The 57671-nt window shown below is 38.1% G+C and carries 60 protein-coding genes (2 of these 60 cut by a window edge); 50 read left to right on the forward strand and 10 right to left on the reverse strand.

Features of this window, described 5'->3' with window-relative positions:
• Positions 1 to 572: the 3' portion of a glutamic-type intramembrane protease PrsW gene (gene prsW, locus ACFTQ7_RS06780; protein WP_079559895.1), read on the forward strand. The gene continues 103 nt to the left of window position 1, outside the view; 572 of the gene's 675 nt are visible here — the last part of the coding sequence; its start codon lies beyond the left edge, outside the window; the stop codon is at positions 570 to 572.
• A 177-nt stretch (positions 573 to 749) separates the two neighbouring features.
• On the opposite strand, the gene ACFTQ7_RS06785 is transcribed toward prsW, so the two are convergent.
• The gene (locus ACFTQ7_RS06785) at positions 750 to 956 is read right to left on the reverse strand and encodes a hypothetical protein (protein ID WP_386827857.1); all 207 of its coding nucleotides are present in this window, start codon (positions 954 to 956) and stop codon (positions 750 to 752) included.
• Between the two features lie 118 nt (positions 957 to 1074).
• Between ACFTQ7_RS06785 and sleB the strand changes: the two genes are divergently transcribed.
• From sleB to ACFTQ7_RS06965, 36 genes are all read left to right on the forward strand, one after another.
• Positions 1075 to 1893, forward strand: a complete 819-nt coding sequence (gene sleB, locus ACFTQ7_RS06790; RefSeq protein ID WP_386827858.1) for a spore cortex-lytic enzyme — start codon at positions 1075 to 1077, stop codon at positions 1891 to 1893.
• A gap of 15 nt (positions 1894 to 1908) precedes the next feature.
• Positions 1909 to 3192, forward strand: coding sequence for a PepSY1/2 domain-containing protein (locus ACFTQ7_RS06795; protein ID WP_349661176.1), 1284 nt, complete (start codon positions 1909 to 1911; stop codon positions 3190 to 3192).
• A gap of 85 nt (positions 3193 to 3277) precedes the next feature.
• Positions 3278 to 3937, forward strand: a complete 660-nt coding sequence (locus tag ACFTQ7_RS06800; protein ID WP_386827859.1) for a flagellar brake protein — start codon at positions 3278 to 3280, stop codon at positions 3935 to 3937.
• 335 nt (positions 3938 to 4272) lie between these two features.
• A complete protein-coding gene (gene cmk / locus ACFTQ7_RS06805; RefSeq protein WP_386827860.1) occupies positions 4273 to 4947 on the forward strand; it encodes a (d)CMP kinase in 675 nt (224 codons plus the stop codon).
• Between the two features lie 103 nt (positions 4948 to 5050).
• On the forward strand, positions 5051 to 6187 hold the full coding sequence (gene rpsA, locus ACFTQ7_RS06810; protein WP_349661179.1) for a 30S ribosomal protein S1: 1137 nt from the start codon (positions 5051 to 5053) through the stop codon (positions 6185 to 6187).
• A gap of 287 nt (positions 6188 to 6474) precedes the next feature.
• Positions 6475 to 7785: a ribosome biogenesis GTPase Der gene (der, locus tag ACFTQ7_RS06815; protein WP_386827861.1), complete on the forward strand. Its 1311-nt coding sequence runs from the start codon at positions 6475 to 6477 to the stop codon at positions 7783 to 7785.
• A 141-nt stretch (positions 7786 to 7926) separates the two neighbouring features.
• Positions 7927 to 8943, forward strand: coding sequence for an NAD(P)H-dependent glycerol-3-phosphate dehydrogenase (locus tag ACFTQ7_RS06820; protein WP_386827862.1), 1017 nt, complete (start codon positions 7927 to 7929; stop codon positions 8941 to 8943).
• 446 nt (positions 8944 to 9389) lie between these two features.
• Entirely contained in the window at positions 9390 to 9602 is a 213-nt protein-coding gene (locus tag ACFTQ7_RS06825) for a DUF2768 domain-containing protein (RefSeq protein WP_079559903.1), read from the forward strand.
• Between the two features lie 21 nt (positions 9603 to 9623).
• Positions 9624 to 10403, forward strand: a complete 780-nt coding sequence (locus tag ACFTQ7_RS06830; RefSeq protein ID WP_386827863.1) for a hypothetical protein — start codon at positions 9624 to 9626, stop codon at positions 10401 to 10403.
• Positions 10404 to 10494: 91 nt separating this feature from the next.
• Positions 10495 to 11973 carry a stage IV sporulation protein A gene (spoIVA, locus tag ACFTQ7_RS06835; protein WP_386827864.1) on the forward strand — a complete coding sequence of 493 codons (1479 nt, stop codon included), beginning with the start codon at positions 10495 to 10497 and terminating at the stop codon, positions 11971 to 11973.
• Between the two features lie 199 nt (positions 11974 to 12172).
• Positions 12173 to 12445 (forward strand): HU family DNA-binding protein, encoded by a 273-nt coding sequence (locus tag ACFTQ7_RS06840; RefSeq protein WP_004232618.1) that lies wholly within the window; start codon positions 12173 to 12175, stop codon positions 12443 to 12445.
• Positions 12446 to 13006: 561 nt separating this feature from the next.
• Complete coding sequence (gene folE / locus ACFTQ7_RS06845; protein ID WP_386827865.1) at positions 13007 to 13576, forward strand: GTP cyclohydrolase I FolE; 570 nt, start codon at positions 13007 to 13009, stop codon at positions 13574 to 13576.
• Positions 13577 to 13639: 63 nt separating this feature from the next.
• Positions 13640 to 13858, forward strand: coding sequence for a trp RNA-binding attenuation protein MtrB (gene mtrB / locus ACFTQ7_RS06850; protein ID WP_386827866.1), 219 nt, complete (start codon positions 13640 to 13642; stop codon positions 13856 to 13858).
• A 493-nt stretch (positions 13859 to 14351) separates the two neighbouring features.
• Complete coding sequence (locus ACFTQ7_RS06855; RefSeq protein WP_386827867.1) at positions 14352 to 15119, forward strand: heptaprenyl diphosphate synthase component 1; 768 nt, start codon at positions 14352 to 14354, stop codon at positions 15117 to 15119.
• Positions 15120 to 15134: 15 nt separating this feature from the next.
• A complete protein-coding gene (locus ACFTQ7_RS06860) occupies positions 15135 to 15839 on the forward strand; it encodes a demethylmenaquinone methyltransferase (protein WP_349661185.1) in 705 nt (234 codons plus the stop codon).
• Between the two features lie 19 nt (positions 15840 to 15858).
• Positions 15859 to 16833 (forward strand): heptaprenyl diphosphate synthase component II, encoded by a 975-nt coding sequence (hepT, locus tag ACFTQ7_RS06865; RefSeq protein ID WP_386827868.1) that lies wholly within the window; start codon positions 15859 to 15861, stop codon positions 16831 to 16833.
• Between the two features lie 86 nt (positions 16834 to 16919).
• Positions 16920 to 17336, forward strand: a complete 417-nt coding sequence (gene ndk, locus ACFTQ7_RS06870; protein ID WP_376076379.1) for a nucleoside-diphosphate kinase — start codon at positions 16920 to 16922, stop codon at positions 17334 to 17336.
• A gap of 364 nt (positions 17337 to 17700) precedes the next feature.
• The gene (locus ACFTQ7_RS06875; RefSeq protein WP_386827869.1) at positions 17701 to 18849 is read left to right on the forward strand and encodes a thiolase family protein; all 1149 of its coding nucleotides are present in this window, start codon (positions 17701 to 17703) and stop codon (positions 18847 to 18849) included.
• Positions 18850 to 18864: 15 nt separating this feature from the next.
• Positions 18865 to 19626 carry a 3-hydroxyacyl-CoA dehydrogenase gene (locus tag ACFTQ7_RS06880; protein WP_386827870.1) on the forward strand — a complete coding sequence of 254 codons (762 nt, stop codon included), beginning with the start codon at positions 18865 to 18867 and terminating at the stop codon, positions 19624 to 19626.
• A 161-nt stretch (positions 19627 to 19787) separates the two neighbouring features.
• Positions 19788 to 21413: a long-chain fatty acid--CoA ligase gene (locus ACFTQ7_RS06885; protein ID WP_386827871.1), complete on the forward strand. Its 1626-nt coding sequence runs from the start codon at positions 19788 to 19790 to the stop codon at positions 21411 to 21413.
• 227 nt (positions 21414 to 21640) lie between these two features.
• Positions 21641 to 21871, forward strand: a complete 231-nt coding sequence (locus ACFTQ7_RS06890; protein WP_386827872.1) for a hypothetical protein — start codon at positions 21641 to 21643, stop codon at positions 21869 to 21871.
• An 84-nt stretch (positions 21872 to 21955) separates the two neighbouring features.
• On the forward strand, positions 21956 to 22726 hold the full coding sequence (locus ACFTQ7_RS06895; protein WP_386827873.1) for a CheR family methyltransferase: 771 nt from the start codon (positions 21956 to 21958) through the stop codon (positions 22724 to 22726).
• A 360-nt stretch (positions 22727 to 23086) separates the two neighbouring features.
• Positions 23087 to 24268, forward strand: coding sequence for a chorismate synthase (gene aroC / locus ACFTQ7_RS06900; protein ID WP_349661192.1), 1182 nt, complete (start codon positions 23087 to 23089; stop codon positions 24266 to 24268).
• A gap of 3 nt (positions 24269 to 24271) precedes the next feature.
• A complete protein-coding gene (aroB, locus tag ACFTQ7_RS06905; RefSeq protein WP_386827874.1) occupies positions 24272 to 25363 on the forward strand; it encodes a 3-dehydroquinate synthase in 1092 nt (363 codons plus the stop codon).
• Complete coding sequence (gene aroH, locus ACFTQ7_RS06910; protein WP_386827875.1) at positions 25360 to 25728, forward strand: chorismate mutase; 369 nt, start codon at positions 25360 to 25362, stop codon at positions 25726 to 25728. Before aroB ends, aroH begins: the two co-directional genes overlap by 4 nt.
• An 18-nt stretch (positions 25729 to 25746) precedes the next feature.
• A complete protein-coding gene (gene hisC, locus ACFTQ7_RS06915) occupies positions 25747 to 26847 on the forward strand; it encodes a histidinol-phosphate transaminase (protein ID WP_386827876.1) in 1101 nt (366 codons plus the stop codon).
• Positions 26844 to 27944 (forward strand): prephenate dehydrogenase, encoded by a 1101-nt coding sequence (locus ACFTQ7_RS06920; protein WP_386827877.1) that lies wholly within the window; start codon positions 26844 to 26846, stop codon positions 27942 to 27944. The genes hisC and ACFTQ7_RS06920 overlap by 4 nt, the downstream gene beginning before the upstream one ends.
• Before the next feature lie 91 nt (positions 27945 to 28035).
• Positions 28036 to 29322: a 3-phosphoshikimate 1-carboxyvinyltransferase gene (aroA, locus tag ACFTQ7_RS06925; RefSeq protein WP_386827878.1), complete on the forward strand. Its 1287-nt coding sequence runs from the start codon at positions 28036 to 28038 to the stop codon at positions 29320 to 29322.
• A 317-nt stretch (positions 29323 to 29639) separates the two neighbouring features.
• On the forward strand, positions 29640 to 30908 hold the full coding sequence (locus tag ACFTQ7_RS06930) for a tetratricopeptide repeat protein (RefSeq protein WP_386827879.1): 1269 nt from the start codon (positions 29640 to 29642) through the stop codon (positions 30906 to 30908).
• Positions 30909 to 30922: 14 nt separating this feature from the next.
• On the forward strand, positions 30923 to 31480 hold the full coding sequence (locus tag ACFTQ7_RS06935; RefSeq protein ID WP_079559925.1) for a ReoY family proteolytic degradation factor: 558 nt from the start codon (positions 30923 to 30925) through the stop codon (positions 31478 to 31480).
• Positions 31481 to 31644: 164 nt separating this feature from the next.
• A complete protein-coding gene (locus tag ACFTQ7_RS06940; RefSeq protein ID WP_386827880.1) occupies positions 31645 to 32094 on the forward strand; it encodes a DUF2487 family protein in 450 nt (149 codons plus the stop codon).
• Between the two features lie 154 nt (positions 32095 to 32248).
• On the forward strand, positions 32249 to 32755 hold the full coding sequence (locus ACFTQ7_RS06945; protein WP_349661200.1) for a Rieske (2Fe-2S) protein: 507 nt from the start codon (positions 32249 to 32251) through the stop codon (positions 32753 to 32755).
• Positions 32756 to 32769: 14 nt separating this feature from the next.
• Entirely contained in the window at positions 32770 to 33444 is a 675-nt protein-coding gene (gene qcrB, locus ACFTQ7_RS06950) for a menaquinol-cytochrome c reductase cytochrome b subunit (RefSeq protein WP_049666761.1), read from the forward strand.
• Positions 33445 to 33486: 42 nt separating this feature from the next.
• Entirely contained in the window at positions 33487 to 34281 is a 795-nt protein-coding gene (locus ACFTQ7_RS06955) for a menaquinol-cytochrome c reductase cytochrome b/c subunit (protein WP_349661201.1), read from the forward strand.
• Positions 34282 to 34516: 235 nt separating this feature from the next.
• On the forward strand, positions 34517 to 35113 hold the full coding sequence (gene lhaT, locus ACFTQ7_RS06960) for a lipoprotein heptaprenylglyceryl N-acetyltransferase LhaT (protein ID WP_386827881.1): 597 nt from the start codon (positions 34517 to 34519) through the stop codon (positions 35111 to 35113).
• 60 nt (positions 35114 to 35173) lie between these two features.
• Positions 35174 to 35848, forward strand: a complete 675-nt coding sequence (locus tag ACFTQ7_RS06965; RefSeq protein WP_197141491.1) for a zinc metallopeptidase — start codon at positions 35174 to 35176, stop codon at positions 35846 to 35848.
• A gap of 124 nt (positions 35849 to 35972) precedes the next feature.
• Here ACFTQ7_RS06965 and ACFTQ7_RS06970 read toward each other — a convergent pair whose 3' ends face one another.
• Entirely contained in the window at positions 35973 to 36842 is an 870-nt protein-coding gene (locus ACFTQ7_RS06970) for a YitT family protein (protein WP_349661203.1), read from the reverse strand.
• 115 nt (positions 36843 to 36957) lie between these two features.
• Here ACFTQ7_RS06970 and ACFTQ7_RS06975 point away from each other — a divergent pair, with 115 nt between their 5' ends.
• The 6 genes from ACFTQ7_RS06975 (at position 36958) to ACFTQ7_RS07000 (ending at position 42286) form a co-directional block, all read left to right on the forward strand.
• Complete coding sequence (locus tag ACFTQ7_RS06975) at positions 36958 to 37293, forward strand: nucleotide pyrophosphohydrolase (RefSeq protein ID WP_349661204.1); 336 nt, start codon at positions 36958 to 36960, stop codon at positions 37291 to 37293.
• Positions 37293 to 38090: a 4-hydroxy-tetrahydrodipicolinate reductase gene (gene dapB / locus ACFTQ7_RS06980; RefSeq protein WP_386827882.1), complete on the forward strand. Its 798-nt coding sequence runs from the start codon at positions 37293 to 37295 to the stop codon at positions 38088 to 38090. The genes ACFTQ7_RS06975 and dapB overlap by 1 nt, the downstream gene beginning before the upstream one ends.
• A 19-nt stretch (positions 38091 to 38109) precedes the next feature.
• Positions 38110 to 38514: a methylglyoxal synthase gene (gene mgsA / locus ACFTQ7_RS06985; RefSeq protein WP_197141460.1), complete on the forward strand. Its 405-nt coding sequence runs from the start codon at positions 38110 to 38112 to the stop codon at positions 38512 to 38514.
• A gap of 33 nt (positions 38515 to 38547) precedes the next feature.
• Positions 38548 to 39693: an N-acetyl-alpha-D-glucosaminyl L-malate synthase BshA gene (gene bshA, locus ACFTQ7_RS06990; protein ID WP_386827883.1), complete on the forward strand. Its 1146-nt coding sequence runs from the start codon at positions 38548 to 38550 to the stop codon at positions 39691 to 39693.
• Positions 39680 to 40858, forward strand: a complete 1179-nt coding sequence (locus ACFTQ7_RS06995) for a CCA tRNA nucleotidyltransferase (RefSeq protein WP_386827884.1) — start codon at positions 39680 to 39682, stop codon at positions 40856 to 40858. Before bshA ends, ACFTQ7_RS06995 begins: the two co-directional genes overlap by 14 nt.
• 444 nt (positions 40859 to 41302) lie before the next feature.
• Positions 41303 to 42286: a biotin--[acetyl-CoA-carboxylase] ligase gene (locus ACFTQ7_RS07000; RefSeq protein ID WP_386827885.1), complete on the forward strand. Its 984-nt coding sequence runs from the start codon at positions 41303 to 41305 to the stop codon at positions 42284 to 42286.
• Positions 42287 to 42591: 305 nt separating this feature from the next.
• On the opposite strand, the gene ACFTQ7_RS07005 is transcribed toward ACFTQ7_RS07000, so the two are convergent.
• Positions 42592 to 43116: a GNAT family N-acetyltransferase gene (locus tag ACFTQ7_RS07005; protein WP_386827886.1), complete on the reverse strand. Its 525-nt coding sequence runs from the start codon at positions 43114 to 43116 to the stop codon at positions 42592 to 42594.
• A 303-nt stretch (positions 43117 to 43419) separates the two neighbouring features.
• Positions 43420 to 44049 (reverse strand): DUF7010 family protein, encoded by a 630-nt coding sequence (locus ACFTQ7_RS07010; protein WP_386827887.1) that lies wholly within the window; start codon positions 44047 to 44049, stop codon positions 43420 to 43422.
• Positions 44050 to 44506: 457 nt separating this feature from the next.
• Here ACFTQ7_RS07010 and ACFTQ7_RS07015 point away from each other — a divergent pair, with 457 nt between their 5' ends.
• Positions 44507 to 44758, forward strand: coding sequence for a hypothetical protein (locus ACFTQ7_RS07015; RefSeq protein ID WP_386827888.1), 252 nt, complete (start codon positions 44507 to 44509; stop codon positions 44756 to 44758).
• 102 nt (positions 44759 to 44860) lie between these two features.
• On the opposite strand, the gene ACFTQ7_RS07020 is transcribed toward ACFTQ7_RS07015, so the two are convergent.
• The 3 genes from ACFTQ7_RS07020 to ACFTQ7_RS07030 are packed head-to-tail and all read right to left on the reverse strand — an operon-like array spanning position 44861 to position 46606.
• Entirely contained in the window at positions 44861 to 45694 is an 834-nt protein-coding gene (locus ACFTQ7_RS07020; protein ID WP_386827889.1) for a DUF4097 family beta strand repeat-containing protein, read from the reverse strand.
• Complete coding sequence (locus ACFTQ7_RS07025) at positions 45694 to 46296, reverse strand: DUF1700 domain-containing protein (RefSeq protein ID WP_386827890.1); 603 nt, start codon at positions 46294 to 46296, stop codon at positions 45694 to 45696. Before ACFTQ7_RS07025 ends, ACFTQ7_RS07020 begins: the two co-directional genes overlap by 1 nt.
• Entirely contained in the window at positions 46286 to 46606 is a 321-nt protein-coding gene (locus ACFTQ7_RS07030; protein WP_349660815.1) for a PadR family transcriptional regulator, read from the reverse strand. Before ACFTQ7_RS07030 ends, ACFTQ7_RS07025 begins: the two co-directional genes overlap by 11 nt.
• Before the next feature lie 222 nt (positions 46607 to 46828).
• Here ACFTQ7_RS07030 and ACFTQ7_RS07035 point away from each other — a divergent pair, with 222 nt between their 5' ends.
• From ACFTQ7_RS07035 to panD, 5 genes are all read left to right on the forward strand, one after another.
• On the forward strand, positions 46829 to 47500 hold the full coding sequence (locus tag ACFTQ7_RS07035) for a TetR/AcrR family transcriptional regulator (protein ID WP_386827891.1): 672 nt from the start codon (positions 46829 to 46831) through the stop codon (positions 47498 to 47500).
• 2 nt (positions 47501 to 47502) lie between these two features.
• Positions 47503 to 48264 (forward strand): CPBP family intramembrane glutamic endopeptidase, encoded by a 762-nt coding sequence (locus tag ACFTQ7_RS07040; protein ID WP_386827892.1) that lies wholly within the window; start codon positions 47503 to 47505, stop codon positions 48262 to 48264.
• A gap of 379 nt (positions 48265 to 48643) precedes the next feature.
• Positions 48644 to 49480, forward strand: a complete 837-nt coding sequence (gene panB, locus ACFTQ7_RS07045) for a 3-methyl-2-oxobutanoate hydroxymethyltransferase (RefSeq protein WP_386828010.1) — start codon at positions 48644 to 48646, stop codon at positions 49478 to 49480.
• Positions 49480 to 50334 (forward strand): pantoate--beta-alanine ligase, encoded by an 855-nt coding sequence (gene panC, locus ACFTQ7_RS07050; RefSeq protein WP_386827893.1) that lies wholly within the window; start codon positions 49480 to 49482, stop codon positions 50332 to 50334. Before panB ends, panC begins: the two co-directional genes overlap by 1 nt.
• Before the next feature lies 1 nt (position 50335).
• A complete protein-coding gene (panD, locus tag ACFTQ7_RS07055; RefSeq protein ID WP_349660811.1) occupies positions 50336 to 50719 on the forward strand; it encodes an aspartate 1-decarboxylase in 384 nt (127 codons plus the stop codon).
• Between the two features lie 213 nt (positions 50720 to 50932).
• Here panD and ACFTQ7_RS07060 read toward each other — a convergent pair whose 3' ends face one another.
• Complete coding sequence (locus ACFTQ7_RS07060; RefSeq protein ID WP_386827894.1) at positions 50933 to 51691, reverse strand: hypothetical protein; 759 nt, start codon at positions 51689 to 51691, stop codon at positions 50933 to 50935.
• A 614-nt stretch (positions 51692 to 52305) separates the two neighbouring features.
• Here ACFTQ7_RS07060 and dinG point away from each other — a divergent pair.
• Positions 52306 to 55077, forward strand: coding sequence for an ATP-dependent DNA helicase DinG (gene dinG, locus ACFTQ7_RS07065; protein ID WP_386827895.1), 2772 nt, complete (start codon positions 52306 to 52308; stop codon positions 55075 to 55077).
• A 411-nt stretch (positions 55078 to 55488) separates the two neighbouring features.
• Here the strand turns inward: dinG and ACFTQ7_RS07070 are convergent, their stop codons facing one another.
• Positions 55489 to 55707 (reverse strand): hypothetical protein, encoded by a 219-nt coding sequence (locus tag ACFTQ7_RS07070; RefSeq protein ID WP_386827896.1) that lies wholly within the window; start codon positions 55705 to 55707, stop codon positions 55489 to 55491.
• A gap of 235 nt (positions 55708 to 55942) precedes the next feature.
• Positions 55943 to 57671: the 3' portion of a sensor domain-containing diguanylate cyclase gene (locus ACFTQ7_RS07075; protein WP_386827897.1), read on the reverse strand. The gene runs 80 nt beyond the window's last position; only the last 1729 of its 1809 coding nucleotides appear in the window; the start codon falls outside the window, past its right edge; the stop codon is at positions 55943 to 55945.

The following is a 57671-nucleotide window of genomic DNA, read 5'->3' on the forward strand; positions in this document are numbered from 1 at the left end:
AAACGTTTTTGTATGGCGCATTTTTAACGTTCCCAATCTTGTTCTTACAATATGTACTAACAGAGGAAGGGGTCTTTCGATATCTTTATCTACAAGATGTAGTTTTTTCGAGTGTAGTTGAAGAGTTTTTTAAATGGTTTATTCTGTTAATCGCAATCTACAATCATGTAGAATTCGATGATCCTTATGATGGCATACTGTATGGTGCAAGCATATCTCTTGGTTTTGCCACGATTGAAAATGTTCTTTATTTATTTTCTTTCGGTTTAGATACTGCTTTTATGCGTGCATTATTACCTGTATCGAGTCATGCTTTGTTCGGTGTTGTAATGGGCTATTATTATGGACGTGCCAAGTTTTCAAAGTTTGCAAAGACGAAAGAAATGATTGCTATGGCGCTTTGTGCACCGGTAGTATTACACATTTTATATAATACAATTTTATCATTTAAAGGATATTGGGTATATTTAATGATACCTTTTATGCTATTTTTGTGGTGGTTTGGGCTACGAAAAGTCAAGCTTGCTCACTATCACCTAGTACAACATTTGCATATGCATAAAAAAATATAAAGCGTAGAAATCTAAAAAAGATTTCTGCGCTTTTCTTTTTTAACTTCTTTCAGCACATGTTTTCGTAGCGAAAGTGAAACGTCAGCTACAGAAATCTTCCACCTCTATAGGTGGTGAGAGGAATGCGGATTTAAGTTACTTTTCAGCGGGGGTCCAAACACGCTGAAATATAGGAACTCAATCTAAGAACGCTAACTGACCTGCATCGGTAAAAACGCCACGTCCTGTGGCATTACCGAAATGACCGACATCGTGTCGGCCCTCGTGTTGTTGTTGCTGACGCTTCGCTTTCGCACAGATAAAACCGTGTTGCTGACGCTTCGCTTTCGCACAGACAAAACCAAGACCTTTTGCTGACGCTACGTTAGCACTGCGCTTTCGCACAAAAAACATCTGCAGGCCTAAGAACAAAGCCGATTCCGGACGCAATTTTGCTGAAGCAAAATTGATATGTATAAAATGAGTCGTTTGTTTCAAGCTATGAAAAAAAGGAGTGATGATAGTGCGTTTAGTAAGCATAATTTTTGCTTTGATGTTGGGGATTAGTATATTTGCTATTCCGCAAAATGATGCCATTGCATTTACCGAGCAACAGATTTCTCGTGGTGCTTATGGAGATGATGTAATTGAGCTACAAGCAAGGCTACAATACTTAGGGTTTTATAAAAGTAAAATTGATGGCAAATTTGGCTATAACACATATTGGGCTTTACGTAATTTCCAAGAAAAATATGGTTTACCAATAGATGGGGTAGCTGGTGCTAAAACTAAAAAAGCTTTATCAGGTTATTCAGATTACGATGAAGGATGGGTCAAAGCGCAATTAAATGCAGGAAATCAATTCACCTATTTTGGTGGAGTTCCACTTGATCAGCAAGTGAAAGCAAACACTGGCGGCGGTGGTGGCGGTAAAAGCAGTGGTAGTAGTAATAATAATGGTACTCAAACTCAAATACCTCCAAAATATACTGACAGAGATATTCAGTTAATCGCGAATGCTGTTTATGGTGAAGCTAGGGGAGAGCCTTATGAAGGGCAGGTAGCAGTAGCGGCTGTTATTTTAAATCGTTTAGAGAGTCCTGATTTCCCAAATACTATTTCAGGTATCATTTTCCAACCGCTAGCCTTTACTGCGGTGGCAGATGGACAAATTTGGCTTGAACCAAACGAACGTGCAAAAGAAGCGGTTCTTGATGCTATGAATGGATGGGATCCTTCAGAAAATGCACTTTATTATTTTAATCCGAAAACAGCTACAAGTAAGTGGATTTGGTCAAGACCTCAAATTAAACGAATTGGAGAACACATTTTCTGTTCATAGAAAGGAGGAAAACAAATGAGAACTATGCTCGTTATACTCACTGCGGCAGTTATTGGCTTAGGGGCATATAGCATTAATATGTACGGAGAAAATAAAAGTTTACAACGTACTGTGCTAGCTCAGTACACAGATAATTTAACGGATGCATCTGAAAAATTATCGCATCTACAAAGAGCTGTTTCACAATCTCTATTGTTTCGAGATGATCAAGCGATTCACAATGAGTTAGATTCTGTTTGGCGACTAAGCTCTGACGTTCGAACGTCTATGTCTAATATTCCTATCGGGCAGGAAATGTCGAACGACTGGCTAAATTACTTAGGGCGCCTCGGAGATGAGGCAAAGAAAACATCTAAAACAGGTGATTACCAAGCTTGGCGAGAAAAAATGCCACAAGTCTCTACAAATTTACAATCACTTTCAGATGAATGGTCAGCTGCAACAGTAGATTTTTATAAAAATAACGGTAAAATGGATGTCTGGTTACGACAAGTAGATACGAAGAACCCTAATACAACATTTGATAATGTACAAAAGACATTAAAGGATTACGGTGAAAAAGATTTCCCGCTTACATTAAGTGAATCGGATTGGCAGAAAAAAATAGAACTTAAAGCATTACAAGATTCAGTCATTACTGAAAAAGAAGCATTGGAAAAAGTAAAACAATTATTCCCTATCATAAAAGATGCAACATTTACTGTTACAAAAAGTAGCGATACTGCACCATATCCGTTTTATCATATCCAATTCCACCAAGGCATTCGTTTAGGATATGTTGATTTAACAGAAAAAGGCGGGCATTTAATTTCCTACTTAGTGGAACGTCCGGTAGATGAAGCAAGGGTATCGCAGGATGAAATTATGAAAAAAGCTGAAGAATATGTAAAACGACTTGGAATGAATGATGTTGCATTTGTGGAAACTCGTGAAAATCATCAGGCATGGCATGTGACATTTGCACGGGTTCACCCTGGTGATAATGCATTGGTTTATGCGGATGGGGTGCAATTAAAACTTGCTAAGGATACAGGCGAGTTACTTGGTGCAAATGCGATGGAATATATTCAGGAAGAGACGATTAAACAACAAACAGCAAAACCAATTGATTGGAAAACTTTCTTCGATGCCGACGTGAAAGTAGAAGAAGTAAGAAATATTTATACAGATAATGGTCAATTTGAACAGCGCCTTTGTTATGAGGTAATTGCGGTACGTGATAAAAATACGCAAGAAACGTTCAGAATTGTTATTGACGCAGAAAATCACAATGTTTTAAAAGTGGAATATTTAACGTAATCTAAGAAAAAACTACCAGTTTTTATATAGCCAGAATGGGCATCTCATGCGATAATAAAGTATATTTGTGTTCGAGGAGATGCTCATGGAAATAAAAATTGGTACTCAATTAGAACTTGAACCAACTTATACAGAGAGTGTTGAAAAATTTCGCTGTAAAGTTGTAGAACAAACTGAAAATATTATTTATATCGATTATCCAATAAATGTTGCCACAAACAAAACAGCTTTTTTAATAGATGGATCTGAATTTAGAGCATCTTTTCATACGGATGATAAACAATCATTTGCTTTTAGTACTGAAGTGGTTGGGCGTAGAGCTGGTAACATTCCTATGATTATGTTGCATTGTCCAAAGGAAGATGACTTTATTAAAATTCAGCGTCGTGAATATGTACGTGTGGAAACGCCTGTAGATATAGCGATACAGTTTCAAGATGCCAAATATCAGCTAGTAACAACGGATATTAGCGCAGGTGGATTGGCAGTTCTCTTGAAAGGGGTAATTAATTTCCAAGCTGGTGATGATGTTCAGTTAACAATCGTTTTACCATATGCCAACGGAGATGTTAAATACGTGATTACGGATGCGATGGTTGTTCGTATATTCGAAAAAGATGCCCAAAAAATTGCCACTATACAACTAACAGATACTGATGATGATGACCAACAACATATTGTTCGTTTCTGTTTTGAACGTCAGTTAGTAAATCGTCGTAAAGAAATAAATCCTTTTGATGATTAATTTTTTCGCTTATTAATTGTTTTCTCAACCGCTATAGGTGGGTGAGATGAATGCGGATTTAAGCTGCTTTTCAGCGGATGTCCAAAAACCCGCTGAAAAAGAGGAACACGGTCTAACAACGCCACGTCCAGTGAAATTTTACTGAAATGATCGATATCATTCGTCCCTCATGCAGGACAAATCACAAAGTAGATTCTGGAGCAATTATGCCGAGGAATAATTGATAGGAAGTTTACACACCTTCAACTCGAGTAGTAATTAGATTTTAGAAAGCCCTCTCCTTGAAGAGGGCTTTTTTATGATACAATATGGTGTGATAGAAAGTAGGGGGAAATATGAAGAAAAACATTCAAATTGCGATTGATGGACCGGCTGGCGCTGGAAAAAGCACAATCGCAAAAATCGTTGCAGAGGCACTTGAATTTACTTATATCGATACAGGTGCTATGTATCGTGCTGTCACGTATAAAGCAAAGCAACAAAACATACATTTAGATGATGAAATAAAATTAGCAGAAATGCTTGCATCTAGCACAATTGACTTAAAGCCTTCTTCTCAAGGACAACTTGTCTTTTTAGATGGAAAGAACGTTTCTGCTGAAATTCGATCAAATGAGGTCACTTCATCTGTTTCACAAGTAGCAGCTCATGCTAAAATACGCGAACTATTAGTAAAGCAGCAACAAAAACTTGCAGCTAATGGCGGTGTAGTGATGGATGGGCGCGATATTGCTACACATGTATTAAAAAATGCAGAACTAAAAATATTTATGTCTGCAACTGTAGAAGAGAGAGCAAGACGTCGTTTTATTGACAATCAAAAGCGAGGAATTGAATCTACCGTTGAAAAGCTTCAAGAAGAAATTGCCCTGCGCGATAAAATGGATAGCGAGCGTGAAGCATCACCACTAATTCAAGCAGAAGATGCCATATTTTTAGACACGACAGCATTGTCAATTGATGATGCAGCACAGGCCATTTTAAAATTAGCGCAAGAAAAAATGCTGTAAATCCGAAAATTTCAGACAATTTTTTGAATTTAAAGGATTTATTTTTGTCTTTGTCTTCAATATCGAATAAAATAGTAAGGGAAGATGCGAAGGAGGGTTACATATGTCTGAAGAAATGAACAATGTAGAACAAACGTTTAACGAAGGTGATATCGTCAAAGGTATCGCTGAGCAGGTTGATGAAAAAGCGGTAACTGTTTCAATCCCAGGTGCACCATTTGACGGTATTGTACCGATAAGTGAATTATCAAGCTTACACATTGAAAAAGCGTCTGACGTCATCTCTGTCGGAGATGAGTTGGAGTTGATGATTACAAAAGTTGAAGAAGAAAACTATGTATTATCAAAACGTAAAGTAGATGCTTTAAAAGCATGGGATACACTTGAGCAAAAATTCAACGCTGAGGAAATTTTCGAAGCGGAAGTAAAAGATATTGTTAAGGGTGGTCTTGTCGTAGATTTAGGGGTACGTGGCTTCGTTCCAGCATCCCTAGTAGAAGACTACTTTGTTGATGATTTTGAAGACTATAAAGGTAAGTCTCTTAACTTTAAAATTGTTGAGCTTGATAAAGAAAAAAATCGCTTGATTTTATCACATCGTGCTGTAGTGGAAGCTGAAAAAGCTTCTCAAAAGAAAGATGTTATTAACCAAATTAAAACTGGCGATGTTTTAGACGGTAAAGTACAGCGTATTGCATCATTTGGTGCCTTTATTGACCTTGGTGGTATCGATGGCCTTGTTCATATTTCACAAGTGTCTCATGAGCATGTGAGTGATGTGAGTGAGGTTTTATCAGAAGGACAAGAGGTGAAGGTGAAAGTCCTTTCTGTAGACCCAGCAAATGAGCGTATTTCGTTATCTATTAAAGAGACGATACCTGGTCCTTGGTCGAACATTGAAGAGCGTGCAGCTAAAGGTACAGTGTTAGATGGAAAAGTAAAACGTCTTACTTCTTTCGGAGCATTTGTGGAAGTTTTCCCAGGTGTAGAAGGTTTAGTGCATATTTCGCAAATCGCGCATAAGCACATTAATACGCCTCATGAAGCTTTAAAAGAAGGACAAGAGGTACAGGTGAAAGTGCTTGACGTAAATGCTGCAGATGGCCGTTTAGCATTAAGCATTAAAGATTTACTTGAAAATCCTGAGGCAGAGGAAGTAATCGACTATGAATTACCAGAAGAAAACACAGGTTTCTCTTTCGGTGATGTCATTGGCGATAAGCTGAAAAACTTTAAATAAACTTGACAAGCGAGGATACGGTTTGTGTCCTCGCTTTTTTATGGAGGAAACGGATAGAAAAGCCAAAGCGACGGGAAGAACAATCAAAGTAAAACGGATAGAATAAATCAGACTCGAAGATAATTACATCACATGAACATTCAAACAGCTCAGCCGAAATGATATAAAAATTTCTAAATAGACTTAAAGAACGATACATAGCGCGCACATTCATGGATATGATATGATATAATGGCATTTTTCGTGTATAATAGCGAAAGACAAGAAGTTGGAAGGATGAAGTACAGATGACGAAACCAGTAGTAGCCATCGTAGGTCGTCCGAACGTAGGTAAGTCGACGATTTTTAATCGTATCGTTGGAGAACGTGTCTCGATTGTGGAAGATATTCCAGGCGTTACACGCGACCGTATTTATAGTTCGGCAGAGTGGTTAACACATGACTTTAATATTATTGATACAGGTGGTATTGAGATTGGGGACGAGCCGTTTTTAGAACAAATTCGTCAACAAGCGGAAATCGCCATTGATGAAGCGGACGTTATTATCTTTATGACAAATGGTCGTGAAGGTGTAACAGCTGCTGATGAGCAAGTAGCTAAAATTTTATACAAAACAAAAAAACCGGTCGTTTTAGCAGTTAATAAAATTGATAACCCGGACATGCGCGAAATGATTTATGATTTCTATGCGCTTGGCTTTGGTGAGCCTTGGCCAATTTCTGGTTCTCACGGCTTAGGCTTAGGGGATTTATTGGACGAATGTGCTAATCATTTCCCTAAGGAAGATGAAGAGCAATATGGAGAAGAGGTTATTAAATTCTCGTTAATTGGTCGTCCAAATGTCGGAAAATCTTCGTTAGTAAATGCATTTTTAGGCCAAGACCGCGTTATTGTGAGTAATATCGCAGGGACTACTCGAGATGCTATTGACACTCCGTATGAGTATGATGGTCAGGAATATGTCATTATTGATACGGCAGGTATGCGTAAAAAAGGGAAAGTATACGAAACGACAGAGAAATACTCTGTATTACGTGCGTTACGAGCAATTGAACGTTCTGATGTTGTTTTAGTCGTTCTAAATGCAGAAGAAGGCATTCAAGAACAAGATAAAAAAATTGCAGGCTATGCGCATGAAGCAGGAAAAGCTGTTGTCATCGTAGTTAATAAATGGGATGCTATTGAAAAAGACGAAAAAACAATGAACGTCTTTACACAGCAAATCCGTGAGCATTTCTTATTCTTAGACTATGCACCGATTATTTTTGTATCGGCCAATACAAAGCAGCGTGTACATCAAATTTTACCGATTATACAACGTGTAAGTGAAAACCATGCAATGCGTATTCAATCATCTATCCTTAATGAGGTGATTGAGGATGCTGTGGCACGTAACCCAGCACCAGCTGATAAAGGACGCCGTCTTCGTATCTACTATGCTACCCAAGTTGCGATCCAGCCACCGACATTTGTCGTATTTGTTAATGAACCAGAGCTAATGCATTTCTCTTACGAACGATTTTTAGAAAACCGTATCCGAGATACATTTGATTTTGAAGGAACGCCAATTCGATTAATTTCCCGTGCTCGTGCTTAGGAAAAATATACACATACAATACGCCAGCCCGACAATATTGTTGGGTGGCGTCTTTTTACAAAAGAGCAAAGTATAATTTTCTCTAGCATTTTTCGTAACTAATAAGAGTGAATTGTTTTTCTTAACAAGGGAGGATTTTGAATGGAAAAAGTTTGTGTGTTAGGAGCAGGCTCGTGGGGTACAGCACTTGCGATGGTGCTTGCAGAAAATGGGCATGATACACTTTTATGGACTCATCGAACAGATCAAGCTGAAGAAATAAACAACCTGCATACTAATAGAAAGTATTTGCCGGAAACTGTACTGCCGACAAATTTGTATGCGACAAGTGATATTGCTAAAGCAGTTGCTCATTCGGAAACAATTATCGTAGCAGTGCCAACTAAGGCTATTCGAGAAGTATGTGAAAAAATGTGCGTAACACTCGATAAAAAAATACTGTTTGTGCATGTATCGAAGGGAATTGAGCCCGATACATTAAAACGAATTTCAGAAATTTTAGAAGAAAGTCTACCTGCAGAATTTGTAGAAGAAGTTGTAGTACTTTCAGGTCCAAGTCATGCAGAGGAAGTTGTCTTACACCACCCGACAACGGTTACAGCAGCTTGTGCAAACATTGAAGCCGCAGAAAAAGTGCAGGATTTATTTATGAACCAATATTTCCGTGTCTACACAAGCAAAGATGTGATTGGCGTAGAAATAGGTGGCGCATTAAAAAACGTAATTGCATTAGCGGCAGGTATTTCAGACGGATTAAATTATGGTGATAATGCCAAAGCGGCACTTATTACTCGAGGCTTAGCTGAAATTTCACGTCTTGGTGTTGAAATGGGAGGGAATCCATTCACATTTTCAGGACTTTCAGGCATGGGGGACTTAATTGTAACTTGTACAAGTGTACACTCTCGTAATTGGCGCGCAGGTAATTTATTGGGGCAAGGAATGAAACTACCAGAGGTACTCGATCAAATGGGCATGGTTGTTGAGGGGGTACGCACAACAAAAGCGGCCTATCAGCTAGCAGAAAAATATGATGTTGCTATGCCAATCACAGCGGAGCTTTATAGTGTTCTATTTAATAATATCGAACCCAAAATAGCGGTTGATACATTAATGATGCGTATGAAAAAGCGAGAAATCGATGACATGATATACTAAATTAATGGAAATGGATAAATAAGGTTAATCAATATACCTAATCTATTTGATTAGTTTTGTCATAAAATGGACATAAATAAGGTGTCTCAGAGAATATCTGAGACGCCTTATTGTGTGCTGTTAATTAATTATTTTATACAGGATGTCCATTTAACTTCTAGCAAAAGTCTTCTACCTCTATAGACGGTGGTATGATGCGGTTTTAAGCTACTTTTCAGCGGGTGTCCAAACATCCGCTGAAATAAAGGAACCCAGTCTAAGAACGCCACGTCCTGTGGCAATGACTGAGTGACCAACATCATGTTGGCCCAAAGCTGATTCCGGACGCAATTTTGCCGAGGCATAATTGATTGATAGTTATTGGACAACTATTTCTTTTTAGCGAAAGCACATAGTATAATATATTTTGATTGTTTCGTGACGTTGTAGAAAGGTGGTTGTTTTAAATGGGTCCGTTAGCACATTTACCTGCGCTTGATGTAATGTGGGTATCGTTTTATTGTATTGGCTTTTTGATAATATCTATTGGTTTAATTTATCTCGGTCGTAATAAGATTTCGAACGTTTTTTTACGTACAATCGTAAATTTAATTGCATACATACTGTTTGGACTTGGCACATTTTTAATGGTTCTAATTGTAGCCACATGGCCAGCATAAAAATGATGAGGTGGAAGTGACATGAAAAAACTAAGTGCTTTTCTTTTGGTAATTGTAACCGCTGTACTTCTAGTAGGTTGTGCATATCCAGAAGACGAGAAAAGGGCAAAAGTAGTGCCGGATGCTGATAATTTAGCTGCGGTTCAGCGTGCGGTTGATGAATATCGTGAAGCAACTGGTGGACTAGTTCCAATTAAAAATAGCGAGCTAGATACAGATATATATATAAAATATTTAATTGATTTTGAAAAACTAATGCCTAAATATCTTGCGCAAATTCCTGGGAACGCCTATGAAAAGGGTGGGATTTTCCAGTATATTATTTGGGAACCTGAAAATGAAGCTAAAGTAAAATTGGTAGATTTAAATGCCGCAGAGCGAATTCGTGAAATTAATATTCGTAAACTTTCAAGTGAATATTTACCGATAAAGGGTGTATCTTCTGATAATGTATTTCAAATTAACTTTGAAAAATTGGGCTATAAAACAGATGTAACTGTGAAGAGCCCTTATTCTGGTGCTGAATTACCAATATTTATGACAGGCGATGGCGAAATGCATGTCGACTATTCAGTAGATTTAGGGCAACTACTAAAAGAAGAAAAGCATGATGTAAAACCTGGAGATGATATTCGTCAGCTACTTATCGATAAATATCCAGTAGTGCCAGCTTATTCATTACCATATACAGTAGATGAAAAAGGTGAGCCGATTTATTTTATGGACGCCTATAATAGTGACGCAAAAAAAGCTAGAGAAAAATTAATTCAAGAGTATGAATCCAAAAATAAAAAAGATTAGTCAATAAGCTCCTTACATTTGTGAGGGGCTTTTCATATTTATCTAACCGATCGCATATAGTGAAAAAGCGTAGATAAAGGAGGCAGAAACCTTGAGTGAAGCAGTATTTAGAGAAATTGCAGAGCGCACAAATGGCGATGTTTATATTGGTGTTGTCGGTCCAGTACGTGTAGGTAAATCAACATTTGTAAAAAAGGTTATGGAATCGGTCGTGTTACCAAATATTATGGATGAAACAGAAAGAATGCGTGCACAAGACGAGTTGCCACAAAGCTCGCCGGGGCCAGTCATAATGACTGCTGAGCCGAAGTTTGTGCCTGCCCAAGCAACACGTATTGCGGTCGGTGAAGATGAAATGACATTCCAAATTCGTTTAGCAGATTGCGTTGGTTATGTCATTGACGGTACAAAGGGCTATGAGGATGAAAATGGTCCAAAATTTGTGCATACACCTTGGCATACAGAGCCTATCCCTTTCCAGGAAGCGGCGAAAATAGGCACAGATAAAGTAATTCGTGACCATGCCAATATTGGCATTGTTGTAACAACAGATGGCACGGTCAATGGTATAAGTCGTCGTGCGGCGGAGAAGGCTGAAGAGGAAATTGTAGAGCAATTAATGGATATTGGAAAACCTTTTGTTATTGTATTAAATTGCCAAATGCCAGCTCGGGAGGAAACGGTGCAGCTTCGAAATGAGCTATTTGAGCGCTATAATGTTCCAGTAATTGCTATTTCGATTGATCAAATGCGCGCATCTGATATTCAGTATATTTTGCAAGAAGCATTATTTGAATTTCCAATTCGAACAATTGAGGTGGAAAAGCCAGATTGGTTAGATGTTTTAGATGCAACACACCCATTAAATGTTGCACTAATTGATTCGATGGAAGAAGTGCTGTCATCTATTATGAAAATTAGAGATGTGCAGCAGGCGTCAGATGCCTTTAAAGCCATTGATTTTATTGATCAAAGTGAAGTGGTACATGTGGATGCTGGTATTGGAACTGCGGTCATTCGAGTATCATTACAAGGCGAGCTATATAAGTCGGTTTGTAATGAATGGCTAGATGAACCAATTGAGACGAAGCGTGATTGGCTAGTCTTTATTAAAGAGGCGGCAGAAGCAAAAGAGGCACAAAAACGCTTTAAAACTGCTATTAGTCAAGCAGATTCGACTGGTTATGGTGTTACATTGCCAATGATGCAGGAGTTTGAGCCGACAGCACCAGAACTCATTAAACAAAATAATTTTTTTGGTGTCCGTATGAAGGCGAAAGCACCGTCATATCATATCATTCGTGTAGATATGGAATCAGAATTCGCGCCACTAATAGGCTCAGAATTCCATAGTCAACAATTGCTTAAGGATTTAAATCATGCTTATTTACATGATCGTGATGCTTTATGGAACACGCAGCTTTTTGGAACTCCGTTACATGAAGTGTTAAAAGAAGGGATACGCTATAAAATGGATGCAGTTCCAAATACAGCTAAAAAACGGATGCGACAAACAATTGAACGTATGGTGAACGAAGGCGATAGAGGATTAGTTACATTTATTTTGTAGTGATAAAAAGAAAAATAAAGCGCAAAAAAATACTACAGGGCTTTTCGTTCTTATGCGAAAAGTCCTGTTATTTTTGTTTTTTGGGTGAAAAACTAATTTTTTGGTTATAATCATGAATGAATACAGTTGCGTAGCGGTTTTCTATGTGTTAATCTTTTTACAGAATTGGTTCATGACCCTTTGAGAGGAGGTGAATGGTGTGAATAAAACAGAATTAGTAAACTCTGTTGCTGAAGCTGCAGGTCTTTCTAAAAAAGACGCTTCTAAAGCAGTTGAAGCTGTATTTGATACAATTCAAGATGCTCTTGCAAAGGGTGACAAAGTACAATTAATTGGTTTTGGTAACTTTGAAGTACGTGAACGTGCGGCTCGTAAAGGTCGTAACCCACAAACTGGTAAAGAAATCGAAATCGCTGCTAGCAAAGTACCTGCTTTCAAACCAGGTAAAGCGCTTAAAGATGCTGTAAAATAATACACGTCTAGTAGTTACATAGAGCAGTCTTCATGTATACGAACATGGAGGCTGCTCTTTTTAACTTATTTCAGCGAGTGTTGCATAGATAACTGTACATAGAAAGATCACATAAACGTCAGTGTAAGCAATATAGATTTCCTATGCACAATTTAGGTCTATCGATGAAAGTCGAGATCTATTTTTTGAAACGTGTAGATATATTTAGTAAGTTGGGGTGGAGATAGGGCATCTCCTTAGAGGATCACTGTCACTGGAACGCAAGCGAGTAGGGGGGCGAATGCAAAAATCATCATATTTGTCATGACCTTTCGCAGAAAAAAACTGTCAGCACGACCCCTCGAGAAAGAAGCGCCCTGTCGGAATGGTCAATCTGACGTCATTGTGATGAGCTGAAATTTACAAAATATACTACTAATTAGTAAGTGTGAAGTAGCGATTTTGATTATATCGTGTTGAATTTCTTTTGAATCAAGTAAGTCATTTTGCGCTTACCTTTTGGATATGCTACGATGCATAAGGAAATGTGTAATGTATTGATACGCAGGAGGGTTTTTACGGATGTCGAATGTTGATTTATTGAAAATAGAAGAAGCAGTAAAAATGATATTAGAGGCGGTAGGCGAAGATGTAAATCGTGAAGGTTTACTCGATACACCAAAACGTGTAGCAAAAATGTATGCAGAAATGTTTAGTGGCTTACATGAAGACGCAAAAGATTATTTTAAAACAGTGTTTCATGAAGACCATGAGGAATTAGTACTTGTAAAGGACATTCCGTTTTATTCGATGTGTGAGCATCATCTAGTGCCTTTTTACGGAAAAGCGCATGTCGCATACATACCAAACGATGGCATTGTTGCTGGATTAAGTAAATTAGGACGCGCAGTAGAAACTATTGCTCGTCGTCCGCAATTACAAGAACGTATTACCTCTTCAGTGGCAGAGACAATTATGGAAATGCTCTCTCCGAAAGGTGTTTATGTAGTGGTTGAGGCAGAGCATATGTGCATGACGATGCGAGGGCTTAAGAAGCCTGGATCTAAAACTGTGACATCGGTTGCACGTGGTATTTACGAAGAAGATGAAATAAAACGTAGAGAAGTTTTATCATTTATTCAAATGTCTTAATATGCATGTCTAATTATGTTATGATGGACTAAGAATTTGTCGGATTTAAGGAGTGTAAAGACAATGTCACAAGATTATATTGTTATTCAAGCAGAAGAAGATGGCGTGCATGTAATCGGTTTAACTCGAGGTACAGATACAAAGTTCCATCATTCTGAGAAATTAGATGCAGGCGAAGTTATGATTGCTCAATTTACTGAACATACATCTGCAGTGAAAATTCGTGGGAAAGCACAGATTCATACAGCTCATGGTGTTATAAATAGCGAAGCGAAAAAGTAATGAAGAACAATGACATGCAGAAGTGCTTTAAAAATGGATTTGTGTTGATCGCAAATTAGTGATGCACATATAAATCGACTAAATGTGTAAAACTGTTTTTAACTTCTTTCAGCAATTGTCTTTATGTAGCGTAAGCATCAGTGCAACGGCAGGTACAGAAACGTTAGAGCTTTCGGATGTCATGGAATCGGAATGGTTCAATAAAGGTTGTTAGCCCTAAGATCATCGTATTCATGTGATAACGGCTAACTGACCTGTGGTATTACTGAAATGATCGACATCGTGTTGGACCTCGTGCAGGACTAAGCACAAAGCCGATTCTGGAATCGATTATGCCGAGGTATGTTTGATTGGGGAAGCTCTACTGCCTGTCATGTTGAATAAAGCAAAAAATTTTTATTCCGAATCGTCGCGTGTGCTATAATGACTCAGTAAGCAAGCGTTAGATCCATGAAGTGGCTAACGTATTTGAAAGTGAAATGGAGTAAGGTCTATGAATGCAACATACATTCAAAATTCAATTGCACAATTAAAAACAGAGATTTTCATGGATGTTCGTCATAGAACTTTGCAAAAATACACAGGAGTGCCTGTGCTCGATGAAAATCAATTATTTTACTTGTTAGTTCCCTTTTTGAATGGTGAAGAGTGGCAACAAGAGGAAAGAGAAGCTGCAATCACGGTTGGGATTGTGTACGCAGCTTTAGCGGCGCACGATCATATTAAAGAATTAAATGCCACATCAAAAGAGCAGCAGCTAACCGTTTTAGCTGGGGACTTTTATAGTGGTCGTTATTATGAGATTTTAGCGAAGTCGGGAAATGTCGCATTGATTAGAAATTTGTCGCAAGGAATTGTGCAACGTTGTGAACACCAAATTAAAGTATATGAGGCAGAAAAACGAACACTTGAACAATGGTATGCCTCAATAACTAACATTGAATCGGGATTAATCTCAAAATTTTTTGAGCTCTATTCGTTTGGTAACTATATTCCAATTGTGGAAAAGAGCTTATTAATCTTGCGTTTAGAAAGAGAATGGGCGACTTATCAACGTGGACAAGTAACGGTAATGAGTAGGGTTCTTGAAGAAAGTGCGAGATATGCTGGAGTGACCTATGGCAACGTTATACAGGATAGAATTGTGCAATTAAAAACAGAGCTGTTACAGGTGATAGAAGAGGCATCATTTTTACAAGGTGATGTAAAACAAGCTCTACAAGCGCATGTAGAGGCATCCATTGCTTCTACTAATGGATAAGAGAGGTTTTTTGAAATGGCTAAAACGAAAGAAGAGCACGTGCACGAAGTATTTGAAAGTATTTCGCAAAGCTATGACAAAATGAATGGTGTTATTAGCTTCCAGATGCATGTGGGCTGGCGCAATGATACGATGAAGCGTATGGCAGTAAAACCTGGAGCGAAAGCACTGGATGTTTGCTGTGGTACGGCAGATTGGACAATTGCATTAGCTGAGGCAGTTGGTGAAAGCGGAGAAGTAAAAGGGGTAGACTTCAGTAAAAACATGCTGAAGGCTGGTGAGCAAAAAGTAAAGCCATACCCACAAATTGAACTAATACATGGAAATGCTATGGAATTACCTTTCCCAGATGATACATTTGATTATGTAACAATTGGTTTTGGGCTTCGCAATGTACCAGATTATTTACAAGTTTTAAAGGAAATGAATCGTGTTGTAAAACCTGGAGGAATGGTTGTTTGTTTAGAAACATCTCAATCTGAAATTCCCGGCTATCGACAATTATTCCGTTTTTATTTTAAATATATAATGCCGGTATTTGGTAAAATATTTGCGAAAAGCTATAAAGAATATTCTTGGTTACAGGAATCAGCAAATGATTTCCCAGGTATGAAGAAGTTAGCGGCAATGTTTGAACAGGCAGGTTTAGAAAAAGTAACGTACAAAGCATACAGTGGCGGTGCTGCGGCAATGCATATGGGCTTTAAAAAGGTACGTTAATGGGGGAAGGTTTTCACAAGTGGAAAAGATGAAGTTAAAACTACTCTATTCCGATTTGAAATCAGATATCGAAATCATTGAAAAAGAATTAGAAAGAGCAGTGAACTCTTCTTCAGGTTTGATCAATGATGCTTCTCTCCATTTATTGCAAGCTGGTGGTAAACGGATACGACCAATTTTTGTGTTGCTTGGCGCGAAATTTGGCGACTATAATATCGAAAAGATGAAGGATGTAGCCGTGCCAGTAGAGCTTATTCATATGGCATCACTTGTGCATGATGATGTAATTGATGATTCCAATATGCGAAGAGGACGCCCGACTGTCAAATCACAATGGAATAATAGAGTTGCAATGTACACGGGCGATTTTATTTTTGCGCGTGCACTTGAATATATTACAAAGCTTGAAGACCCATTAGTTCATCAAATTTTAGCACGTACGATGGTGGAAATTTGTAACGGTGAAGTCATTCAAATCGAAGATAAATTTAGATTAGATCAAGGCTTAAAGGATTATTTTAGACGAATCAAACGCAAGACGGCATTACTAATTTCTTCTAGTTGTGAACTTGGTGCAGTAGCAGCAGGTGTCGATCCCAAAACAGTGAGACATTTGAAACGCTTCGGCTATTTTGTAGGCATGAGCTTCCAAATTATCGATGATGTTTTAGATATAATGGCAACAGATAAAGAATTAGGGAAGCCAGCCGGTAGTGATTTATTGCAGGGGAATATTACATTACCGATTCTACTGTTAAAAGATGATCCTGGAATGCAACCTTATTTGGCAAAAGTATTTGCAGGTACTTTGACAGAGGTAGAACGTCAAAATATGTTACGCTATGTGCGTAAATCCGAAGCGATTGAGCAAGCTAATAAAATGAGTGATAAATATTTGAAAAAGGCATTACAGGAAATAGATGCATTACCAAAACATCCCGTCAAGAAAAAACTACGAGATGTCGCTTTATTTATGGGTAAGCGTAAATTCTAGCTTTTTGTTGTACAAAGCCCGATTTTTTGTTAATATTTATCGGTAGGTGTAAAACCTGTTATACGAATTTAAGGAGTGTTTTAAACATGGCAATCGAACAAACTTTTTTAATGGTTAAGCCTGATGGCGTAGAACGTCAAGTAGTAGGAGATATCGTAGATCGTTTTGAACGTCGCGGTTTTGTATTGAAAGGTGCTAAATTAATGGTAATTCCTACAGAATTAGCAGAAAAGCACTACGCTGAGCATGCTGAGCGTCCATTCTTTGGTGAATTAGTTGATTTCATCACTTCTGGTCCTGTTTTCGCTATGGTATGGGAAGGCGAAAACGTAATTAAGCTTGCTCGTACAATGATGGGAGCAACTAAACCTGAAGAATCTAACCCAGGTACAATCCGTGGTGACTATGCAACAACTGTTTCTCACAACATCATTCACGGTTCTGACTCACTTGCTTCTGCTGAGCGTGAAATCGGCTTATTCTTCGGTGAAGATTTAGCTTAATTTCTTTCAGCGTTTATCTCCGACTTAGTGAGATGACAATTATGCTAAGGCATAGTTGAATTTGCAAATAGATTAAGCAATCTCAATTCAATTTGAGATTGCTTTTTTTATTGCTCTGAAAATGGAGTGCGGTTACTTAATAAATAGAAGCCTATAACAAAAAATAGACCTATAAAATCAGTGGTGGAAATTTTCTAAATACATATAGAATTGTTAAATACTTCTTAGTCATGTAAAATAAAAGATGTAATATTCTGATAATTATAGTTTTTGAATAGCTTAATAATCAAGAATATATTTCATAGCATCTAAATACATTGGATGATAGGAAATGAGAGAATTGACAGCGCAAAGGGGTTTTTTTATGAGAGAAGTGGTAATTGTATCAGCAGTTCGTACAGCAGTTGGCAGAAGTAAAGGGGCATTAAGCAATGTTCGTGCAGATGACTTAGCGGCTGATGTACTGCAAGAAGTGGTACAACGAGCGGGGATCAATAAGGGTCAGGTGGAAGATGTTATTTTTGGCTGTGTGACGCAAACTGCTGAACAGGGAGCAAATATAGCCCGTACGGCCCTATTAATGGCAGGTTTTCCAGAGAGTGTACCAGGTGTGACAATTGATCGTCAATGTGGTTCAAGTCAGCAGGCTGTTCATTTCGCTGCACAGGCTATATTAGCAGGCGATATGGACATTGTTATCGCTGGTGGAGTTGAAAGCATGACGAGGGTGTCAATGGGTTCTAACATGAAGGGTGCCCACGCGGGTAAACGATTACAAGACAATTATACAATTATTCATCAAGGGTTATCAGCCGAAAAAATAGCGGAAAAATGGAACTTGTCGAGGGAGCAGCTCAATAACTTTGCTTACAATAGTCATAGACGAGCATTAGGTGCAATTGAGGCAGGCCATTTTAAAAAGGAAATACTGCCTGTCCAAGTTACGGAAGAAGACGGCACGGTGAAAACATTTTCTGTTGATGAGGGACCACGGGTAGAAACGACAGTTGATAAATTAAATGGATTAAAAACCGTTTTCCAAGAAGATGGTGTGATAACAGCCGGTAATGCAAGTCAAATGAGTGATGGTGCCTCCGCTGTAGTTATTATGTCTTTAGAAAAGGCGGAAGAGCTTGGCATCCGACCGCTTGCAAAAATTGTTACAAGAGTTGTAGTTGGCTCAGATCCGACGTTAATGCTAACTGGTCCAATTGAGGCTACTAGACAAGCGCTAGAACGTTCAGGTCTTACGATCGAGGAAATTGACACGTATGAAGTAAATGAAGCTTTTGCGCCAGTACCACTTGTTTGGTTGCGTGAAATTGGAGCAGATCCAAATAAGTTAAATCCAGATGGTGGAGCAATTGCTTTAGGGCATCCACTAGGAGCGACGGGCACAAAACTGTTAACAACGATGCTATACAGAATGGAACGAGAAAATTTACAGTATGGCTTACTTGCAATTTGTGAAGGTATGGGAATGGCGAACGCTACTATCATTGAAAAAATGTAAAAGGGGTTGTGTTTGATGAATGAAGTGAAAGCGGTTGTAACAGGGGGAGCATCTGGTTTAGGAGAGGCGACTGTCCGTAGAATTGTTGCTAACGGTGGCAAAGCAGTTATTTTTGATCTTAATGACGAGCGAGGACATGCACTAGTAGAGGAGTTAGGGGAGAATGTTCAATATGCACGCGTTGATGTGACAAAAGAAGCTGATGTAGCGGCAGGGCTTGAGCAAGCAGTAGCAACATTGGGCTCCATTAATGTCACAGTGAATTGTGCCGGAATTGCTGATGCAAGTAAAGTACTTTCAAAGCGTGGTGTGCATGCACTAGGTTTATTTGAAAAGGTGATTTCTGTCAATTTAATTGGTACGTTTAATGTGATTCGTCTAGCAGCCGAGAAGATGCAACTGAATGAGCAAAACGAGGATGGTCAGCGCGGTGTTATTATTAATACTGCATCTGTGGCGGCGTTTGATGGGCAAATAGGACAAGCAGCATATAGTGCCTCAAAGGGTGGTGTGGCAGCAATGACGTTGCCGATTGCTCGAGAGCTTGCTGAAATCGGTGTACGTGTCATGACGATTGCTCCAGGATTAATAGAAACACCAATGTTTGCGTCGCTGCCAGAGCCAGCAAGAACAGCACTTGCTCAAATGACGCCTTTCCCTAAACGACTTGGAAAACCAACAGAATATGCGTTGCTGGTCGAAAGTATTATCCAAAATGGTTTATTAAATGGTGAAGTCATCCGCTTGGACGGCGCGATTCGTTTGCAGCCAAGGTAAGAGGGATTATAAAGGTGATTGATTCCTGCTAGTAGCTTTCGTGAAAAGGTGCTTGTCTACGGATAGTGAGGCGAAGAATTAGCTTATTTCGACAGTAATTATTGGTAGCAGCAGAAGCCTTGGGCGATTCAAAAATTATATAAACAAAGGGGAGCGTTGTTATGCATATGATGGATACACCTTTATTATTAACAAGTTTTTTGGATCGAGCAGAACGATTTTTCCATTCGAAAAAAATATATTCGCGGACAAGCCCTACAACAATTCACGAGTTTACTTATAAAGAATATGTAAAACGAACTCGTAAACTAGCAGATGCCCTTACAAAGCTGGGAATGGAGAGAGGGATGAAGGTAGGAACCTTCGCTTGGAATCACCACCGTCATTTAGAAGCATATTTTGCAGTGCCATGCGCAGGAGCCGTATTGCATATGATTAATATTCGATTAGCGCCTGAGCATATTGCTTATGTTATTAATCACGCAGAAGATGAAATATTACTAATTGATGATAACTTAGTTCCACTTATTGCACCAATTGTCTCTCAGCTTAAAACAGTCAAGCACTTTATCGTAATGGGAGATGATATTGTGCTAGAAAATATCTCGCTACCAAATGCTCTGTCTTATGAGGTATTAGTCGATGAGGCGAATGAAGACTTTAAATTCCCAAATGATTTAGATGAAAATACACCTGCTGGTATGTGTTACACAAGCGCAACTACAGGAATGCCAAAGGGTGTTGTGTATACTCATCGTAGTATTGTCCTCCATACTATGGCAGCAGGACTTTCTGATAGTATAGCTATTAGCGAGACAGACGTTGTATTACCTGTTGTACCAATGTTCCATGCGAATGCGTGGGGATTTCCGTTTGCTGGTGTATTATTTGGTGCTACACAGGTGCTCCCTGGGCCAATGTTTACACCACAGCTATTACTTGATTTATTTGAAAGATATAAGGTAACGCTGACTGCAGGAGTACCTACAATTTGGCTTGGGCTATTACAGGAGCAACGTAAAAATCCTCGTGATTTGTCATCAATACGGTTGATTGTTTGTGGTGGTTCAGCGTCGCCGAACGGTCTAGTTCGTGGTTTTGAAGAGGAGCTTAAAATTCCTTATATGACGGGCTACGGTATGACCGAGACATCGCCACTTGTTAGTATATCGACGTATTTAACGCATATGCAAGATTATTCTTTGGATGAGAAAATGGATGTTCGTACTACGCAGGGAATAACAGTGCCACTCATTGAAACACGTGTAGTCAATGAAAACGGTGAAGTACCTTGGGACGGCAAAACAATGGGTGAATTGACAATTAGGGGTCCATGGATTGCTGCTGAGTATTATAACGATGAACGAACAAATGAAGCCTTTAAAGATGGTTGGCTCTACACTGGTGATATTGCTGTAGTGACAGTAGATGGTTATATTAAAATTACAGATCGTACGAAAGATTTAATAAAAAGTGGTGGAGAATGGATTTCTTCGGTAGACCTTGAAAATGCCTTGATGTCAAATCCTAAAGTGTTGGAGGCAGCTGTTATAGCTATTCCTCACGAAAAATGGATAGAACGACCTCTAGCGTGTGTTGTATCGAAGCCTGAATTTAAAGATTCCATTACGAAATCAGAGCTATTAGAAGATTTACAATCGCAATTCCATAAAACATGGATTCCTGATGATGTTGTATTTTTAAATGAGATACCTAAAACTTCTGTAGGAAAGTTCATGAAGGTAAAATTGCGAGAAGATTTAAAAGATTATCGTGTAGAGGTTTAAGAGGCAAAAATTTTGAAGGTGGTGACTGACTACCTTCATTTTTTTTATTTAAAATATAAGAACATTTCCATAGCGTGGGATAATATCCCTTTCGACAATGCGTTATCCAAGAACATGATACAACTAATGGAATATTTTTTCTATAATAGTGAAAGAATGAAAAGAAAAGTGAAACTATTTTTTCCATTTTACCGTATAATCATTATTAATGAGAGGATGTGGACGTATTGTCAATTGCAATAGTTGCTATTATTGGTGGAGTAGTTATTTGTTTAGCAGGGATTTTTACTGATGCTCATACAAGAAAGGAAAAAATTAGATTAAAGGCTATTGAGAAAGAAACGGAGTTAGAGAAGCTTCGATTAGAAACGTATACGATGGAAACAGAAAAATTACGTCTAGAATTAGAGCAATCCAAAGTGTTATTATTAGAGGAAAAACAAAACTCAACTAAGTAACTTGGATTACATGTGAAAGAGTATTTCAGGAATGGCACTTTTCCGCTATAATGGAAATACGACGCTAGAGGGGAAGAAGACCGGATGTCTGATTATGAACAGTTTATAGAAGGTATAAAGCGCAAAACAGGAATAGATTTAGCGCTATATAAAGAAGCGCAAATGAAAAGACGATTAACATCTCTGTATGAGAAAAAAGGATATCGTAATTTTGTGGCCTTTCTAAAGGCACTTGAACAAGATCGTGATTTAATGAATGAGTTTTTAGATCGCATGACGATCAATGTTTCCGAATTTTATCGCAATGGGAAGCGTTGGGAAGTGTTACAGAAAAAAATATTTCCGAAATTACTGCAATCTAATAAGCGTTTAAAAATTTGGAGTGCTGCTTGTTCAACAGGTGAAGAACCTTATTCTTTAGTTATGGTATTATCTCAGCTAATGCCATTATCTCAAATTCAAATTATTGCTACTGATTTAGATGAGAATGTCATTCAAAAGGCGAAATTAGGTGTGTATCCAGAGCGCTCATTAGTAGAAGTGCCGAGTGATATTAAAGCAAAGTGTTTCGAGCAAGAAGGTTCCTTTTATAGGGTCAAGGATGAGATTAAACGTTGTGTGACGTTTAAGAAGCATAATCTACTAAATGACAATTACGATTCTAATTATGATTTAATTGTTTGCCGCAATGTGATGATTTATTTTACTGAAGAAGCGAAGGATCAAATTTATACGAATTTTAGTAAAGCATTGCGCAAGGATGGGGTTTTATTTGTTGGATCTACTGAGCAAATTTTTAACCCATCTCGTTATGAGTTTGAAGTCGAGGATACATTCTTCTATAGAAGGACCTAGTTAATAATATGAGAAAAGCATTCGTACAGAAGATAGTAAAAATAGCATGTACATATTTTTAAAAAGCTTTAGACATAGATGAATCGTACGCTTTTCGCTTTGCCATAAGCAAAAAGCGTATTTTTTTTATTAGTTATCATAAAAGCATGGTTGGTGAAAATTAATAATTAGTGGAGATTTTTTCTATGTACATCGTTCAGAATATTCTAATTTAAAAATGGATGAAGTTGCTGGGTAATTCGGAATTTACAAACAATTGAAACGAGTCTTGTAAGACATTTGCAAAAGGACTGTTTTTTTAGAGAATATATGTTATAGTGAAAAATACATACTTTAGCGAGTTGAAGGGAGAAAGCGTTTATGCGTTACTTAACAGCGGGAGAGTCACATGGCCCCCAATTAACAACAATTATTGAAGGTTTACCATCGCTCTTACCAATTACAGCAGAAAAAATTAACCACGATTTAAAGCGTCGTCAAGGAGGACATGGGCGAGGTCGCCGTATGCAAATCGAAACGGATACCGTAGATATCGTTGCTGGTGTTCGTCATGGACAAACACTTGGTTCTCCCGTAGCGCTAGTAGTCACGAATGATGACTGGAAGCACTGGACAAAAATTATGGGAGCAGAACCATTAGCAGAAGATGTGAATCCTGAAGATATTAAACGTCAAATTTCACGTCCTCGTCCAGGACATGCAGATTTAGTAGGAGGCATGAAATACGGACACCGTGATTTACGTAATGTGTTAGAGCGTTCTTCAGCGCGTGAGACAACAGTTCGTGTAGCTGTAGGTTCTGTTGCAAAAGCGCTTTTGAATGAATTAGGTATTTCCATTGTGGCACATGTAACAGAAATCATAGGTATTAAAGCAGACACTTCCTTAGTAGAAGGGAAATCAGCAGATGAAATTCGTGCCATTGTTGAAGCTGATCCTTGCTATTGCGTTGATCCAGAGGCTTCCGCAAAAATGGTGGCAGCAATCGATGAAGCGAAAAAAGCAGGAGACTCAATTGGTGGTGTTGTTGAAGTCATTGTAGAAGGAATGCCAGCCGGTGTCGGTTCTTATGTTCATTATGACCGAAAGCTAGATTCGAAATTAGCAGCTGCCATGTTATCTATCAATGCATTTAAAGGTGTTGAATTTGGAATAGGATTTGAAATGGCACGCCGTAAAGGCTCTGAAGTCCATGATGAAATTATTTGGTCAGAGGAAGAAGGTTATACACGTGCAACGAATCGACTTGGCGGCTTAGAAGGTGGAATGTCTACTGGAATGCCAATTGTTGTACGTGGTGTAATGAAGCCAATTCCTACATTATATAAACCGTTACAAAGTGTTGATATTGAAACGAAAGAGCCATTTAAAGCTAGTGTAGAACGCTCTGATAGCTGTGCGGTACCAGCAGCATCAGTTGTTGCTGAGCACGTTATTGCCTGGGAAATAGCGAATGCGATTGTAGAACAATTCCATAGCGATCAATTACCTCAACTAAAAGCTCAAATCGACGAACAACGTCGATCTACAAAGGGGTTCTAATTTATGCGAGTACCAGTAGCGACGAAATCACATCAATATGAGGTTGTCATTGGTCATAATTTTTTGGCAGAAGCAGTAAAAGAATTCGATGATCAGCTTCAAAAAGCCGATAAACTCATTGTTTTTACAGATGCTAATGTGTGGGCATCGCAAGGAGATTATTTCAAGGCTAATTTCCCTTATCATTTTGAGGTCTTTGTCTTACCAAGTGGTGAGGCATGTAAAACCTTCGAACAATACTTTGCAGCACAAACGTTTTTACTTGAACAAAAATGCTCACGTAAATCATTTGTTTTTGCATTTGGTGGGGGTGCTGTAGGTGATTTAACTGGCTTTGTTGCTGCCACATATATGCGTGGGGTGCCGTTTGTTCAAATTCCAACAACGATTTTAGCACATGACTCAGCGGTAGGCGGTAAGACAGCTATTAACCATCCACTAGGTAAGAATATGATTGGTGCGTTTTATCAACCTGAGGGAGTCATTTACGATACTATATTTATCGACAGCTTACCTGAGCGTGAAGTACGTTCAGGAACAGCAGAAGTGATCAAGCATGCGATGATTTCGAATGCAGCGTGGTTAGAGGAATTAATGGCTGTAGAGACAGTTATTCATTTCAGCACAGAAGAATTAGCAAAGCAGCTTAGAAAAGGAATTGAAGTAAAAGCGCAAATAGTAGCAGAGGACGAAACCGAGCAATCCGTAAGGAAATTTTTAAACTTAGGTCATACTTATGGTCATGCCATTGAAGCGGCAGCTGGTTATGGAAAAGTAGCGCATGGCGAGGCTGTAATGATTGGGCTCGTGTATTGTTTATTATTAAGTGAAAGATATGGGAAATTAGACCGTAACTTCACTACAGCATTTTTGCATTTTGCAGTGAAGAATGGCTATCCATTTGACTCGGTGAAAATGTATACTTTTGACCAGTTAACAGAATATTTAATGAAAGATAAGAAAGCGGAGTATGGTATTTTACAATTTGTGTTATTGGATGAAATTGGTAAACCTTTCGTACAACCAATTGATTTAGCAGAATGCAGAGAAGTAGACACCGAATTCCGACAGCTATTAGCGGAGGTGCTTGTATGATTCGTGGACTTAGAGGAGCAATTACAATTGAATCTGACAGGCCAGAGCTTGTATGGGATGAGACAGCAAGATTAGTGCGTGAAGTAGTAACAGCAAATAATGTGGAAGTAGATGATATTGCTTCCATACTAATTTCCACAACACCTGATATTACGTCAGCATTTCCTGCACGTGCTGTACGGTTAATGGACGGATGGCAATATGTACCTGTTATGTGTACGCATGAAATGGACGTGCCGAACGCATTGCCACTTTGTATTCGTGTATTAATACATGCGAATGTAGAAGTGGCACAAAAAGATGTAAAACACTTGTATCTCAATGATGCGGTGAAATTAAGACCAGATTTAGCCCAAGCTAAATAATTAGAGGAGATGTTTAAGATGAAATGGAAACAACAACTGGACGGTATGCAAGCATATAAGCCTGGAAAACCAATTGAAGAAGTACAACGAGAATATGGCTTACAAGAAGTCGTAAAATTAGCATCTAATGAAAACCCATTTGGGTGCTCACCTAAGGTAACTGCTTATTTACAAAATAATTCAGTAAATCATGCTATCTATCCAGACGGCTATGCGCAAAATTTACGTACAGCTGTTGCAAATTATCTAGGTGTCAAAGAAACACAGCTTCTTTTTGGTAACGGCTCTGACGATATCATTGCGATTATTACTCGTGCATTGTTGTATCCAGGTGTAAACACAGTGATGGCAGACCCATCCTTCTCTCAATACTGGCACAATGCTGCAATAGAAGGCGCGGAGGTACGTAAAATTCCTTGTATCGAAGGTACACATGACCTAGCAGCAATGATAGCGGCAATTGATGAAAACACATCGGTCGTTTGGGTTTGTAGTCCAAATAATCCAACAGGTGTTGTGATACCAGATGTTGAATTACGAGCATTTTTAGCTAAAGTACCAAGTGATGTGCTAGTAGTATTAGATGAAGCTTACATCGAATACGTAACACATCCTGGTCACAAAGATACTCTACCTATTATTGACGAGTTTCCAAATGTACTATTGTTGCGTACATTCTCAAAAGCATATGGTCTTGCTTCTTTCCGAGTTGGTTATGCAATTGGGCAACCAGACGTGATTGCTAAACTAGATCCCGTAAGATCGCCATTTAATAATACAATTCTAAGTCAAGCGGTTGCGACAATCGCTTTAAGTGATCAAGATTTTATAAAGGCTTGCCGAGAAGCAAATGAAAAAGGTAAAAAACAATATGTTGAATTTTGTGAAAAGCATAATTTGCAATACTTCCCGTCTGATACGAACTTTATTTTCTTTAATACGAATGCCGATAGCGATGTTGTTTTCAATGAGCTAATGAAACGAGGCTTTATCATCCGTAGTGGAAATGCGTTAGGATTACCTGGGTTTATCCGCGTGACAATCGGAACAGTGGCTCAAAATGAAGCGTTGCTAGGTCACCTTGAAAACGTCCTAAAAGAGCAAGGAGTTTTTGCATGACGACCCGTAAAGTGCTCGTTATTGGGCTAGGCCTCATTGGAGGCTCAATTGCCCTAGCGTTACAAAAGGCACCCGAGACAAAAATTATTGGCTATGATATGGATGAGAAAACACGTGAACATGCGAAAACGTTAAATATTGTGCATGATATTGTGACAGATCCAAAAGAAGTGGCGGACGACGTAGATGTTATCATTTTTGGAACTCCCGTTAACGCAACACTTGAATGGATGGAACAATTAAAAACATGGCCGTTGAAAAATAAAGTAATCGTAACAGATACAGGTAGTACAAAAAAGAGGATTATGCAAAAGGCTGGGGAACTACGTGAGTTAGGCATTACCTTTATTGGAGGACATCCAATGGCAGGCTCACATAAAAGCGGTGTTTTAGCTGCAAAGGCTCACCTTTTTGAAAATGCGTATTATATGCTAACACCGCTTGCCGGTGAAGAAATTGTCCATATGGCACAGCTTGAAAGCTTATTAAAGTTTACACATGCAAAGGTTGTAAGTGTATCTGCTCGTGAACATGATCATATGACAGCTGTAGTAAGTCACTTCCCGCATGTAGTTGCTGCTTCTCTTGTGCACCAGTTGGGCGAAGAAAATGGTGAGTATCCGATGACGCGTTCACTTGCTGCAGGGGGCTTCCGTGATGTAACGCGTATTGCGTCATCCAATCCGATTTTATGGCGAGATATTACATTGCAAAATCGAGATGAGCTTATTGCACAGCTAGATGGCTGGGAAAAGGAAATGAGTCGTGTTAAGGAGCTCCTTTTAAATGGTAGCTCGGAGGACATTGAAAAATACTTTGCAGTTGCCAAAGAGCTAAGAGATGAATTACCGATTAGTGCTGGAGCAATGTTTACATCATTTGACTTATATGTTGATGTTCCTGACTATCCGGGTGTTATTTCTGAGGTGACAGGCTTACTTGCAGATGAAGCGATTAGTATTACGAATTTACGTATCGTAGAGTCACGGGAGGACGTGTTCGGAATCCTTGTTATTAGCTTACAAAGCGAAAGTGACCGTGAACGAGCAGCAGCGTGTATACAAAAGCGTGCTAAATATGAAACATATATTTCATAGGCAGACTAGAAAAGCTTAATAAGAAATGCATTTTTTAAAGAAAGCGTCGAAATTAAGGCGCTTTCTATCTTCATATTGGGGGAAGAAAACGATGAGTGAAAAAGTATTACAATATGATAAACCTTCCTTACAAGGGACTTTAATGATTCCAGGTGATAAATCTGTTTCTCACCGTTCCATTATGTTTGGAGCGATTGCAACGGGTAAAACGACAGTTGACGGCTTTTTATTAGGGGAGGATTGTTTGAGTACAATTGATTGCTTCCGAAAGCTTGGTGTGAAGATTGACGTGGAAGGAACAAATGTATCTATCGACAGTCCAGGTATAGAGGGGTGGCAAGAGCCCACAGAAGTACTATACACAGGAAACTCTGGTACGACGACGCGTTTGATGTTAGGGATTCTAGCAGGGTCTAATGTACATTCAGTAATGACAGGGGATGCGTCCATTGGAAAACGACCAATGCGCCGTGTTATTGATCCGTTACGTCAAATGGGTGCACACATTACTGGAAGGACAAATGGACAATATACACCATTAGCTATTCAAGGTACAACATTACAAGCTATTGATTACAACATGCCTGTTGCGAGTGCTCAGGTGAAGTCAGCTATTTTACTTGCCGGTTTACGTGCTGAAGGTACTACAATTGTGCGAGAAACGGAAGTATCTCGAGATCATACTGAGAGAATGCTACGTCAATTTGGTGCACAGGTTGACGAGGTGGATGGTGTTATTGCATTACAAGGAGGGCAAACTTTAACAGGGACGCATGTATCTGTACCAGGTGATATTTCATCAGCGGCCTTTTTCTTAGTAGCAGGAGCTATTTGTGAAGGTAGTAAAATAACGCTAGAAAATGTCGGAATTAATCCAACACGAGATGGTATCATCGAAGTGCTTCATAATATGGGCGCTTCGATAACAGTTATGCCGAATGAAGATAGCCAATCAGAGCCGACAGCAACAATTACAATAGAAACGTCAGCATTAACAGGAACTACAATTGAGGGAGATATTATTCCTCGTCTTATCGATGAAATTCCGATTCTTGCTTTATTAGCAACGCAGGCGAACGGCAAAACAATTATTAAAGATGCCGAGGAGTTAAAAGTGAAGGAAACAGATCGGATAACGGCTGTAGTGGATGAATTGAAAAAACTAGGTGCTTCTATTGAAGCGACTGAGGATGGAGTGATTATTGAAGGACCAACTCCAATACGTGGTGCTCGCCTTAAAACTTACGGTGATCATCGTATAGGCATGATGGGCGCTGTTGCTGCACTAATAACAGATGGTTCTGTAACTTTAGATGATGCAGAATGTATTGCAGTTTCTTATCCATCGTTTTTCGAGCACATAGAGGAAGTAAAGTAAAGTCTATCTTTATTCAGCAGAAGACTCCTACCTCTGACTGTGGTGGGATGATTGCGGTTGAGGTTTCTTTTCAGTGGATGTACCAAACGCCTACTGAAATGTAGGAACTCAGTCTTAAGCATGCCACGTTCTGTGCCAATACCGAAATGGCAGACATCGTGTTGGCCATCGTGTGCAGACCTGGGCACAATTCAAAATCTGGACGAAATTACGCCAATGCGAAATTAATCCTGACTCTCCAAGTCTTTTGGGGAGTTTTTTCTTGTTTCGAAAGAAAATGTTTTGTAGCATAAAGATATAAATGAAAGAATAGGTGAATGACTGTGAACAATGCGATGACTGAAATGATGCAAGCACTTGAACAAGGAGACTTAGCATTAATTGAACAGCTACTTGAATCATTTTTAACGAAGGAGCTACCTGAGGAAATTTATACGCTAGCAGAAATGTTTATGCAGTATGGGTATATGAAGGAAGCTGACCGTGTACTGGAGCATTTACAATTTTTATTCCCAGAAGAGGCACAGTTGAAAATTGATCGTGCAAACGTCTTAATGGAGCTTGGCGCTGAAGATGAAGCGCTAGATTTTTTATTAGAAATAGAAGAGACATCTCCAGAATATCCCCAAGCGTTATTAGTATTAGCGGATTATTATCAAATGCAAGGATTATTCGAAGTAGCAGAAATGCGTATTAATGAGGCCCTATCTATATTACCAGACGAGCCATTATTACAATTTGCTAAAGCGGAGCTTTTATTTGAAACGGGTCGTTTTTTAGAGGCTGCGAGACTATATGAAGAATTATATGAACAACAAGTTGAATTTGCAGGGATAAGTCTTGTTGAAAGACTTGCTGAAGTGTATCGTGCTGGAGCTGCCTATGAAACGGCTTTAGATTACTATTTAAAAGCACTTGACGCTGAAATAAAGCCAGATGTTTTATTTGGAGCTGCATATTCGGCCTTTCAATCACAAAAATATGAGATGGCCATTAAACAATTAGAAGAATTAAAAGAATTAGACCCTGATTATTTTTCTGCCTATTTATTGCTTGCTGAAAGCTATGCCATGACGGAGGACAATAAAAAAGCTTATGCTGCCATTCTAGAAGGATTAAAGCGTGATGAATATGATAAGTCCTTATATTTATTTGCAGGTAAAATGGCTTTAAAAACTGGTTTGCCAGATGAGGGTGAACAACATCTACGTGAAGCTATTGCCTTAGATCCTGAATACATGGAGGCAGTATTGGCATTAATCTCTGTGTTGGCACAGCAAGAGCGTCATGAGGATGTAATAGAATTATTTGAAGAGTTGCAAAAAAATGATTTTGAATGGAGCACATTATACCCATTTGCTGCGGTTGCATTTGAAAATTTAGAATTGTACGACCGTGCATACGAATTTTACCGTTTGGCATATAATGATTTTAAGGAAGACGCAGCATTTTTAGAAAAATATGTTTATTTCTTGTTAGAAGAAGGAAAGCGTTCAGAAGCAAAAGAAGTACTTGGCCAATTAATAACTATTCAACCTGGTGAACTAGAGTGGCAAGAGAAGTTAGAAACCTTAGAATTTGAGTAAAGGAGGGAGTGGGTATGACTGCTTCTGTATCAGTTGTCGATAAAAAAGCATTTGTTAGATGGTTTTTAAAGAATTATCAATTGAAACGTCGTGAGTGTGTATGGATTTTGAATTACTTATTAAGCAACGATGAGTTATTAAAACGAATTCGATTTGTTGAAGAAGCTCATTATTGCCCTAGAGCAATGGTAATGTCAACAGTTGACTCAACAGGTGTGCCATTTCGTTTCTACAAAGGTAATGTAATGACAGCAGATGCTGAGAAATCTTTTCATGATTTACGCTTACATGAACATGAAGATATGTATATACAATTGAATTTTCCTAATGTACCTCCAAGTGCACAATACTTAGCAGTTCTTGAAGAAAACCCTTATATGCCGGAAGCACTGATTGTCAGTGAAAAAGATCGCTTACTGGCAGAAGAGCTGCTTTCCAACAGCTTACTCGTATTCCAAGAAGAAAAATTACTCGCACAAATTGATGAAGCTCTCGATCAAGGAGATGAAGAGCGGTTTTATGAATTGTCTAATTTGTTACAAGCTCTAAAGGAAACAGCTAATTTACATTAGTTATAGGCAAAAATTGAATGTCCTTTATCTACCTCAATATGATAACATAACAAGTGAATGATTGTTTTCACTTTTTATTGGTTATCCTATTGAAGAGTGGAGAAGGGCATTTTTTTATTTTCATAACGCAATTACGTTATATGTAACATGAGGAGGTTTGTGAGATGTATTTTAATGCAAGCGATGTGACATCGTTTATGGCACAGAAGGAATTTATCGATACAGCAATTGTTCCACTCGTAACCGTCGATTTATCTCCTGAAAAAATGAAACAGAGTGGTACAGAGGCAGATTTTTTGTTATCGCTTACATCTTTTATTGAACAACAGTTTAAAGGCCGTCTATTACTGATGCCACCATTTTCGTATAGTGCAACATTAAAAAGCGAAGATATGCCGAAGCAATTAGAGGCACAATTACATAATGCTGGTTTTAAGCATGTGTTCTTCATTACTTGTGACCATTTTTGGACAAATATTGGAGAGGAAGTAAATGTTGTTTGGCTACCAGCGATTCCGTTAGAAAGTATGGATAAAGGTGTGAAAAACTCTATTCTTGAAGATCAATTGCGACAAGTTATTCCGATGTTTTCGACCAAATGGGCACAGATTTAACAATTTGTTTCAATAAATGTTCACATTCTCCAGCTTTCCACAGAATGCTATATTGACCAAGCTATGGAGTTGATATATCATAGATATGTCCTAGTATTACTATTTGTAAAAGAATGTCCGTTGGACTGACCTTTAAGTTAGAGGGGGGAAAAAAATGAGTAATAATCGAGTTTCACGTCGTCAATTCCTAAGCTATACACTAACTGGTGTAGGTGGCTTTATGGCGGCAGGTATGCTGATGCCGATGCTTCGTTTTGCAATTGACCCAGTACTACAAAAACATACTGGTGGGGACTTTATAAAGACAGAGCATAAAATCGCTGATATTACTAAAGAACCTATTAAAGTTGACTTAAAATTTGAGCAAGTTGATGCATGGTACAAATCAGAAGTAACAAACGTAGCATGGGTTTTCAAAGAAGGCGATCAAATCGTTGCGTTATCTCCTGTTTGTAAGCACTTAGGTTGTATGGTGAACTGGGGAGAAGATTCTGCACACCCAGATCAATTCTTCTGTCCTTGTCATGCTGGACGTTACGAGAAGAATGGTAAAAACGTACCAGGAACACCACCAACAGGTCCGTTGGATGAATATGAAGTTAAAGAAGAAGATGGTTACTTATTGCTTGGTCCAACTAAAGCAAATACTCTAGTTAAGTAAGGGGGTACAAAACAGTGCTAAATAAAATTTATGATTGGGTCGATGAACGCTTAGATATTACACCTATTTGGCGTGATATTGCCGACCACGAAGTGCCAGAGCACGTGAACCCTGCACATCATTTTTCAGCATTCGTTTACTGTTTCGGTGGATTAACTTTCTTCATCACGGTAATTCAAATACTATCAGGTATGTTTTTAACAATGTATTACGTACCAGACGTAGTGAATGCATGGAAATCAGTTTATTATTTACAAAACGAAGTAGCATTTGGTGAAATCGTACGCGGTATGCACCACTGGGGGGCTTCATTAGTAATCGTAATGATGTTCTTACATACACTTCGTGTATTCTTCACAGGTTCTTATAAGAAACCTCGTGAATTAAACTGGATGGTTGGTGTAGGTATTTTTGGTGTAATGATGGGTCTTGGTTTTACAGGATACTTATTACCATGGGATATGAAAGCATTATTCGCTACAAAAGTAGGTATCGAAATTGCTGCATCTGTACCGTTTATCGGTGAATGGATTAAAATCTTATTAGCGGGTGACTCAACTATTCTTGGTGCTCAAACGTTAACACGATTCTTTGCGATTCATGTATTCTTCTTACCTGCAGTATTGTTTGGGTTACTTGCAGCACACTTTATCATGATTCGTCGTCAAGGAATTTCAGGGCCGTTGTAATAGTTCTTGACGGTTCGATGATTTTTTAAAGGAGGGGACATAATGCATCGCGGAAAAGGAATGAAATTTGTTGGTGATTCTCGTATTAAAGCGAATCACAAAATGCCGAACGTTCCAAAGGATTATTCCGAATATCCAGGTAAGACGGAAGCTTTCTGGCCGAACTTCTTACTAAAAGAATGGATGGTTGGTGCTGTATTTTTAATAGCTTATTTACTATTAACAGTTGCACATCCATCACCTCTTGAAGGACCAGCTGATCCAACAAGAGCATACGTGCCATTACCGGACTGGTACTTCTTATTCATGTATCAATTATTAAAATACTCATATGCTTCAGGTCCATATAACGTTATTGGAGCAATTGTAATTCCAGGTCTTGCATTTGGAGCGCTATTATTAATGCCATTTTTAGATAAAAGTCCAGAACGTCGTCCATCTAAACGCCCATTACCAACAGCGTTTATGTTATTGACATTGGCTGCTATGTTCTACTTAACTTGGGAGTCAGTTGTTAACCATGACTGGGAAGCTCAAAAAGCTATGGGTGCAATTGTAGAAGAGGTTGAGGTTGATATTGATGAATCTCTACCAGGATTTGCAATTTGGAACGGTGACACTGGTGAACAAGCTAAAACTTGTATCGGTTGTCATGCTGCTGACTTAAAAGGTGGCCCAGCTGCTCCAGCATTAGTTGGTAATAAACTAACAGCTGAAGAAGTAGAAGAGATTATCCACAACGGTCGTGGCAATATGCCAGCTGGTGCTTTCGCTGGTACAGATGAAGAAGCGAAGCAATTAGCTGAATTTATTGCGAGCTTAAAGGCTAAGGAATAAGCTTTGTTTTAAAAGAGTCAGGAAACTGGCTCTTTTTTTCTAGTCTAATAATGTGACTGTTACAGCTTCAAAAAAGTTCCCGTACAATATATTATTGCGACAATAATATTTGTTAGGATATACATAATGCAAGTATTCAACATTGAAAGAACATGGCAAATTAAAGACTATTTAATACATAATAACAGATAAAAAAGGCATCTTAGTAAAGACAGAAGAAAAAGGAGTTTTAATTATGCAAATTACACGTGCAAACGTCTGGTACCTCCTTACACATAAGTCATTTTTAATACTTTTACTTATTATCAATCTATTAGGAACTATTTACGGTTATTATTGGTACGGGTGGCAGCTTGCTATAACGGAACCAATTTTTTATATTTTTGTTCCGGATAGTCCGACAGCCAGCTTATTCTTTTGCTTTGTATTGTTAGCTTGGATTTTGGGGAAAAAATGGCCTCTAATGGAAGTACTAGCACTGATAACATTAGTAAAGTATGGAATTTGGGCTGATGTGATGAATATTTGGACGTTGATTGAAACTGGATCTATTGATTGGCAAGGCTGGATGCTTGTAGGCTCGCATTTTATGATGGCCTTCCAAGCAGTACTATACATTGGTAAATATGTTTTTTCATATTGGCATATTGCCGTGGCAGCCGTATGGACATTGCATAATGATGTGATTGATTATGTATTTGGCCAAATGCCGATGTACCGTGATTTAGCTGATTACACAAGCTATATTGGCTATTTTACTTTTTGGTTATCGGTCGCATGCATTTTTTTAGCGATTTTTTCAATTAGGTGGCGCAAATATTTGCCGAATTAAGTAATTGATTATAGAATTATAGTATCGAGATAGAAAGGGGTTAGAAAATTGTCAACAACCATGTATATTGTTTATTTTGCAATAATAATGCTACTGCCGCTTTACGCACAGATGAAAGTAAAGGGCACGTATAATAAGTTTGCAAAAGAACGTACAATGAAGGGACAAACCGGTGCAGAGATAGCGCGTACGATTTTAGATGCAAACGGCTTATATGATGTACGAGTTGTTCCAACACAAGGTGTGTTATCTGATCATTATAATCCGGCGACAAAAACGGTTGCTTTATCGGAAAGTAACTTCTACGAAGCAAGCATTGCTGGAGCTGCAGTTGCTGCCCACGAAGTTGGCCATGCCATCCAGCATAAAGAAGCTTATTCAATGCTAACATTACGTAGTAAGCTAGTGCCGGTTGCAAATATTTCATCAAATATGTCTTGGATATTTGTTATGATTGGTATTTTTGCAAGTAGTACAAATATGTTACTTTTAGGTATCATATTATTGGCAGCAGGTGTGGTTTTCCAATTAGTAACATTGCCAGTAGAGTTTGATGCATCAAAGCGTGCGTTAGTACAAATGAATTCCCTAGGTATTATTACAAATGAAGAAGAGCGTCCAGCGCGTAAAGTGTTAAGCGCTGCAGCATTAACATATGTTGCCGCAGCAGCAGTAGCTGTATTAGAATTATTACGTTTAGTATTAATCTTTACAAATATGCGAAGTGACGACTAATTAAAGAACTTGTTGTAGTGGTATTTCACTATAGCAAGTTTTTTAATCCGTCAAACTGTAATATGAAAAAAAAAGCCTACCTCAACGAATGTTTTTATTCGAGAGAGTAGGCAAATTGTTCATTTTAATGGAGTGGTTGTTTTTGGTCGTCGAGCGTGAAGCCTTCTCCTGCCACATCTCGTACTTCTATTATTGATACGAAAGCGTGAGGATCGACGTCATAAACAATAGATTTTAAACGTACAACTTCATTGCGACCAATGACACAATAAATAACTTCTTTTTGTTGTTTCGTAAAATGGCCATGGCCTTCAAGTATAGTAATGCCGCGTTCCATTCGTAATGCAATCATGTCAGCAATGGCGCTAGATTTTTCAGATATAATAAGTGCTCCACGTGCTGCATATGCTCCTTCTTGAACAAAATCAATAACGCGCGCGCCAACAAATACCGCGACAAGGGTATACATCATAGAGCGTGCATCTAAAAACGTTATCCATGAAAGTGTAATGACAATTGCGTCAAAGATGAACATCGTTTTACCCATACTCCAGCCAAAATATTTATGCCCAAGGCGAGCTAAAATATCTACACCGCCAGTTGTACCACCGAAGCGAAAGACGATCCCGAGTCCTAGTCCAACAAAAACCCCTGCAAAAAGTGCAACAAGTAGTAAATCATCCTCTAAATGAATAGTAAATTGATACTTTTGGAAAATTTTTAGGAAAACTGAAACAGATAAAGTTCCAACGAGCGTATAAATAAATGATTTTTTCCCAAGTAAACGATAACCAATAATAAACATAGGAATGTTTAATAGTAAATTCATGAAGGCAGGGTCCCAGCCTAGAGTAAAATAAAGTATGAGTGTAATCCCACTTAGGCCACCTTCACCAAGTTGATTTTGCATGTTGAAGTGGACGAAGCCGAAGCTAAAAATTGCAGCTCCGAGCATTATTGCGATGATATTGATGACTTTGATCTGTTTTAGCATATGACCTCCTGTAGTCCCAAACAATTGAAGTTGTGCTATCTATTATCTGACATTTTATTGTTTTTGACAACAATGGTGTAAATTTTATACGATGGTAAGTAGGAGTGTGATTTAAATGACTGAAAAAGTAACAATGCAAGCTTTACAGCAGCGTGTGGATGATTATATAGGACAATTTAAGGAAGGTTATTTCCCACCATTTGAGTTATTGGCTCGTCTAACTGAGGAACTTGGTGAATTGTCTCGCGAGGTACAGGACGTTTACGGGCAAAAGAAGAAAAAGAGTACAGAGGATGCTAACAGCATTGAAGAAGAATTAGGTGACTTTTTCTTTGTCTTAGTTTGCTTTGCAAATGCACAAGGCATTAAATTAGATGAAGCACTTTTACGCGTTATACATAAATTTGAAACAAGGGATAAAGATCGCTGGACTAGAAAGGATGAAGAATAATGTCAATTCGTGTAGCTATTGCAGGACCTAGGGGGAAGATGGGGGCTGAGGCTGTACATACGGTCATGAAGCATGACAAAATGGAATTAGTAGCTGTACTAGATTATAAGGAAGTAGGAAAAACATTAGCTGATTTGGAGATGTTTCCAACAAGTTATACTGCTCCAATCTTTACAGACATGTCAGAGCTTGTAGAGGCAACTTCACCAGATGTATTAGTTGATTTAACAAACCCTCATGCAGTATATAAACATACTAAAGAAGCCTTGCATTTAAATGTACGCCCTGTAATTGGTACAACGGGCTTTACAGATGAACAACTAGTGGAATTATCAGCAATGGCTAAAGAAAAAGAGCTTGGCTGCATTATTGCTCCGAACTTTGCGATAGGGGCAATCCTTATGATGAAGTTTGCTAAGGAAGCGGCAAAATATTTACCAGATGTTGAAATTATTGAAATGCACCACGATCAAAAGTTAGATGCACCATCTGGAACAGCTGTTAAAACAGCACAAATGATTCAAGAGGTGCGGGCACAAAAAATGCAAGGACATCCAGAGGAAAAAGAAACATTTGAGGGTGCAAGAGGGGCAGAATTGGACGGCATGCGCCTTCATTCTGTTCGTTTACCAGGTTTAGTGGCACACCAACAAGTGTTATTTGGTGGAGACGGACAGCTTTTAACAATTCGTCATGATTCATTAAACCGTAATTCTTTTATGTCTGGTGTAGCATTTTGCGTAGAAGAAGTCATGAAAATGGATCAACTTGTATATGGTTTAGAAAACATCATCTAAAGATTGGGATGGAAGCTTTATGAAAATCGCATTAATTGCACATGATCGCAAAAAAGATAATTTAGTACAGTTTGCTATTGCTTACCGTAATATTTTAAATGAGCATACGTTATTTGCTACAGGGACAACAGGACAGCGTGTTATTGAAGCTACAGGCTTAGAGGTAACACGTTTCCGTTCTGGACCACTCGGTGGTGATCAACAAATTGGCGCAATGATTGCCAATAATGATATGGACATGGTCATTTTTTTCCGTGATCCTTTAACAGCACAACCACATGAGCCAGATGTTTCTGCACTGATCCGACTTTGTGATGTTTACCAAGTGCCACTGGCTACAAATATGGGAACTGCAGAAATATTACTAAAAGGCCTACAGGAAGGCTTTGTGGATTGGAGACTGATTCAAGAAAGACGAGATTAAAAAAAGACGTGATTTAGAAAGGATGATAATCGAATGAAAAAGCTAAAAATTGGCATTACCTGTTATCCAACTGTTGGAGGCTCTGGTGTTATTGCAACAGAATTAGGAAAAATGCTTGCAGAGAGAGGACACGAGATTCATTTCATCACCTCAAGCGTACCATTTCGATTGAATAAAATTTATCCAACCGTCTTTTTCCATGAAGTAGAAGTTAATAATTATTCAGTATTTCAATATTCGCCATATGATATAGCATTAGCGAGTAAAATGGCGGACGTGATTAAGGATGAAGAGCTAGATGTGCTTCATGTGCATTATGCAATCCCACATGCGGTCTGTGCTGTCTTAGCTCGTGAAATGAGTGGTCGTGACATTGGGATTGTCACAACACTACATGGTACAGATATTTCGGTGCTTGGGCAGGATTCCACTCTTTCACAGGCAATTAAGTATGGTATTGACAAATCTGATATCGTAACGACAGTGTCAGAAGCATTAAAGCAACAAACCTATGAGCTTATCGATACAGTAAAGCCGATTAATACGATTTACAACTTTGTTGATGAACGTGAATACTTCCCTCGCAATTCAGGAAGCCTAAAGGAACAATTCGGAATTGAAGAAGACGAAAAAGTTATTATTCACGTATCTAACTTCCGTAAAATTAAGAATCTTCCTCATATAATAGACGCATTTATGAAGATTCGCGCAAACATGAAGGCAAAGCTGTTGCTTGTAGGAGATGGCCCTGAAAAGCATCGTGTAATGGATCAAGTAAAGGAAAGTCCTTACATGAAAGATGTTCTATTTTTAGGTAAACAAGAAAATTTAGCTGAATTGTATGCAATCAGTGACCTTAAATTATTACTATCACAGCAAGAATCATTCGGGTTAGTCTTACTTGAAGCAATGGCTTGTGGTGTACCTTGTATTGGATCAGCTGTAGGCGGTATTCCAGAAGTCATTGAACACGGTGTGGACGGTTTTATAGTGGGATTAGGAGATACAGACGCAGTGGCAGAATATGCTGTGAACCTCTTGAGTGATAAAGAGAAATTACAACGTTTCCGTGAAGCAGCCATTTGTGCTGTTGATGAAAAATTCCATTCATCAAAAATTGTAGAACAATATGAAAAATTGTATGAAAAGGTTGCTGAAAGAAATCATGCAAAACAATAAAGAATGGCAAGCGGCCTATTCAGTTATTGAACAACTAGAAAACGCGGGCTTTGAAGCAGTAATCGTCGGTGGTGCGGTACGAGATGCCATACTCGGTCGCCCTGCCCATGATGTAGATGTTGCAACAAATGCCATGCCAGACGAAGTAAAATCTGTCTTTAATCACACGGTTGATATAGGAATTCAGCATGGGACGGTACTTGTTATCGTGCCAGCTGGATCGGTGGAGGTAACGACATATCGCACAGATGGGGAATATACGGATCACCGTAGACCAGAGGAAGTGCAATTTGTACGTTCGCTAAAAGATGATCTACAGCGCCGAGACTTTACGATGAATGCCATTGCGATGCGTCGTGATGGCTCATTTGTTGATTTTTACGGGGGGCGCCAAGATATTGAGGCTGGTGTCATTCGAGCTGTAGGTGACGCACAGAAACGTTTTTCGGAAGATGCATTACGAATGCTGCGAGCCGTACGTTTTTCAGCACAGCTCGGTTTTCTAATTGAATCAGAGACCTTGAAAGCAATGCAGGAAAAGGCTAATACTATTTCTTGGATTGCAAAGGAGCGTAAAAAGGCAGAGCTCGATAAGCTATGGGTAGGGAAAGATGTTTTTAATGGTATTAGAAAGCTTGAGGAAAGTAGCTTAGTGAATCATTTAAGTGGTACTTTTCAAGCAGAGGACTGGTGTAAATTTAACACGCAGGACAAGCTATTAGGCTGGGCATATTTTTCAATGTTACAGGGTGATCATTGGCGAGAAGTGCTAGGTGACTATCGTTTATCGAATAAAGAGATGGCATTTGTAAAAGCTGTGTTAGCAGCTTTTAAGGCTTTGAAAAATGGCTGGACGAATATGGATTACTTTTCGCATACACAACAGGAACTCGAGGCAGCTTGTTATTTTGCGGAGCTGAGACAGCTTGACGTTCAAATGCCACAGCAAAGTATCCAAGAAATACAGAAAAAGCTTCCCATTAGACACAAGCAAGAGCTTATTGTAAACGGGACGGATTTATTAAAATGGTCTGGAATAAAAGGTGGACCATGGGTAAAAGAGGCGTTGCAGGCAATGCTTGAAGCGGTTGTCAATGGCGAACTTCAAAATGACCGACAGCACATAAAGAATTGGATAGAACATGATTATTTCAAAAAAGAATGATAAACGTTGATTCTTATCATTTCTTTATGATGAGGAACCGTCTTAACAAGAATAAGACGGTTCCTTATTAATTTAAGCTCTATTTTTTGCTTATCTTTAAAAGTTGAATGTGACATTTGTTAAAACGTATACGATGTACTAAGTTGATTGTAGTGGAGGCTGGCGACTCCAGAAAGCTCTGCTTGTGCGAAAGCGAAGCGTCAGCAACAAATGTTTTAACTGTGCGAAAGCGAAGCGTCAGCAACAAAGCGCCCAACCGAAATCAACCCTACGATATGACGGTGATCCAGCGATACGAAGTAAAATAGTTAAAAATAACGAAGAAATAGTGTGTATAAGATATTTGATGATATTATGGTCAATTGTCATAATATACAGTATGATAAATACAAATTGAATCAATATTTTGCAAGCAAATAAGAGTTTACTAAAGGATTGATTAGCATGAGTATTTCTATGAAGGATGAAATTTTAAAAAGAATATTAACTGCTAATGGTGAAGCAGTTTCGGGTCAGGAGCTAGCAGATTCCCTTGGAGTATCACGTACTGCTGTATGGAAACATATGCAGTCGCTACAGGAGGAAGGCTATACATTTGAAACGGTAAAGAAAAAGGGCTACGTACTGACGGGTGTACCAAATAGCTTAAGTCCAACACAAATTGAACTATTTTTAAATACTGAACGCTTTGGACGTGAAATTCATTATTTTGATATTGTAGATTCAACACAAACAATCGCCCACAAGCTTGCACAAGAAGGTGCTCCACATGGCACGATTATAATCGGTGAGGAGCAGACTGCAGGTCGTGGTCGTATGGCGCGTCCATGGGAATCTGCAAATGGCACAGGTATTTGGATGACTGTTATTGTGAGACCAGATGTCACTCCTCAACAAGCTTCATCTTATACACTTGTCGTAGCAGTTGCGGTTACGATGGCTATTAAAACATTATATAAACATATTGAGCCAGCCATTAAATGGCCAAATGATTTGCTTATTAAAGGTAAAAAATGTACAGGTATATTAACAGAAATGCAAGCAGAGGCAGACTGTGTACAAGCATTGCTAGTAGGCATAGGTATTAATGCGAATCAAGTCGCCTCAGATTTCTCACCAGAAATCGCGGATATTGCTACATCTTTACGTTTAGAAGCGGGTGAAGAAATTAATCGAGCTGCCCTTGTCGCATCAATTTTACAATACTTAGAACAATTCACGGAATTATACGTGAAGGAAGGTTTTGTCAGCATTAAAAAGCTATGGGAACAAATGTCATGTACGATTGGACAACGTATTGAAGTAACGACTTTACGTGGCCGCTTTGAAGGTATTGCCAGTGGGATAACGGATGAAGGTGTATTACAGCTAACAGAGGATAATGGCACAGTTCGGACAATTTATGCTGGAGATATAAGAATTTTATAGGAACATAAACTACAATAAGCATTCACTTATCTAGCAAGAACGTATATTTTCGAATCTGAAAGTATACGTTCTTTCATATTTTTCGAATACATTTAGTTCTATATATTTTTTTCTCGTTTGTAGTCTTGTCTAAAGAAGAACAGAGAAAGTATTAGTAAAATTATTGGAAGAAAAAACAACCCAGAATCATATTTAACTGAATGCTCCATTTTTAGCCCGAACAAGTAAATGAATAATGTAAAAGAGACAGATAAAGAGATCGTTCCCGCTATAGTTTTCATTACATGCCTCCCAATAAAAAACGCTTATTTTATGTTTTCTATTAACTTATCAATATCATTCCATACATAAATAAGTTCTTCTACTATTTTTCCGCCAATTTTTACTTCGATGTTATTTACATATTGTGCACCATAATACTCATAGAAATAACGTGTTTTATTTTCTGCTAATACTTCGACAAATACTTTTTCGTATCCTTTTTGATTAAAATAGGTGAATATTTCTTTGAGTAGTTGTTTTCCGATGCCCTTTCCATGATATTCTTCTAAAAGGTATATAGAAGTCAAATCAGTTGAATTTACTACTGAATTTCTCTTGTGTGTACCACTAGTTGCAAAGCCGATTATTTCTCCTTGTTCATTTTCAGCCACCAATACATAATTCGTAGCATCTGAAATATTATTCTTCCATAGCTCTGTTCGCTGCTCGTAAGATAATCTATTCAAAAAATCATCTGGCAAAATGCCTTTATAAGTTGTTCGCCAACTGTCAACATGTACTTTTCCAATACTTTGAGCGTCTTGAATGTTTGCTTTTCTAATTTTCATATTGATCACCTCGAAAGTCGCACTTTATATCCAATGATTACGGACGTTTCTGACCCGGTTCATCTTTGATTCCTCCTTAACTTACAAAAAATTTAGCACTACATAGTAATATGACTATTATACAATTAATGGGAATTAATTATTGATACAAGGGGTAATCATATAAAATTCTTACTAAAAAGGCATTATCACAAGGGTATAATTCTACCTTCTAGGTATAGAAAAACAAAATGCTCAAGGAAGGAAATATTTATGGATGTTGTACTGCTTTTAGGAGTGAGGAATTCTGTCCTAGCCTTTGGTCTAAGCTTCTTTGGATCCATTATTCCCAGCCCTGTTCAGTAATCTATGGCCGGTAATCCAAACTACTACCCCGGTCCCCCATAATATTAGAGCTGAGCTAAAACCCACAGATGTCCACCATACCATAATTTGGTGATTTCCCCAGGTAACTCTTACAGGTAAAGTAAACAATGTGATTGCCGATTGCAGGCAAAGAAGTGAACCCGAAATATAATACAGATTGACCTGGAAAAGGTGCGCTAGGGGAAAGAAATGAGCACCAACAATGAGAGCCATAACAGGAACAAACAAATCCAAGTGATTGGTAGATTGACAAATTACGGCGGCAGTGGCTATCAAAACGCCTTCTAAACCGAAAATAATACCGAACCACTTATTTTTTCGTTTCCAACGATGGGAATCCTCTCCCATCATCTCGTTTGATAATCTTTTAGATTTCATTATCAATACGATTCCTCCAACAAGCAGTACAACACCAACTAACAAGGATAAGATCAACAGCCAGAGAAATCCCCAGCCCTGCAATCCTCTAATTCCAATTCCTGCCCACAGAGTACCGAAAAATGCCATGAAGATAACGCCAGAAGCTGTCCCGCGCACAGCAGCTCTAGGAATGATGGTTTGCGACATATCATGAACCCTCCTCTTTCAATTTCATTTTAACTCCTTTCAGCAAATGTTTTCGTAGCGAAAGTGAAACGTCAGCTACAAATGTTTTCGTAGCGAAAGTGAAACGTCAGTTACTTTTCAGTAGGTGCCCAAACGTCCGCTGAGCAAGAGGAACACAGGCTAAGACCTTCACATCCTGTGAAAACGCCCGAGTTACAGTGTAGTGAATTCACGTAAACGTACAAAATATTTACTACAGGTTTGGCCTACTCAATAACAAGTGGATACACTGGTGTTCGTAGGAATCGCCCAAGCCAAGTTTTGGATAAGTGGTGGGTAGTTCAAGACGAATCTCTAATAGAATATGTATACTAACACCTCAGTTATAGTATGAAATGGATGAGCAATTTTTGTACATCATTATTCAAGCCGGAATGTACATAGTTAAATTAGCATTTATACTCAGGAAGTGGAAAAAATGAAAAACGAATATGTACAAATTGAAATTACCGAAGATGTAACCCACAAATTATTTACCGGAATAGGATTTATTATAAGGTGGGATGAAAGGGAGTATGAAAGTGGGGGAGTCGTATGTTTAACTTCTTTCAGCAAATGTTTTCGTAGCGAAAGTGAAACGCCAGCTACAAATGTTTTCGTAGCGAAAGTGAAACGTCAGCTACAAGTGTTTTCGGCAGTTACAGAAGTCTCTCACCTCAATAGGTGGTGAGATGAATACGGATTTAAACTACTTTTCAGCGGGTGTTTGGACACCCGCTGAAAAAGAGGAGCTCACTCTAAGACCTAAAATAGATGAATCTTGTAGCCAACTTTATTTCAACTTTAACTGTAAGTCACCATGAGAAACAGTTACTTTTAACTGGTTATCACCTTTAAAAGATTGTGATACTTTGCTGTTTTGTTCCTTCTTATCAACTGTAAGATCCCCGAAGTCAGTTTGTAATTCATAGCCAAGCTCATCTTTTTTATTTTGTAAGCGAAGCGTAGTATCTCCAAAGTTAGACGTAATAGTGGAATGGCCATTTAATGTTCCATCTATGTTAATATCACCATGTTCACTTTCAGCAACGAAGCCATTACTTGAAAATTGTTTTAAATTCATATCACCAAATGATTGTGTAATCTCTGTTTTATCACCAGTAGTGTCTTTAAATATAATGTCTCCAAAATCTTCAATAAGATTTAACTCCTGATAATTCAGACCACGAATGGTTGTATCTCCAAAATTACTTTCAAGGATAACGGTTTTCAATTTTACATCTGAAGGAACATAGATTTTGATGGAAGGAGTTCTGAAGCTACCAAATCCGAATTCAAAACCATTCTTCTTCTTACTCTTAGTTTCAACAGTTAATGTATGATCTTTAATACTGTACGTCACATCATCATTTTTAATAACATTTGTTTCTAATGCATAATGATCACTAGTTACAATTTCAACATCTCCATAGTGATTGATAACATTGAGATTAGTGAAATCATCTAGTTTATAGGAGTTGTTTACTAGTGTATTGTTCTCTGGCAATTGGATGCCTTCATCATTTAACACAAAACTCCATTTCCCGCCAGAGAAATAACCAACTAGAGCTAACAGCATGCCAAAAGCAATCATAGTAATGGCGATATGGGTATGTCGAGATGTCATTAGTATCCCTCCTTACGCTTCTTCGTTATTTTATGGAATAGTTTACCTAATGCTTCAACACAAACAACAACGATTGTTTTGATCAAACGAGCAACGATTGGGAAAAGCAGAGTGCCCAGACCTGTTACGATAAAGCCAACACCCATAAAAAGTAACGCTGTCGGCCAGTGCTGAGTTAAAATGAACAAGCCTGAAATAAGAGCAACAATTCCACCAAAAAAGATACTAAGTACAGTTGCGATAATTGCAATGATAATACTGAAGATAACGGCTCCAAATGAAAAAATAAGTGCTATAGCAACTGCAAGTAATGGTAATGAAAGTGGGGCAGATAATATTGCTAGAATGATAATCCAAATCGCAGATATATTTTTCTTAGTCGAAGTTGAAGTTGTTTCTAAATCTTTTAATGCATAATCCGTCATTATTTGTGATGCAACATGAGAAGGAGAACCTAGCTGTTGAATGACCTTCTGTTCGTTTTCTTCTCCTGCTTCATCGAAATATTCCTCATAATAGGCAAGCGCAATATCAATCTCATGCGCTGGAAGACGTTGTAATTTCCCCCGTAGCTTTTTCAGAAAGCTAGCTCTATTCATCATATTTCCCTCCTATAAGTACACAATCAACCATCTCTTTATACTTTTGCCATTCTTTTAATAGCTCCAGTAATCGTATCCGACCTTGTTCAGTAATTTGGTAATAGCGTCTATTCCTCCCTTGGTAGGGCTGATCGTAGGTTGTTAAGCAATCTGCTTTTTGTAAACGACGTAATACTGGGTACAGCGTAGATTCTGATATATCCATCACGGATTGTATTTGCTGTGTTAATGAGTAACCATAAGCATCCTCTTTATCGACGATGGCGAGTACACAAGCGTCAAGTAAAGCTGAGCCAAGTTGAAATGTCATCTTTTCTCACCTCACAATGTAATACCTATACAAGGTTTTATATTATATGTCGTATAGTATGGTGGAAGTATATTACATATTGCATTTGATTGTCAAATTTTATTAAAAAATTTAAGCGGAAAATAAAAATGATAATAGTGTCATTTTAATTGACAATAAAAGGTATATTGAATATGATAAAAATGACAGTTGTGTCATTTTAAGTGTTTGGAGGTAAAGATAGTGCCAAAGGTAAGCCATGAATATGTGCAGGAAAAGAAAAACAGCATTTTAGAAGCAGCTATAGCAGTATGTAAAGTTAAGCCACTTTATGACATTTCGATGAGGGATATTATTAAAGCGTCAGGAGTAAGTCAGGGTGGGATGTATCGTTATTATTCAGACTTAGATGAAATACTTATTGAGGTTATTAATCATGTAAATATTAATGCAGACTATAAACATATTATCGATAAAATTACGGATACGAGTAATTCTCCCACAAAGACAATCATTAAATTATTTAATTTTCTTGGAGAGTACATGAAGGAAAATATATCAACAGTTGGCAAAATTCAATTTGAGCTTACGATTTTATTTGCTAACAATCCAGATAGAGAAAAGAAAATTTTATCGAACATTTATGAGAATGAAAGTGGGCAATATTTGATGCAACAAATTTTTCATTCAATCGATAAGGGTATTTCTTCAGGATGTTTTCAGCTTGAGATTTCGATAGAGGATTTATCTACTTTTATAATGACGTCCATTGATGGCATTGTGAGAGACGTTGTCTTGCAAAAATGTTACGGGGTGTTCTCAAATGATCAAGTGCAGTTTGATGAGATTCGTTTGATGAATACACTTTGCAAATCCGTATTATTACTATTGGGTACAAGAGAAGGGGAGGATTAAAGTTGGCAATAGAGGTAAGAAGATTTCTATTTTATACCTTTGCAACGTCTTGGATAATATGGGGCAGTTTAGCCTTATTAACGCAACTAAATTTGCTGAAGTTTGGAAATGCAACATCAATGCTTTTATTTATTCTCGGCGGAATTACTCCGGCAATTTGTGAGATTTGGTTGAAAAAGAAATATTCAACTAAAGAAGAGTTCAAATCATTTATCCATAATGTGAAAAATCCTAAGCATCCTGTATCTTGGTACATATTTGCAATCGGATTAGCATTTGTAGCTTGTTTTTTACCAACTCTCTGGGGCGGAGCAACTATGGAGAATCCAATGTATCTGGTCTTACTTGAATTCCCAATCATGATTATCGGAGGAGGATTGGAAGAGATTGGCTGGCGTGGCTTTTTACAGCCGACATTACAAAAAAGATGGTCTCCCTTCACGAGTACAATTATTGTGGGTATTATTTGGGCAGTCTGGCATTTGCCATTATGGTTTGTTCTTGGATCAAACCAAATAAACATGAACTTCCTATGGTTTTCTTTAACAGCTTTAGCGCTATCTTTTTTATTAACAATCATTTACCTATCCACTAAAAGTATTTTTCTCTGTATTATTTTCCACGCTTTAATTAATTCATTTTGGGTTGTCTTTGTACCGGTTACAAATGTATCATCTGGATTATTCACATTTTTATTTGCCCTGTTCCTATTTACGGTATTTGAAGTTTATCGAAAATCAAACTTTCAGAAACGAATGGTTTGAATTTGGTAATAGTTATTGATCGTAATTATTAGAAAATAATATTTGAAGATTACTAGGTGAATCTGTTATAGTATGTGCGAAGGGCAGTATCCTTTTGTGAACGGCACCTTCAAAACGTAAGAACAATTTACAATAAATATCTGCCTTGATCTTTTAATGACAGGGACGGAAGAAAACAAGCGTTCAAAAATATAACTTGATTCAATGGAATGGGCAATTCTCTCAAAGAGATTTGCTTCGATATCCCTTTATTAAGTTATGGCCTCTAATCTAAAACAAGAGGTGATTTTTGATAACGAACGAAACACTACCCTTCTGTCTATTTTAGGAACAGAAGGGTTTTTCTGTTTTCTTTCCTTAAAAAAAGGAGGACTACATGATGAAAACAACTTCAGATTTTTTAAAGATGAAGGCAGCAGGTGAGAAAATCGTTATGCTTACTGCATATGATTATCCTGCTGCAAAATTTGCCGAAGAAGCAGACGTCGATATGATTCTAGTGGGAGACTCACTAGGTATGGTAGTACTAGGCTATGATTCTACAATGCCAGTAACAGTAGCAGACATGGTCCATCATGCAAAAGCAGTGCGCCGCGGTGCAAAGGATACGTTTGTTGTTGTTGATATGCCATTTGGTTCGTATCACGGTGATGTACACGAGACGTTGAAAACGGCAGTATCTATGATGCAAGAAACAGGAGCAGATGCACTAAAGTTAGAGGGAGCAGACGATGTTCTACCAGCAATTCGTAAATTAACGTCAGCTGGCATTCCAGTGGTAGCTCATTTAGGTTTACTACCTCAATCAGCAGGAGTACTTGGTGGCTACAAGGTTCAGGGTAAAACAGCTGAACAGGCAACCAAACTCATTGAAGATGCAAAAAAATGTCAAGAGGCTGGAGCATGTGCAGTCGTTTTAGAATGTATTCCACATCAGCTAACAGAGATGGTATCTGCTAATCTTATTATTCCAACGATTGGTATTGGAGCTGGTGTAGAGGCTGATGGACAAGTTTTGGTTTATCATGACATGTTAAGCTACGGTTTACATCATGTACCAAAATTCGTGGAACAGTTTGCTAATATGGGCCAAGAAGCAAGCCATGGAATTGCTAGTTACGTAGAAGCTGTAAAGGCGGGTACATTCCCTGCACCGAAGCATTTCTTTACGATGAAAGAAGAAACATTGGACCAGTTATACGGGGGCGTAAAGTAATGAAAGTCGTCACTACTATCCAAGCGCTAACTATAGAAATTCAAGCAGCTAAACAAGCTCAAAAAACAATTGGACTCGTTCCAACGATGGGCTATTTACATGAGGGCCATTTAACCCTTGCAAAAACAGCTCGCGACGAAAATGATTTAGTCGTCATGAGTATATTTGTCAACCCAACTCAATTTGGACCAAACGAAGACTTTGAAAGTTATCCGCGTGATTTGCCACGCGATACTGCTTTAGCAGAGTCTGTCGGTGTAGATATTGTTTTCGCACCGAGTGTGGAAGAAATGTATCCTCATGATGGCGGTATTCGTATACATGCGGGTGAACAGGCAACCATTCTTTGTGGGGCGAGTCGTCCAGGACATTTTGATGGCGTTTTACAGGTCGTAGCAAAATTATTTCATTTAGCACAGCCGACACGGGCTTATTTCGGACAAAAAGATGCACAGCAGGTGGCAATTATTGCGACGATGGTACGCGATTTTAATTTCCCTTTGGAAATGAGAGTAGTACCCATTGTACGTGAGGAAGGCGGTTTAGCGAAATCCTCTCGTAATGTGTATTTAAGTGAAGCGGAGCGAATTGAGGCACCCGCCATTAATGAAGCGCTACAGCTTGCTCGTAATAGCTTTTTAGCAAATGGTGATGCAGCGAGTGCGCTTGCTAAAGCGAAGGCACACATTACAGCACGTACACATGGGAAAATTGACTATATTGAACTGTTAGCGTATCCAGATTTAACACCCGCATTTCCTAAAACGGAGCAAGTGCTTATAGCGACAGCCGTCTATATTGGTAAAACTCGTTTAATTGATAATTGTATCTTTAATGTGAAAGAAGGATTGTAAAATGTTACGAATGATGATGAACAGTAAAATCCACCGAGCTACAGTGACACAAGCAGATTTAAACTATGTTGGTTCTATTACGATTGATGAGGATATTTTAGATGCAGTAGGAATGCTACCAAACGAAAAGGTGCATATCGTTAATAACAATAATGGCGCACGCTTTGAAACGTATATTATTGCAGGGGAACGTGGATCAGGCGTTATTTGTGTGAATGGAGCAGCAGCACGCCTAGTACAACGTGGAGATATTGTAATTATTATTTCTTACGTGTATGTAGATAACGAAGAGGCAAAAGATCATAAGCCAACAGTAGCTATTATGGGCGAGGGTAATTCAATTAAAGAAATGATTGCCTTTGAGCCAGAAGCAACAGTGATGTAGTGTGATAAAAGTGGCTACTTGATAATTTTTTTATAAGATGATTGAATTCATCAAATTTGAAAGTGTACATTACTAAATTAAAGCCTTCGGACGCCATTATGCCGAGGAATAATTAGGTGATGTACACTTTTTATTATGTCAAAAAATGTTAAAGAAAAGGCGTATCATAGATTTGAAATGAAAGATCTGTGTTTCATTGATTTCCTATGAACACTATAGAGAATTTAGAAAGTTGTCCAAATTAAAATATTGCGTTAACGATACCTTCCTACCTTCTTTGTGCCAGCGATGATAGACTTCAAATACAAGATGTATATTGTTATTTGAACGTTCCTCAACTAAGTATTTGATGGTTTGGAAGCTACGCCAGTAGTCATACATAATACTCGTTAAATTTTTTGCTTCATAACTAGCAGTACCAAAATCATCTAATAAATGTTTACCGTATTTATCTTTAAACAAATGAATCAATTCTAATTCTTTCTTTGCAATTTCATCGAATTGATTTTCATTGAGAGTTAATTTTTTTGATAAATATTCGCACATCCCTTCTTCAAACCAAATGCTATCCAGTCGATCATCATCAAATTCATCGAGAAATAAATCCGAATGATGTGTTAGTTCATGGGCTAAAATGCAAAAAATATGATCATTGCTAATCGTTTTATAGTATTCCTCAATTTCAACATGTTGTAGACCTTCTAATTGTCTTAAAAATAACTGTCTCCAATCCTCAAGGTTCGGGTTCATATAGATAATATCTTTATTTGTATAAGCAGGAATAGGTACAGTTGAAAAGATGTTTGTCGCAATTTCTTCTGAAGTCCATACAATCGCCTTAGGGATATCATGGAGGTCATATTCTTTTTCTAATAGTTGACGATAATTCTCTAATTTTTCAATAAAATATTGAGTTGGTTGTATATTATTATGATATTGTTCTATATTTTCATATGCAAAAATTTGTTTCATTTCTGAAGTATACCCCCTTTTAATTGTACCTTTTAAATTTTAGGTTTTTGGCTCATAACCATAAGTTGTGGATGCCATTTGTAAAGACGTCGCCTTGTATATAAGTTGATTGGAGTGGAGGCTGGGCGACTCCTTGGGGATCAGCGAAAGGGGAACGAAGGCTAAAACCATCACGTCCTGTGATAACGCCTTCGTGACCAACATCGTGTTGGCCCGAGACCCTGGAGCGAGCACATAAAGGAACGAAGGCTAAGAGCATCACGTCCTGTGATAACGCCTTCGTGACCAACATCCTGTTGCCCCAAGCGGCTCATCGGACGCCCCCAGGAAGCTCTGCTCTGCGCGAAAGCGAAGCGTCAGCAGCAAATGTTTTCTGTAGCGAAAGCAAAGCGACAGCTACAAAGCGCCCAGTCGGAACGGAAATCAACCACACGTTATGGTGATGGGCCACGTCTTTAACAGATATTATATATTAATTTGAAAATTCTTACTGTGAATCCTGATAATCGTTCAGAAGTCTTTTTTTATGAACAATCAACAATGGTGAAGGGATGCCGCTGAGCCAAATATATGATAAAATTCATCTATCTAATGTGAACTGTGAGTTGAGATGTATGATGGAAAGTCAAAAGTATGCAATTGTTGATTTAGAGACGACCGGTCATTCACCGGCAAATGGGGACCGAATGATTCAAATAGCAATTGTTATAATGAAAGATTGGGAAATTGAACAAACGTATACGAAGTTTATTTATCCAGGTAAAGCTATTCCAATTTTCATTCAGGATTTAACGCATATTACGGATGAGGATGTAAAGGATGCCTTGCCGTTTGAGGCACATGCCGACTACATATATGAACTGCTTGCCGATTGTGTATTCGTCGCGCATAATGCAGATTTTGACTTATCCTTTTTACAAGCAGAGTTCAAGCGTGCGGGTTTATCAAAATGGCAGGGTAAAAAGATGGACACGGTTGAGCTTGCCAAAATTTTGTTCCCAATGTCACTTGGCTTTAAGTTAGGTGATTTAGCGGCAGATTTAAATATAGAGCTTACAAATGCACACCGAGCAGATGACGATGCCCGTGCAACAGCGGAGCTCTTTAAACGATGCTGGAAGGAGTTACTCAGTCTCCCTCAGCTAACCCTAGAACAAATGCATAAACGTTCATTCAGATTGAAGTCAAATTTATCTCAGCTTTTCTTCGAGGCTCTTCAAATTAAACGACAGCATGTAACTGCTAATGAGAATGTCTCCTACTACCGCAATTTGGCTATTTGTGATGGACGAAAAAAGTATACAAATCATGCAGAGGTTGTATCATATCCACAAACAGCAGCTGACAAAACAACATTAATGACAAAAGCAATGTCGAATTTTGAGCAACGACCAGCGCAATTCGAGATGATGGACACGATTTGGCAAGCACTCAATGACAAAAGGGAATGCGTTATAGAGGCCTCAACAGGTATTGGTAAAACAGCAGGCTATCTACTTCCAGCGATTTTGTATGCTCGAGCAGTCGATAAAAAAATTGCGATTAGCACGTATACGTCACACTTGCAGGAGCAACTTGTTGAGGAAGAGCTACCAAAGATTGAAAAAATCCTTGGCACAAAAGTAAATATCGCTGTGCTTAAGGGAATGCAGCATTATATTGATGTTGCACGCTTTGAGCAATGTATGGCATATGCTGATGAGACTTATGATGATACATTTACGATTTTGCAAATTCTTGTCTGGCTGACTAAAACTGAAACAGGTGTGCTAAGTGAGCTCAATGTATCAGGGGGCGGGCAACTATTTTTAGAGAAAATCCGTAAAATGCCTGATGAAAAACCTTCAAAGGGCTTTGATTTTTATGAGCAAGCGTTAAAAAATAGTGAATTTGCTGATTGTATTGTAACGAATCATTCTATGGTACTCAGTGATTTAGTCCGTCAAACACCAATATTTACACAAATTGACGGATGGATCATTGACGAAGCACATCAATTTATACAATCTGCTATGCAGCAAGATGAAGTTGTCTTCTCCTATACGCAGTGGAAGTACATTTTCGGCCAAATCGGAACGATAGAGGAAACTGCTTTGTTCCAGCAATTTAGTCAGGCCGCTAAGAAAAAACACCGTGTTTCTATGCAAAGTTTACAGCGACTAGATGCACAATTTATACGTCTACAACGGACATTCGATGAAACTATGCAACGGGCTGTACAAAAAATGCAGCAACAAATAAAAGGGAAGCAAGCTAGTAGTAAATGTACTTTGTTTTTAGAGGATGTAACGCTAGCAAAAGAACCGCTTCTACAAGTGAGTAAGCTTACACAACAATGGCTTGATCTTGCTACAGAAGTAGGGCAGTCCTTTGAAAATAATATTGAACAATTAGATAAAAATGAACTCTTTATTTTATCTGAGTGGCATTATTGGATTCGTGAATTAAAAGTAAAAATCGCGGAATGGGAAGAAATTTTCCTATCGTCACAGGATGATAATTCAGTATGGCTAGAATTTGATGTAAGGAGCGTTCCTGGCAGCATACACGTCTATAAAAAGCCTGTTAATGTCACATCTATCATTGAAAAAGTACTTACGCCTCTTCGTAAGCAGGCAAGTATTGTGTGGACTTCAGGTACTTTAACGGTGCCAGGTAATGAGCGTTTTGTAACGAGTCAACTTGGTATTTCTAATAGTGTGCAAGTAATAAAGCTCCAAGCACCACCATCCTATTATGCAGGTGCGAAGGCATTTATTGTCACCGATATGCCTGAAATTCAACATGTGACTCAGGACGAATATATTGAAGCGGTTGCTCATGCAATTACACGTACCGTGAGAATGACTGAAGGACGTTGCTTTGTCCTATTTACCGCTCAGGACATGCTTCGAAAAACAGTGGAGCTTATTCAAGATAGTGAACTCCTTGATGACTATATGCTCTTTGCACAAGGAGTTACGGGTGGTAGCCGTATGCGAATTCTGAAATCATTCCAAAAGTTTAGCCATGCCGTTCTTTTTGGTACAAACAGCTTCTGGGAGGGTGTAGACGTTCCGGGTGATGCTCTTGCATCGGTGATCGTTGTACGCCTGCCGTTCTCTTCACCGGAAGAGCCTGTATTTAAAGCGCGAGCAAAACATATTACCGCACAAGGTCGCAATTCTTTCAATGAGCTTTCATTACCAGAAGCCATCATGCGTTTTAAACAGGGCTTTGGTCGTTTAATCCGTTCATCACAGGATAAAGGAGCCTTTATAGTTTTGGACCGCCGTATTTCAACAAAGTCGTACGGCAAGGAATTTGTTAAGGCATTACCACCGATTGATGTGAAGAAATTGCAGCTACCGGAGTTGTTAAAGGAACTTAATAATTGGCAGAAATAGTTGAAATCCCTTTTAGTAGTTTTGCTAAAAGGGATTTTTTTGGTGGGATTTATCCCAAAAGTAAGGCTACCTGAGCGAATTTTGAAGAAAGTAAAAGCCAGGTGACTCGAGCGGATATAAAGTAGAAAACAGAGATCCTGAGCTATATAGTCTGCAAGCAGAGAATAAGATTTACTCATTAAAAAAGCCCTCGACGTTTGCGGGGGCTAGTTGCTGTTATAAAACTTCTTTGGTCTGCCGAAAGGACTAGACATCCCGTAATCATCATACCTTCATCAGTAATGTTATTGATCTTTCTACTAATAATTGCTATAGAATCTTTTGTATCTTCTCTTGGGCTTTTACAAAGTCTAGTTCTATAGCTTTGTTTTAAATTTTTGTCTAATAAACCGGTAGTTCAAAAAAGAATTCCTACCATCTACGGAAACCAGGTCTAAAGCCGGGGAAAAACGGTCTTCCAAACGGGAAAAACGGGCTTATTGGGAAAAACGGGCTTACTGGAAAAAATGGGCTAACAGGGAAAAACGGTCTTCCTGGGAAGAATGGTCTCCCTGGGAAAAAAGGTCTTCCGAATTGGCCCATGCCTGGAGAAAATCGGCGTCCATCATCAAAACGCATTGGATTTACCATTTTTATAACTCCCTTCAATTGATATAGTATAGGCTATGTTCAATCAATGAAGTGGCTTAGACTAAGACACAGGTTTGGGATTTTTGCAAAGGGCGATTTTGTATTGCGCCTAAAATTGCCATTACAGATACACTTCAATTGGCATCTGGACCAATGTCAGTGTGAAGTGAAATTGTTATTCAATGTAGTGAAGTTCTTTAGTTAAATAAATAGACCACTCAGAATGAGTGATCTATTACGTACAAGAAATCTTGTCATTGACATCATCTATTAAAAATTCAACACAGTTTCTGCCTCGTTCTTTTGCTTGATATAACGCTTTATCACATCTTGATAATAATGTATTTCGTGTATCTCCATTTACATAGCTAGTTACGCCGAAGCTACTAGTTTTTCGCTGCACAATAGGGAATTGATAATTTTCTAATTGTTGACGAATTTTTTCAGAAATCTTAACAGCCTCATCGAGTGTAGTTTGAGGGCAAATAACTAAAAACTCCTCACCACCCCATCTTCCAACTGTATCTTGCTCTCGAATCGTATTTTGTAATATCTGGGCTACGTTCATTAAAACTAAGTCTCCTACTTGATGGCCAAACTCATCATTGACTTCTTTAAAATAATCAATATCTAGTAGAATAATAGAAAACGTGGTCTCATGATGTTGAGCTTGTTCAAATGCTTCTTCTAACACGTAATCTAACCTTACACGATTTGGAACTTGAGTAAGTCGATCGGTATTTGCTAATTTTTCAAGCTCAAGTTTAGCTCTTTCTAGCTCTTGTGTTCGTTCTTTAACTTTATATTCGAGTGTTTCATTTAGGATTTGTTGTATTTCCTGAGTCTCTTTTTTAATAATATTGATTTTATCACCTAATGCTAATGACAAAAATATAGACTCAAAAATAGCACCAACTGCAGGAACTTCCTCAAATATAACTGGATGGAATGGAATTATACTTAAAAAAGCCAATGCTTGCACAATGATAGAACCAAGTAAAACAGTCCAACCTACCATATAATATCTAGCCATTTTCTGACCTTTTAACAATACAATAATTCCTGATAACCAAAGGAAAATAAAGACAACTACAGCCAAAATAATTGTGACATTATTAGTAATTGCCACATCAGGGATAATGAATGAAGCAATTAAAGAAAGTACAGTGCCCCATAATAGTAAATTTCCGAAATTGTGGAATCGAGGTAAATATTTTTTAAGTTCAAGAAACTCTTTACAAAATAGAATCATAAAAAAAAGTAAAAGATTCCCACTTATAGCGGAGGATTTTATAAAAAACAATTTAGGCAAAAATTGTCCTAATAGCTCAATATCTAAAGAATTCAATGTAGCCTGATAGAGGATAAAACTAAACATATACAAAACATAGTAAAAGTAAGCCTTTTCTTTTAACGAAAAGAATAAAAATAAATTGTAAATTAATAAAGCTAATAAGAACCCATAAAACATTCCTGTTAAATATTTATAGTCAATAATCTTATTGATGAAGCTATCCGTTGCAAAAAGAAAAGAAATTGAACTTAATGGTAATTCTCCATCTAATTTTAAATAAATTTCTTTGACGGATGGTTCTTGGATTTGAAATAAATTCGAACGATAATGAATGTTTTGATCGTCCACATTTGATATTCCTCTTTTTTGAACACGATAGGAGCCATCTTCTTTCACTAAATACATTTCAATGCTATCTAGTTTGTCTGTTACCTCTAACCAGTAAGACTCCTGTTTATCTTTTAGTATTTTTTTAGTATCCAATCGAAGCCAAATTGTATCATTCGTATGCCCAAAAAATACATAATCGTCCTTACTAGCGACAAATGATTTGTTATATGTCCCACTTAATAAATCTTCTATTGTAATTTTTTTTGAAGGGTCACGAAAAATATCATAATGTTTTCCTAATAGAATAGGTTCAGATAGTTCTTCAGCATGACCTGGTAAG

It is taken from the genome of Lysinibacillus sp. NPDC056959, assembly GCF_042674095.1.
GTDB lineage: Bacteria > Bacillota > Bacilli > Bacillales_A > Planococcaceae > Lysinibacillus > Lysinibacillus zambalensis.

Coding starts and splice junctions, on each gene's coding strand:
- ACFTQ7_RS06875 (WP_386827869.1), top strand. CDS start 17,701: ATGAGAGAAGTGGTAATTGTATCAGCAGTTCGTACAGCAGTTGGCAGA.
- ACFTQ7_RS06820 (WP_386827862.1), top strand. CDS start 7,927: ATGGAAAAAGTTTGTGTGTTAGGAGCAGGCTCGTGGGGTACAGCACTT.
- ACFTQ7_RS06975 (WP_349661204.1), top strand. CDS start 36,958: ATGACTGAAAAAGTAACAATGCAAGCTTTACAGCAGCGTGTGGATGAT.
- ACFTQ7_RS06855 (WP_386827867.1), top strand. CDS start 14,352: ATGAATGCAACATACATTCAAAATTCAATTGCACAATTAAAAACAGAG.
- ACFTQ7_RS06795 (WP_349661176.1), top strand. CDS start 1,909: ATGAGAACTATGCTCGTTATACTCACTGCGGCAGTTATTGGCTTAGGG.
- ACFTQ7_RS06885 (WP_386827871.1), top strand. CDS start 19,788: ATGCATATGATGGATACACCTTTATTATTAACAAGTTTTTTGGATCGA.
- ACFTQ7_RS06830 (WP_386827863.1), top strand. CDS start 9,624: ATGAAAAAACTAAGTGCTTTTCTTTTGGTAATTGTAACCGCTGTACTT.
- lhaT (WP_386827881.1), top strand. CDS start 34,517: ATGCAAATTACACGTGCAAACGTCTGGTACCTCCTTACACATAAGTCA.
- ACFTQ7_RS06930 (WP_386827879.1), top strand. CDS start 29,640: ATGACTGTGAACAATGCGATGACTGAAATGATGCAAGCACTTGAACAA.
- ACFTQ7_RS07020 (WP_386827889.1), bottom strand. CDS start 45,694: ATGACATCTCGACATACCCATATCGCCATTACTATGATTGCTTTTGGC.
- panC (WP_386827893.1), top strand. CDS start 49,480: ATGAAAGTCGTCACTACTATCCAAGCGCTAACTATAGAAATTCAAGCA.
- ACFTQ7_RS06965 (WP_197141491.1), top strand. CDS start 35,174: ATGTATATTGTTTATTTTGCAATAATAATGCTACTGCCGCTTTACGCA.
- ACFTQ7_RS06895 (WP_386827873.1), top strand. CDS start 21,956: ATGTCTGATTATGAACAGTTTATAGAAGGTATAAAGCGCAAAACAGGA.
- ACFTQ7_RS06800 (WP_386827859.1), top strand. CDS start 3,278: ATGGAAATAAAAATTGGTACTCAATTAGAACTTGAACCAACTTATACA.
- aroA (WP_386827878.1), top strand. CDS start 28,036: ATGAGTGAAAAAGTATTACAATATGATAAACCTTCCTTACAAGGGACT.
- mtrB (WP_386827866.1), top strand. CDS start 13,640: ATGTCACAAGATTATATTGTTATTCAAGCAGAAGAAGATGGCGTGCAT.
- ACFTQ7_RS07025 (WP_386827890.1), bottom strand. CDS start 46,296: ATGATGAATAGAGCTAGCTTTCTGAAAAAGCTACGGGGGAAATTACAA.
- ndk (WP_376076379.1), top strand. CDS start 16,920: ATGGCAATCGAACAAACTTTTTTAATGGTTAAGCCTGATGGCGTAGAA.
- dapB (WP_386827882.1), top strand. CDS start 37,293: ATGTCAATTCGTGTAGCTATTGCAGGACCTAGGGGGAAGATGGGGGCT.
- ACFTQ7_RS07015 (WP_386827888.1), top strand. CDS start 44,507: ATGAAAAACGAATATGTACAAATTGAAATTACCGAAGATGTAACCCAC.
- cmk (WP_386827860.1), top strand. CDS start 4,273: ATGAAGAAAAACATTCAAATTGCGATTGATGGACCGGCTGGCGCTGGA.
- ACFTQ7_RS07030 (WP_349660815.1), bottom strand. CDS start 46,606: ATGACATTTCAACTTGGCTCAGCTTTACTTGACGCTTGTGTACTCGCC.
- folE (WP_386827865.1), top strand. CDS start 13,007: ATGTCGAATGTTGATTTATTGAAAATAGAAGAAGCAGTAAAAATGATA.
- mgsA (WP_197141460.1), top strand. CDS start 38,110: ATGAAAATCGCATTAATTGCACATGATCGCAAAAAAGATAATTTAGTA.
- ACFTQ7_RS06955 (WP_349661201.1), top strand. CDS start 33,487: ATGCATCGCGGAAAAGGAATGAAATTTGTTGGTGATTCTCGTATTAAA.
- rpsA (WP_349661179.1), top strand. CDS start 5,051: ATGTCTGAAGAAATGAACAATGTAGAACAAACGTTTAACGAAGGTGAT.
- ACFTQ7_RS07010 (WP_386827887.1), bottom strand. CDS start 44,049: ATGTCGCAAACCATCATTCCTAGAGCTGCTGTGCGCGGGACAGCTTCT.
- ACFTQ7_RS07060 (WP_386827894.1), bottom strand. CDS start 51,691: ATGAAACAAATTTTTGCATATGAAAATATAGAACAATATCATAATAAT.
- ACFTQ7_RS07000 (WP_386827885.1), top strand. CDS start 41,303: ATGAGTATTTCTATGAAGGATGAAATTTTAAAAAGAATATTAACTGCT.
- ACFTQ7_RS06935 (WP_079559925.1), top strand. CDS start 30,923: ATGACTGCTTCTGTATCAGTTGTCGATAAAAAAGCATTTGTTAGATGG.
- panB (WP_386828010.1), top strand. CDS start 48,644: ATGAAAACAACTTCAGATTTTTTAAAGATGAAGGCAGCAGGTGAGAAA.
- ACFTQ7_RS06940 (WP_386827880.1), top strand. CDS start 31,645: ATGTATTTTAATGCAAGCGATGTGACATCGTTTATGGCACAGAAGGAA.
- bshA (WP_386827883.1), top strand. CDS start 38,548: ATGAAAAAGCTAAAAATTGGCATTACCTGTTATCCAACTGTTGGAGGC.
- panD (WP_349660811.1), top strand. CDS start 50,336: ATGTTACGAATGATGATGAACAGTAAAATCCACCGAGCTACAGTGACA.
- aroB (WP_386827874.1), top strand. CDS start 24,272: ATGCGAGTACCAGTAGCGACGAAATCACATCAATATGAGGTTGTCATT.
- ACFTQ7_RS06995 (WP_386827884.1), top strand. CDS start 39,680: ATGCAAAACAATAAAGAATGGCAAGCGGCCTATTCAGTTATTGAACAA.
- ACFTQ7_RS06920 (WP_386827877.1), top strand. CDS start 26,844: ATGACGACCCGTAAAGTGCTCGTTATTGGGCTAGGCCTCATTGGAGGC.
- dinG (WP_386827895.1), top strand. CDS start 52,306: ATGATGGAAAGTCAAAAGTATGCAATTGTTGATTTAGAGACGACCGGT.
- ACFTQ7_RS06945 (WP_349661200.1), top strand. CDS start 32,249: ATGAGTAATAATCGAGTTTCACGTCGTCAATTCCTAAGCTATACACTA.
- ACFTQ7_RS06880 (WP_386827870.1), top strand. CDS start 18,865: ATGAATGAAGTGAAAGCGGTTGTAACAGGGGGAGCATCTGGTTTAGGA.
- ACFTQ7_RS06970 (WP_349661203.1), bottom strand. CDS start 36,842: ATGCTAAAACAGATCAAAGTCATCAATATCATCGCAATAATGCTCGGA.
- ACFTQ7_RS06825 (WP_079559903.1), top strand. CDS start 9,390: ATGGGTCCGTTAGCACATTTACCTGCGCTTGATGTAATGTGGGTATCG.
- aroC (WP_349661192.1), top strand. CDS start 23,087: ATGCGTTACTTAACAGCGGGAGAGTCACATGGCCCCCAATTAACAACA.
- ACFTQ7_RS06860 (WP_349661185.1), top strand. CDS start 15,135: ATGGCTAAAACGAAAGAAGAGCACGTGCACGAAGTATTTGAAAGTATT.
- ACFTQ7_RS07070 (WP_386827896.1), bottom strand. CDS start 55,707: ATGGTAAATCCAATGCGTTTTGATGATGGACGCCGATTTTCTCCAGGC.
- hisC (WP_386827876.1), top strand. CDS start 25,747: ATGAAATGGAAACAACAACTGGACGGTATGCAAGCATATAAGCCTGGA.
- aroH (WP_386827875.1), top strand. CDS start 25,360: ATGATTCGTGGACTTAGAGGAGCAATTACAATTGAATCTGACAGGCCA.
- der (WP_386827861.1), top strand. CDS start 6,475: ATGACGAAACCAGTAGTAGCCATCGTAGGTCGTCCGAACGTAGGTAAG.
- ACFTQ7_RS07005 (WP_386827886.1), bottom strand. CDS start 43,116: ATGAAAATTAGAAAAGCAAACATTCAAGACGCTCAAAGTATTGGAAAA.